Source organism: Flintibacter muris (genome assembly GCF_943192995.1).
Classification (GTDB): Bacteria; Bacillota; Clostridia; order Oscillospirales; family Oscillospiraceae; genus Lawsonibacter; species Lawsonibacter muris.
The window spans coordinates 1-57,671 of the sequence record NZ_CALPCP010000020.1 but is presented as its reverse complement, the minus strand read 5'-3'; the positions used below and the strand labels follow the sequence as shown (position 1 = coordinate 57,671).

At 56.8% G+C, this 57,671-nt stretch carries 46 protein-coding genes and 2 riboswitches (1 of these 48 running past the window's edge); of the genes, 21 read left to right on the top strand and 25 right to left on the bottom strand.

The features are described 5' to 3' along the window. From NFS22_RS14670 to secA, 3 genes are all read right to left on the bottom strand, one after another. Nucleotides 1-260: the 5' portion of an AI-2E family transporter gene (locus NFS22_RS14670; RefSeq protein ID WP_251318461.1), read on the bottom strand. Its footprint begins 1,009 nt before the window's first position; only the first 260 of its 1,269 coding nucleotides appear in the window; its start codon is at nt 258-260; the stop codon falls past the left edge of the window. A gap of 18 nt (nt 261-278) precedes the next feature. Further along, nucleotides 279-1,715: an adenylosuccinate lyase gene (gene purB / locus NFS22_RS14665; RefSeq protein ID WP_251318460.1), complete on the bottom strand. Its 1,437-nt coding sequence runs from the start codon at nt 1,713-1,715 to the stop codon at nt 279-281. Between the two features lie 368 nt (nt 1,716-2,083). Continuing rightward, entirely contained in the window at nt 2,084-4,840 is a 2,757-nt protein-coding gene (secA, locus tag NFS22_RS14660) for a preprotein translocase subunit SecA (RefSeq protein ID WP_251318459.1), read from the bottom strand. Between the two features lie 339 nt (nt 4,841-5,179). Further along, a riboswitch (glycine riboswitch) is annotated at nt 5,180-5,265 on the top strand. A gap of 3 nt (nt 5,266-5,268) precedes the next feature. Then, nucleotides 5,269-5,353: riboswitch (glycine riboswitch) on the top strand. A gap of 117 nt (nt 5,354-5,470) precedes the next feature. On the opposite strand from secA, the gene NFS22_RS14655 reads away from it, so the two are divergent. The 13 genes from NFS22_RS14655 (at nt 5,471) to rpoC (ending at nt 27,189) form a co-directional block, all read left to right on the top strand. Continuing rightward, nucleotides 5,471-6,862, top strand: coding sequence for an alanine/glycine:cation symporter family protein (locus NFS22_RS14655; protein WP_251318478.1), 1,392 nt, complete (start codon nt 5,471-5,473; stop codon nt 6,860-6,862). A 337-nt stretch (nt 6,863-7,199) separates the two neighbouring features. Beyond that, nucleotides 7,200-8,558, top strand: coding sequence for a 23S rRNA (uracil(1939)-C(5))-methyltransferase RlmD (gene rlmD, locus NFS22_RS14650; RefSeq protein ID WP_251318458.1), 1,359 nt, complete (start codon nt 7,200-7,202; stop codon nt 8,556-8,558). 41 nt (nt 8,559-8,599) lie between these two features. Further along, nucleotides 8,600-9,226, top strand: a complete 627-nt coding sequence (locus tag NFS22_RS14645) for a precorrin-2 dehydrogenase/sirohydrochlorin ferrochelatase family protein (protein WP_251318457.1) — start codon at nt 8,600-8,602, stop codon at nt 9,224-9,226. Next, entirely contained in the window at nt 9,223-10,722 is a 1,500-nt protein-coding gene (cobA, locus tag NFS22_RS14640; RefSeq protein ID WP_251318456.1) for a uroporphyrinogen-III C-methyltransferase, read from the top strand. The genes NFS22_RS14645 and cobA overlap by 4 nt, the downstream gene beginning before the upstream one ends. A 189-nt stretch (nt 10,723-10,911) precedes the next feature. Continuing rightward, the gene (locus NFS22_RS14635) at nt 10,912-11,910 is read left to right on the top strand and encodes an MFS transporter (RefSeq protein ID WP_251318455.1); all 999 of its coding nucleotides are present in this window, start codon (nt 10,912-10,914) and stop codon (nt 11,908-11,910) included. Next, a complete protein-coding gene (locus NFS22_RS14630; protein WP_251318454.1) occupies nt 11,907-12,230 on the top strand; it encodes a hypothetical protein in 324 nt (107 codons plus the stop codon). Before NFS22_RS14635 ends, NFS22_RS14630 begins: the two co-directional genes overlap by 4 nt. Nucleotides 12,231-12,250: 20 nt before the next feature. After that, a complete protein-coding gene (locus NFS22_RS14625; protein WP_251318453.1) occupies nt 12,251-13,027 on the top strand; it encodes a hypothetical protein in 777 nt (258 codons plus the stop codon). Nucleotides 13,028-13,234: 207 nt separating this feature from the next. Next, nucleotides 13,235-16,249 carry a hybrid sensor histidine kinase/response regulator gene (locus tag NFS22_RS14620; RefSeq protein ID WP_251318452.1) on the top strand — a complete coding sequence of 1,005 codons (3,015 nt, stop codon included), beginning with the start codon at nt 13,235-13,237 and terminating at the stop codon, nt 16,247-16,249. 135 nt (nt 16,250-16,384) lie between these two features. Further along, nucleotides 16,385-17,794, top strand: a complete 1,410-nt coding sequence (locus tag NFS22_RS14615; RefSeq protein WP_251318451.1) for an MATE family efflux transporter — start codon at nt 16,385-16,387, stop codon at nt 17,792-17,794. A 152-nt stretch (nt 17,795-17,946) separates the two neighbouring features. Then, complete coding sequence (locus NFS22_RS14610; protein WP_251318450.1) at nt 17,947-18,237, top strand: hypothetical protein; 291 nt, start codon at nt 17,947-17,949, stop codon at nt 18,235-18,237. Nucleotides 18,238-18,305: 68 nt separating this feature from the next. Continuing rightward, complete coding sequence (locus NFS22_RS14605; RefSeq protein WP_251318449.1) at nt 18,306-19,217, top strand: C40 family peptidase; 912 nt, start codon at nt 18,306-18,308, stop codon at nt 19,215-19,217. A 353-nt stretch (nt 19,218-19,570) separates the two neighbouring features. Beyond that, a complete protein-coding gene (rpoB, locus tag NFS22_RS14600) occupies nt 19,571-23,458 on the top strand; it encodes a DNA-directed RNA polymerase subunit beta (RefSeq protein WP_251318448.1) in 3,888 nt (1,295 codons plus the stop codon). Nucleotides 23,459-23,478: 20 nt separating this feature from the next. Continuing rightward, nucleotides 23,479-27,189: a DNA-directed RNA polymerase subunit beta' gene (gene rpoC, locus NFS22_RS14595; RefSeq protein ID WP_251318447.1), complete on the top strand. Its 3,711-nt coding sequence runs from the start codon at nt 23,479-23,481 to the stop codon at nt 27,187-27,189. A 49-nt stretch (nt 27,190-27,238) separates the two neighbouring features. On the opposite strand, the gene NFS22_RS14590 is transcribed toward rpoC, so the two are convergent. From NFS22_RS14590 to trmL, 7 genes are all read right to left on the bottom strand, one after another. After that, entirely contained in the window at nt 27,239-27,439 is a 201-nt protein-coding gene (locus NFS22_RS14590) for a hypothetical protein (RefSeq protein WP_251318446.1), read from the bottom strand. A gap of 105 nt (nt 27,440-27,544) precedes the next feature. Further along, nucleotides 27,545-27,679: a hypothetical protein gene (locus NFS22_RS23750; RefSeq protein ID WP_277614779.1), complete on the bottom strand. Its 135-nt coding sequence runs from the start codon at nt 27,677-27,679 to the stop codon at nt 27,545-27,547. A gap of 404 nt (nt 27,680-28,083) precedes the next feature. Continuing rightward, complete coding sequence (gene eno, locus NFS22_RS14585) at nt 28,084-29,385, bottom strand: phosphopyruvate hydratase (RefSeq protein ID WP_251318445.1); 1,302 nt, start codon at nt 29,383-29,385, stop codon at nt 28,084-28,086. Between the two features lie 72 nt (nt 29,386-29,457). Further along, entirely contained in the window at nt 29,458-30,972 is a 1,515-nt protein-coding gene (gene gpmI, locus NFS22_RS14580; RefSeq protein WP_251318444.1) for a 2,3-bisphosphoglycerate-independent phosphoglycerate mutase, read from the bottom strand. Between the two features lie 207 nt (nt 30,973-31,179). Next, nucleotides 31,180-31,953: a triose-phosphate isomerase gene (gene tpiA / locus NFS22_RS14575; protein WP_251318443.1), complete on the bottom strand. Its 774-nt coding sequence runs from the start codon at nt 31,951-31,953 to the stop codon at nt 31,180-31,182. Nucleotides 31,954-32,025: 72 nt separating this feature from the next. Beyond that, a complete protein-coding gene (locus NFS22_RS14570; RefSeq protein ID WP_251318442.1) occupies nt 32,026-33,222 on the bottom strand; it encodes a phosphoglycerate kinase in 1,197 nt (398 codons plus the stop codon). A gap of 41 nt (nt 33,223-33,263) precedes the next feature. Further along, nucleotides 33,264-33,752, bottom strand: coding sequence for a tRNA (uridine(34)/cytosine(34)/5-carboxymethylaminomethyluridine(34)-2'-O)-methyltransferase TrmL (trmL, locus tag NFS22_RS14565; protein WP_251318441.1), 489 nt, complete (start codon nt 33,750-33,752; stop codon nt 33,264-33,266). A gap of 372 nt (nt 33,753-34,124) precedes the next feature. On the opposite strand from trmL, the gene NFS22_RS14560 reads away from it, so the two are divergent. The 8 genes from NFS22_RS14560 (at nt 34,125) to NFS22_RS14525 (ending at nt 41,529) form a co-directional block, all read left to right on the top strand. Beyond that, the gene (locus NFS22_RS14560; RefSeq protein WP_251318440.1) at nt 34,125-35,384 is read left to right on the top strand and encodes a competence/damage-inducible protein A; all 1,260 of its coding nucleotides are present in this window, start codon (nt 34,125-34,127) and stop codon (nt 35,382-35,384) included. A gap of 194 nt (nt 35,385-35,578) precedes the next feature. Next, nucleotides 35,579-36,976, top strand: coding sequence for an MATE family efflux transporter (locus tag NFS22_RS14555; protein WP_251318439.1), 1,398 nt, complete (start codon nt 35,579-35,581; stop codon nt 36,974-36,976). A 163-nt stretch (nt 36,977-37,139) separates the two neighbouring features. Further along, nucleotides 37,140-37,643, top strand: a complete 504-nt coding sequence (locus tag NFS22_RS14550) for a replication initiator protein A (protein ID WP_251318438.1) — start codon at nt 37,140-37,142, stop codon at nt 37,641-37,643. 95 nt (nt 37,644-37,738) lie between these two features. Next, nucleotides 37,739-38,242: a DUF6017 domain-containing protein gene (locus NFS22_RS14545; RefSeq protein WP_251318437.1), complete on the top strand. Its 504-nt coding sequence runs from the start codon at nt 37,739-37,741 to the stop codon at nt 38,240-38,242. A gap of 297 nt (nt 38,243-38,539) precedes the next feature. Further along, nucleotides 38,540-38,845 (top strand): hypothetical protein, encoded by a 306-nt coding sequence (locus tag NFS22_RS14540; protein WP_251318436.1) that lies wholly within the window; start codon nt 38,540-38,542, stop codon nt 38,843-38,845. Beyond that, nucleotides 38,842-39,336 (top strand): BRO family protein, encoded by a 495-nt coding sequence (locus NFS22_RS14535; protein WP_420908872.1) that lies wholly within the window; start codon nt 38,842-38,844, stop codon nt 39,334-39,336. Before NFS22_RS14540 ends, NFS22_RS14535 begins: the two co-directional genes overlap by 4 nt. A gap of 51 nt (nt 39,337-39,387) precedes the next feature. After that, nucleotides 39,388-40,281, top strand: a complete 894-nt coding sequence (locus NFS22_RS14530) for an ABC transporter ATP-binding protein (protein ID WP_251318435.1) — start codon at nt 39,388-39,390, stop codon at nt 40,279-40,281. Further along, nucleotides 40,282-41,529, top strand: coding sequence for an ABC transporter permease (locus NFS22_RS14525; protein WP_251318434.1), 1,248 nt, complete (start codon nt 40,282-40,284; stop codon nt 41,527-41,529). 185 nt (nt 41,530-41,714) lie between these two features. Here NFS22_RS14525 and bilR read toward each other — a convergent pair whose 3' ends face one another. From bilR to NFS22_RS14455, 15 genes are all read right to left on the bottom strand, one after another. Beyond that, nucleotides 41,715-42,776 carry a bilirubin reductase gene (gene bilR / locus NFS22_RS14520; RefSeq protein WP_251318433.1) on the bottom strand — a complete coding sequence of 354 codons (1,062 nt, stop codon included), beginning with the start codon at nt 42,774-42,776 and terminating at the stop codon, nt 41,715-41,717. 18 nt (nt 42,777-42,794) lie between these two features. Then, nucleotides 42,795-43,001, bottom strand: a complete 207-nt coding sequence (locus tag NFS22_RS24100; RefSeq protein WP_420908871.1) for a (2Fe-2S)-binding protein — start codon at nt 42,999-43,001, stop codon at nt 42,795-42,797. Further along, nucleotides 42,985-43,707: an isochorismatase family protein gene (locus tag NFS22_RS14515; RefSeq protein WP_251318432.1), complete on the bottom strand. Its 723-nt coding sequence runs from the start codon at nt 43,705-43,707 to the stop codon at nt 42,985-42,987. The genes NFS22_RS24100 and NFS22_RS14515 overlap by 17 nt, the downstream gene beginning before the upstream one ends. Further along, nucleotides 43,704-44,987, bottom strand: coding sequence for an MFS transporter (locus tag NFS22_RS14510; protein ID WP_251318431.1), 1,284 nt, complete (start codon nt 44,985-44,987; stop codon nt 43,704-43,706). Before NFS22_RS14510 ends, NFS22_RS14515 begins: the two co-directional genes overlap by 4 nt. A gap of 95 nt (nt 44,988-45,082) precedes the next feature. Further along, on the bottom strand, nt 45,083-45,847 hold the full coding sequence (locus tag NFS22_RS14505; protein WP_251318430.1) for an acetoacetate decarboxylase family protein: 765 nt from the start codon (nt 45,845-45,847) through the stop codon (nt 45,083-45,085). Then, entirely contained in the window at nt 45,838-46,641 is an 804-nt protein-coding gene (locus NFS22_RS14500; protein WP_251318429.1) for an acetoacetate decarboxylase family protein, read from the bottom strand. The genes NFS22_RS14505 and NFS22_RS14500 overlap by 10 nt, the downstream gene beginning before the upstream one ends. A 33-nt stretch (nt 46,642-46,674) precedes the next feature. Beyond that, nucleotides 46,675-47,433, bottom strand: a complete 759-nt coding sequence (locus NFS22_RS14495; protein WP_251318428.1) for an acetoacetate decarboxylase family protein — start codon at nt 47,431-47,433, stop codon at nt 46,675-46,677. 12 nt (nt 47,434-47,445) lie between these two features. After that, entirely contained in the window at nt 47,446-48,228 is a 783-nt protein-coding gene (locus tag NFS22_RS14490; RefSeq protein WP_251318427.1) for a hypothetical protein, read from the bottom strand. Nucleotides 48,229-48,269: 41 nt separating this feature from the next. Beyond that, on the bottom strand, nt 48,270-50,285 hold the full coding sequence (locus tag NFS22_RS14485; protein ID WP_251318426.1) for a TRAP transporter permease: 2,016 nt from the start codon (nt 50,283-50,285) through the stop codon (nt 48,270-48,272). A gap of 100 nt (nt 50,286-50,385) precedes the next feature. Beyond that, nucleotides 50,386-51,654 carry a TAXI family TRAP transporter solute-binding subunit gene (locus tag NFS22_RS14480; RefSeq protein WP_251318425.1) on the bottom strand — a complete coding sequence of 423 codons (1,269 nt, stop codon included), beginning with the start codon at nt 51,652-51,654 and terminating at the stop codon, nt 50,386-50,388. 66 nt (nt 51,655-51,720) lie between these two features. Continuing rightward, entirely contained in the window at nt 51,721-53,145 is a 1,425-nt protein-coding gene (locus NFS22_RS14475) for a dihydroorotase (RefSeq protein ID WP_251318424.1), read from the bottom strand. A gap of 57 nt (nt 53,146-53,202) precedes the next feature. Beyond that, nucleotides 53,203-54,096: an isocitrate lyase/PEP mutase family protein gene (locus NFS22_RS14470; protein ID WP_251318423.1), complete on the bottom strand. Its 894-nt coding sequence runs from the start codon at nt 54,094-54,096 to the stop codon at nt 53,203-53,205. Nucleotides 54,097-54,123: 27 nt separating this feature from the next. After that, nucleotides 54,124-54,609, bottom strand: a complete 486-nt coding sequence (locus tag NFS22_RS14465) for a 3-isopropylmalate dehydratase small subunit (RefSeq protein WP_251318422.1) — start codon at nt 54,607-54,609, stop codon at nt 54,124-54,126. After that, entirely contained in the window at nt 54,606-55,829 is a 1,224-nt protein-coding gene (locus NFS22_RS14460; RefSeq protein ID WP_251318421.1) for a 3-isopropylmalate dehydratase large subunit, read from the bottom strand. The genes NFS22_RS14465 and NFS22_RS14460 overlap by 4 nt, the downstream gene beginning before the upstream one ends. 116 nt (nt 55,830-55,945) lie before the next feature. Continuing rightward, nucleotides 55,946-56,749: an IclR family transcriptional regulator gene (locus NFS22_RS14455; RefSeq protein WP_251318420.1), complete on the bottom strand. Its 804-nt coding sequence runs from the start codon at nt 56,747-56,749 to the stop codon at nt 55,946-55,948. Between the last annotated feature and the right edge of the window lie 922 nt (nt 56,750-57,671).

Here is a 57,671-nt window from a genome sequence, read left to right as displayed (position 1 = left end):
CTGTAACTGTGGCGCTCCTCCATCCGCTTATCCGGGGTAATGGCCACAAGAAAGCGCAGGATGGCCCGTTGGACGGGCAGCAGCAGAAAGGCGATCACCGCCCCCATGAAGATGGGCCGCAGGATGCTTGCCAGGCTGTTCAGGAAGCGGGCCACCGCCTCCAGATTGAACAGCAGGAAAAACAGACACAGCGACGCCGCAATTACTGCGAAGGCCGTCAATCCGGCGGCCAAATAGGGGTGCCTGTCATTGCGTTTCATGCTTGCCCACTCCTTTTTTTACACGTTCAGTTCTGTATCACCTTGCTCCAGGGCGCTGGCGTACCTGTTCAGCACTGGAGCGATTTGTGTGTTCAAAAATTCCTCCACCTGCTCCGGACAGCGGCCAATATAGGCGCTGGGGTTCAGATGGGCGGACAGCTCCTCCTTCGTCATCCCGAAGGCGGGGTCAGCGGCCATCAGGTCAATCAGGTTGTTGGGCAGACCCAGCTCCTTTACATTGTAACCGGCCTCCTGGGACAGCACCCGGATGCGCTCATGGAGCTCCTGCCGGTCCCCCCCCCGCTTGACCGCGTCCATCATGATGTTCTCGCTGGCCATAAAGGGCAGCTCCTCCAGCACGTGCTTTTCAATCACCTTTGGGTGGACCAACAGCCCGGATGCCACATTGGCCCAGATGTTCAGGATGGCGTCCACCGCCAAAAACGCCTCAGGGACAGACAGCCGCTTGTTGGCGGAGTCGTCCAGAGTGCGCTCAAACCACTGGGTAGCGGTGGTGACGGCGGGGTTGCCCACATCCACAATGACATACCGGGCCAGGGAGCAGATGCGCTCACAGCGCATGGGGTTGCGCTTGTAGGGCATGGCCGAGGAGCCGATCTGGTTCTTTTCAAAAGGCTCCTCCACCTCCTTCAGGTGGCACAGCAGCCGCAGGTCGGTAGCAAATTTGCTTGCGGACTGGGCAATGCCGGCCAGGGTAGACACCACGTTGTAGTCCATTTTCCGGGAGTAGGTCTGTCCGCTCACAGGAACAACGGCTTCATAGCCCATCTCCTTTGCAATCTTCTCCTCCAGCTGCTTCACCTTCCCGTGGTCACCCTCGAACAGCTCCAGGAAGGAGGCCTGGGTGCCGGTGGTGCCCTTGGAGCCCAGCAGCTTTAAGGTGGAGATGCGGTACTCCACCTCCTCCAGGTCCATCAGCAGCTCGTTCATCCACAGGGCGGCCCGCTTGCCCACGGTGACCAGCTGGGCCGCCTGAAAATGGGTAAAGCCCAGGGTTGGCAAGGCTTTATACTCGCCGGCAAATTCACTCAGATGGGCCAGCACCCGGACCATCTTGTCCCGGACCAGCTCCAGGCCCTCCCGCATGAGGATTACGTCGGTGTTGTCCCCCACATAGCAGCTGGTAGCCCCCAGGTGGATAATGGGCATGGCCTTGGGGCACAGCTCGCCATAGGTGTGGACGTGGGCCATCACATCATGGCGCAGCTTTTTCTCCCACTGGGCGGCTTTTTCATAATCAATGTCGGTAATATGCGCCTCCAGCTCATCCACCTGCTCCTGGGTGACGGGCAGGCCCAGCTCCATCTCAGCCCGGGCCAGGGCCACCCACAGCCTGCGCCAGGTGGAAAATTTCTTGTCCGGGGAAAAGATGTACTGCATCTCGTCGCTGGCATAGCGGGAGGACAGGGGACTTTCATAGCGGTTGGTAGACATAATATCGACCTCTTTTTCTTTGGTTTTGTATTGACAGTTTTATTATAGCGTATTTCCCCCCGCTTTGCCACCCTTGGGGAAAATTTTCACAAAACTTTAAGAACCTGTATTCACAGGCGGAGGATGCCGGATGGACGTGGGATTTTGCCAGCCTGCAAGGCAAAAAATCGCAGGAATACTGGATGTATTTCAAGATTTTTTAACGCGGCAGGGCGGTTAAAGACCCGGTCAGACGGCGTTCAACGCCTGTGAATACAGGTTCTAAGAGAACAGCGGGATTCAAAGCTGCCGGGAGCAATCTGTAGGGGCCCCTGTATGGATCAAGCGCCCCTCCTCCGCCCTGACGGACGGAAGAGGGGCGCTTCTTTTTACTTTGATTCCGGGTGATACTGGGGGCAGGTACACTTCTTCCATTTCAGGCCGGAGCCGCAGGGGCAGGGGTCGTTGCGGCCAATTTTGACTACCTTACGGACGGGCTGTTTCTTCACTGTGCCGTCCCCGGCGCCGCTCTCGCTGGTGACCTTGGCCACCCGCTCCCGCTTGACCTCCTCGTTCTTGCGCAGGCGGACCAGGAACAGCCGGCGGAGAGTCTCCTCCTGGATGGCGGCCACCATGTTCTCGAACATCTCGTAGCCCTCCTCCTTATAGGCGACTACGGGGTCACTCTGGGCGTAGGCCCGCAGGCCGATACCCTGGCGCAGCTCAGTCATGGCGTCGATATTGTCCATCCAGTACTCGTCCACCACCCGGAGCATGATGACCCGCTCCAGCTCCCGCATGAGGGGGGACGTGATCTCCTGCTCCTTGCGGGCATAGGCCTCCTGGGCCTTGTCCAGCACCAGCTGGATCAGGCCGTCGGCGTCGTACTGGGCCAGCTCCTCGGTGGTGGGGTGGAGCTCACCGGGCAGGATGAACATGGACCGGAAATGGGAGATGGCCTCCTGGAAGGACTCCTCATCCATGTGCTTCTGCTCCCCCATGTGGCCCTGGATGGCATTGGCGATCATGGTACGCAGCATGTTCTGGATGGAGGCCTGGATGTCCTCCCCGTTCAGCACCTGACGGCGCTGCTTGTAGATGATCTCACGCTGGGTATTCATCACATCGTCGTACTGGAGGACATTTTTACGGGTCTGGAAGTTTCTCGACTCCACCTGTTTCTGGGCGTTCTCAATGGCCCCGGACAGCATCTTGGCGTCGATGGGGGTATCCTCGTCCACACCCAGCTTCTCCATCAGGTTGTACACCCGCTCAGAGCCGAACAGGCGCATAATATCGTCCTCCAGAGAGAGGAAAAACCGTGTCTCACCCGGGTCGCCCTGACGTCCGGCGCGGCCCCGGAGCTGGTTGTCAATGCGGCGGGACTCGTGGCGCTCGGTGCCCAGGATAAACAGGCCGCCCGCCGCCCGGACCTTGTCGGCCTCCTCCTGGATTTCTGTCTTATATCTGGCCTCCGCCTCGGAAAATTTCTTTCTGGCATCCAGGATCTCCTGGTTGTCCGTCTCGGCAAAGCCGGTGGCCTCGGCGATCAGCTCATCACTCATGCCCGCCTTGCGCAGGTCGGCCTTGGCCAGGAACTCGGCGTTGCCGCCCAGCATAATGTCGGTGCCGCGGCCCGCCATGTTGGTGGCCACGGTGACCGCGCCGAACTTGCCCGCCTGGGCCACGATTTCCGCTTCCTTCTCGTGGTTCTTGGCGTTGAGGACATTGTGCTTAATGCCCTTGCGCTTGAGAATGGCGGACAGCTCCTCCGACTTCTCGATGGAAACGGTGCCCACCAGCACGGGCTGGCCCTTGGCATGACAGGCCTCAATCTGCTCCACAATGGCCCTCAGCTTGCCGGGGACATTTTTATACACCACGTCGGGCTGGTCAACACGGGCCAGCGGCTTGTTGGTGGGAATTTCCACAATGTCCAGCTCGTAGATGGTGCCGAACTCCTCCTCCTCGGTGAGGGCGGTGCCCGTCATGCCGGACAGCTTGTCGTACAGGCGGAAGTAGTTCTGGAAGGTGATGGTGGCCAGGGTCTTGGATTCGTTGGCCACCTCCACATGCTCCTTGGCCTCGATAGCCTGGTGCAAACCCTCGTTGTACCGCCGGCCGAACATAAGCCGGCCGGTGAACTCGTCCACAATGATGACCTGGCTGTCCTTCACCACATAGTCGATATCCCGCTTCATCACGCCCCGGGCCTTGATGGCCTGGTTGATGTGGTGGGACAGGGTGGTGTTCTCCATGTCCGCCAGGTTGTCCACCTGGAAGGCCTCCTCCGCCTTCTTAATGCCCCGGGCGGTGAGGGTGGCGGTGCGGGCCTTCTCGTCTACAATGTAGTCGGCGTCGATATCCACGTCCTCTTCTTCCTTCTCGTCCACCTTCCGCACCCGCTGGCAGGTCAGCCGGGAGACGAACTGGTCCACAATGGTATACAGCTGGGTGGACTTCTCCCCCTGGCCGGAAATAATCAGAGGGGTGCGGGCCTCGTCGATCAGGATGGAGTCCACCTCGTCCACAATGGCGAAGGCGTGGCCCCGCTGGACCAGCTCCTGGGAGTAGATGGCCATGTTGTCCCGCAGGTAGTCAAAGCCGAACTCGTTGTTGGTGCCGTAGGTGATGTCGGCCTGGTAGGCGGCCTTCTTCTCCTCGCCCATCACGCCGTGGATCACCAGGCCCACCGTCAGGCCCATGAAGCGGAAAACCTTGCCCATCCACTCCGAGTCGCGCTTGGCCAGGTAGTCGTTAACGGTGACAATGTGGACCCCCTTCCCCGCCAGGGCGTTGAGGTAGGCGGGCAGGGTGGCCACCAGGGTTTTTCCTTCGCCGGTCTTCATCTCGGCAATGCGGCCCTGGTGCAGCACAATGCCGCCCACCACCTGCACCCGGTAGGGCCGCAGGCCAATGACGCGCCAGGCCGCCTCCCGGCAGGCGGCAAAGGCCTCGGGGAGAATGTCGTCCAGGGTCTCGCCCCTGGCCAGGCGCTCTTTCAGCTCCGGGGTTTTGGCCTGGAGCTGGGCGTCGGTGAGGGCCTTGTACTCCTCCTCCAAGGCGTCCACCTTGTCGGCAATGGGATAGATGGACTTCAGCTCCCGCTGGGAGGAAGTGCCAAACAGTTTGGTAAACAGGCTCATGGTATCAAACACCTCTCGGTTATAATTTAACGGTTTTTTATACGTTGAACAGCCGGAAGAATCCGGTGGCAGGGCGCGACGACCCCGGCGCGCCGTCCGCACCCAGATCAGCGGCGTGCCCAGTGGTCACGCCTACAAGGCATCAAAAACAATAATTCAAGTCAGTATACCACACTCTTCTTCCAGAAAAAAGAGCAAATTGTAAACTTTCTGCGGAAAAATTTCTATTCTGTTGGTTTAAATAGCCGAAAATTCCACATCCAGCGTATTGTTGTCCGTCAGACGTTGACAAACGCCCGTCCTTTATGGTATGGTATCAGAGTAATTGAATACAGACAGACGAAGCGCACAGGAAAACGGCCAAGGCCTGCCGAAGGAATAACACTCTCAGGCGTCCCGTTGGGGATGAGGACTGCGCGTGGATGTGACTCTGGAGAAGCTCGTAAACCGGGTGCCGAAGGTGCAACGCGGGGCAGAAATTCCCCCGCCAATCTCTCAGGCAAAAGGACAGAGGAAAGTCAGAACGGCGGGGCGTGCCCTGCCGGGATTGCTTTTCTTTTGGGCGGCGGGCATTTCCGCGGCCCGTTTTTTGTCTGTCCGGAGAAAAAGGAGAGAACGTACATGGAATTTATGGAAAAATTCTTGGCAATCGTTGAGCTGGTCAACGGCAAGATCAACGACTTTGTGTGGGGCCCCATTATGCTGGTGCTGCTGGTGGGTACCGGCGTGTTCCTGACCTTCCGCACCGGCTGGATCCAGGTGCGCTGGTTCGGCTATATCATGAAAAACACCGTCGGTTCTCTGTTCAGCAAAAAGCAGGCCAAAGACGGCGGCAACCTGACCCCCTTCCAGGCGGTGACTACCGCCCTGGCTGGCACCGTGGGCACGGGCAACATTGCCGGCGTCACCGGGGCCATCTTTGCCGGCGGTCCCGGTGCGGTGTTCTGGATGTGGGTATCCGCTTTCTTCGGTATGTGTACCAAGTACGCTGAGATTGCCCTGGCCATGAAGTTCCGCAATACCGACGCTAACGGCATCCACAAGGGCGGCCCCATGTACTATATTGAGAACGGCCTGGGCAAAAGCTGGAAGTGGCTGGCCGTCATCTTCGCCATCCTGGGCGGACTGGCCTCCTTCGGTATCGGCAACATTGCCCAGTCCAGCGAGATTGCGGGCTCTCTCAACGGCCTGTTCGGCCTGGACCCCCTGGTCAGCGGCATCATTCTTATGGTAGTGGTGGGCGTTGTGGTGCTGGGCGGCGTGCAGCGCATTGGCCAGGTCACCTCCCTGCTGGTCCCCTTTATGGCCATCTTCTATATTCTGGCCGGTATTATCGTCATTGTTCTGCGCATCACCGATATCCCCGCCGCCTTCCAGGCCATCTTCTCCAGCGCCTTCAGCCTTGAGGCGGTGGGCGGCGGCATCTTTGGCTACGCCATCATGCTGGCCATGAAGAACGGCTTTGCCCGGGGCGTGTTCTCCAACGAGGCCGGTCTGGGCTCCGCCCCCATTGCCCACGCCGCCTCCTCCACCGAGGAGCCTGCCGAGCAGGCCATCTGGGGCGTGTTTGAGGTCTTTATCGACACTATCGTCATCTGCACCATCACCTCCCTCACCGTCATCCTCTCCGGCGTGCTGGACACAGCCGGCGGCCTGGAGGCCTTCGGCACCAAGGGCTCCGCCGCAGTGGCCGCCTTCAACTCCATCCTCCCCGGCACTCTGGGCGGACTGGTCATCCAGATCAGCCTGGTCTTCTTCGCCCTGTCCACCATCCTCAGCTGGAGCTACTACGGCGAGCGGTGCTGGGGCTATATCTCCAACGACAACAAGATCTTTGTCTCTGCCTATAAGGTCATCTTCGTGCTGTTTTGCATCGTGGGCACCACTGGCTCCGGCCAGCTCATGTGGGACATCTCCGACACCCTCAACGGCGCTATGGCCATCCCCAACCTGGTAGCCCTGCTGGCCCTGTCCGGTGTGGTGGCCAAGATCACCAGGGATTATTTCGACCCCAAGAAATAAAGCCTCCCTCTTTGAGGCAGGTGGCACGGGCAACGCCCGTGACGGAGGGAGTTCGTCGATCAAATATACTTCCCCTTGACGGACTCCCCCGTCACCGCCTTTGGCGGCGACAGCCCCCTCTTAGAGGGGGCTGTTTTGCTCCCCTTTTCAGATCAGTGAATGCTCAGAACCTGTATTTACAGGCGTTGAACACCGTCTATAAATACAGGTTCTCAATTTTTCAATCAATTGTCAAGCGATGTTTATTCTAATTCTAAAAAACGGGACCTTTTTGTGCTCTCTTTACGTTTCTTATTTTTTATGGTATGATAACCTGATTTCAAAGGGGGAGTGCTCCATGGCAGACATCCGAAAAAACACCGTCCACACCCTGGACATCACCGGCTACACCGCCGATGGGATGGGGGTAGCCCGGCTGGAGGGGCGGGTGGTCTTTGCCCCTTACACCATCCAGGGAGAGCGGTGGCGGGTCCGGCTGGAGAAGGTGAACAAAAATGTGGCCTGGGGCCGGGGGGTGGAGCTGCTGCTCCCCTCCCCTGAGCGCATTCAGCCGGACTGCCCCCAGTATGGCAAATGCGGCGGCTGTCAGTTCCGCCACATGAGCTACGAGGAGGAACTGCGGGCCAAGGGCCGGCGCATTGCCGACGCTCTGGAGCGGGTGGGCCACGTCAAGCTGGACCTGCCCCCAGTCCTGGGCGCGGAGCACCCCGACAGATACCGGAACAAGGTACAGTTTCCGGTGTCCCAGGGAAAGCGGGGGCTGTCGGTGGGCTACTACCGTCCCCGGAGCCACGACGTACTGGACGCCCCGGACTGCCCCCTCCAGCCCGAAAGCGTCACCCGCCTGCGGTCGGCTTTCAAGGATTGGATGCAGGAATATTCCATCCCCGCCTACAACGAGGGCACAGGAGAGGGCCTGGTTCGCCACCTGTATATCCGCACCAACAGCCGGAACGAGAGTCTGGTGTGCGTGGTGGCCAATGGCGGCGTACTCCCCTTCGGCGGCGAACTGATCCAAGCTCTGCGCCGGGCGGACCCAGGTCTGATTGGCCTTGTCCTGAACACCAACATCCGGGACACCAATGTGATTCTGGGAGAAGCATACGCTGTTCTGTGGGGCCGGGACTGGCTGGAGGAGGAGTTATGTCAACTCTCCTTCCGTCTGTCTGTCCCCTCCTTCTTCCAGATCAACCGCGCCCAGACCCAGCGGCTGTACTCCATTGCTCTGGATTTTGCCCAGCTTACCGGAACGGAGACCGTTCTGGACCTGTACTGCGGCATTGGCACCATCTCCCTGGCCCTCGCCCGGCGGGCCAGGCGGGTGGTGGGGGCGGAGATTGTCCCCCAGGCCATCCAGGACGCCAAAGAAAACGCTGTCCGAAACGGAATCAGCAACGCGGAATTTTTCTGCGGCGACGCAGGAACGGTGGCCCGGCGGCTGGCGGAAGAGGGCATTCGGCCCCACGTCATCTCTGTAGACCCGCCCCGGAAGGGTCTGGCCCCCCAGGTGCCCGCCATTCTCGCCGACATGGCTCCGGACCGGATCGTCTACGTCTCCTGCGACCCGGCCACCCTGGCCCGGGATGTGGACCGTTTCTCCCAACTGGGTTACCATGCGGCCAAGGCCCAGGGCGTTGACCTCTTCCCCAGGACGGCCCATGTGGAGACAGTTGTTCTGCTTGTGCAGAATCCCTAAGTTTTTAACCCATTATCTGCTGTGAAAAGGAGCGGGACACTGTGAGTTACTTTCCATTTTTTATAGATCTGGGGCAAAAAAAGGGTCTGATTGCAGGCGGTGGCGTGACAGCGCTGCGGAAAATTCAAAAGCTGCTGCCCTATGGCCCCCAGCTAACGGTGGTCTCCCCGGCCTTTCACCCGGAGATTGAAGCCTTCCCCGCCCTGACATTGCTCCGTCAGCCCTTTGACCCGGCCCTTCTGGAGGGGCATTTTTTCGCAATCGCGGCTACGGACAATCCCCAGCTGAATCACAGCATTTCAAAACTGTGCCAACAAAAAGGAATCCTGGTCAACGTGGTGGACAGCCGGGCGGAGTGTACCTTTCTGTTCCCCGCTCTGGTGAAGCGGGGGGAGCTGACCGCCGGCATCTCCACCGGAGGTACCAGTCCCAGCGCGGCCATCTGGCTGAAGGAACAGCTTGGAGCCTTAGTACCGGACAATATGGAGCAAATTTTAAACTACCTGGAAAAGCAGCGAAGGGCGGTACGGACCATGTTCGCAGAAGAAGCTCAGCGCGGCGCAGTTCTCAGATCACTGTTTTTGGACTGCATGGAGCGCCGTCGGCCGCTGAGCGAAGGGGAAACTGCGGCGCTTTTGAATCGCTTTATGGAGGAAGAGTCAAGATGAAAGGACAAGGATGCGTCTATCTGGTGGGCGCGGGCTGCGGCGGGCTTGATCTGCTGACTCTGCGGGGTGCGGAGCTGCTGCGCTCCTGTGACGCAGTGGTCTATGACGACCTGATCGCCGGCGAACTGCTGACACTGGTTCCAGACCATGCGGAAAAGTGCTGCATGGGCAAGCGTTCCGGGCGGCACTCCGCGTCTCAGGAGGAGATCAATGCCGCGCTGATTTCCCTGGCTCAGTCCGGAAAGCGGGTGGTCCGCCTGAAGGGCGGAGACCCCTTTGTCTTTGGCCGGGGCGGGGAGGAGATGCTGGCCCTGCGTTCCGCCGGAATTCCCTGTGAGGAAATTCCGGGGGTCTCTTCCGCCATCGCCATCCCCGCGGAGGGGGGAATTCCGGTGACCCACCGGGGAATCAGCCAGAGCCTGCACATCATCACCGCCCACACCGCCGGAACTCAGGATGGCCTCCCCCCCTGTCTGGACGACCTGGCCCGCCTGCCTGGCACACTGGTCTTTCTCATGGGGCTCAGCCGCCTGGAACAGCTTACCCGTCGGCTGGCCTCCTCCGGGATGCCAGGAGACACACCGGCCGCAGTGATTTCCGGGGGCAGCGCCCCCAAACCGGTTACAGTGCGGGGCACTCTCGCCAACCTGGCGGAGCGCACCCGGCAGGCCGGGGTACAGTCTCCGGCGGTTATTGTGGTGGGCGGCGTGTCCGCCCTTGACCTCTCCCCCACCCTGAACCGCCCGCTGAAGGGTGTCCGCGTGGGGCTGACAGGGACGTCCGCCATAACCCAAAAGCTGAGGCGGGCGCTGGAGGACCAGGGCGCACAGGTGTTTGACGCCCTTCATACCCAGGTGGTTGAACTGCCAGCAGCCTTTGATCTGCGGACCTTGCGCACCGGGCGCCATTGGATTGTGCTGACCAGCGGCAACGGAGTGCGGCTGTTTTTCCAACAGCTCTCCCGAGCCGGGGTCGATCTGCGGGAGCTGAACGGCTGCCGGTTCGCGGTGATTGGGGAATCCACCGGCCAGCAGCTGTGGCGTTATGGCATCCGGGCCGACCTGTGCCCGGAACGCTACACCAGCCGGGATCTGGCCCAGGCCCTCCTCCATGCCGCCGATCCGGAGCGGGAGGACATCCTTCTGTTCCGCTCCCGCTGCGGCGCTCCAGAACTGTTTCAGACATTGGCGCAGTGCCATCATGTGGAAGATATTCCTCTTTACGATCTCCGCTCCGACCCCCGGACGGCGGAGCTGGCAGGGCCCCAGCTGGCACAGGCCGATTATCTGACCTTTGCCAGTGCCGGAGGAGTCAGGCAGTTTATCCAGGCCTACGGCGCGATCCCGCAGCAGGCGGTCTGCGTCTGTATCGGGGAGGTGACGGGGGAGGCCCTGAGACAGGTATATCAAAAGCCCTTTCTCACCGCTCCGGAAATTTCCGCCCATGGCATCCTGAGCGCAATTCTGGAGCACGCCGCCCATGCTTCCGGCCGCTGAAAAAAGTTTTGACAGCGATCACCATCCTTGCTGTCACATGCAGACACTTGTTTCTGCGGGCGGCCGCAGGCCGCCCTTCAGCTCCGTGCCAGCAATTTTAAAGCTTGCTAAAATTTTTTGTAACCTTCCCTATCCGTTTGCGTCTATATCAGTGAGCGGGCAATATCGGGCTGGCAGGGGGTGAAAGAAATGTGTCCAAAACACTTGCGGCTGCTCGCCTACTCTCTGGGCCACTTTTGGGTGGATTTCAGCTGTGCGCTGCTGATGTTCTCCCGGCTGTCCGGGCAGAGCGGGTGGGCGCTGTGTGTACTGCTGTATAACTTCTGTGCCTTTGCCCTGCAAATGCCTGTCGGACTGCTGGCCGACCGCTGGGAACGGAAGGGCCGGACGGCGGCTCTGGGCTGCGGGCTGGCCGCGCTGGGGTGGGTCCTTCCCCCCTTCCTGGCGGCGGTCATTGCGGGTGTGGGCAACGCCTGCTTCCATGTGGGCGGCGGCATCCAGGTGCTGAACGACGGCGGCGACAGGGCCGCGCCCCTGGGCGTTTTCGTCTCACCGGGCGCCTTTGGCATCTTCTTTGGTACCCTGCTGGGCAGCCGGTCCGCCTTTCCCGGCTGGCTCACCGGTGTCGGACTGCTTCTCTTCGCCCTGAGCTTTGTCCTGCTGAGGACAGAAATCGGCGACAGCCTGGAGGACCCGCCCCTGGACCGAAATATCCTGTGGGCCCTGGCTTGCTGTTTTTGGGTGGTGGTGCTGCGCTCCTATCTGGGGATGGTTTTAACCTTCCCCTGGAAGACCGGGGGCTGGACTATAGGGCTTGTGTGCGCCCTTGTCCTGGGCAAGGCGGCGGGAGGATTTTTGGGAGACAGACTGGGGATGATCCCGGCGGCGGCGCTGTCTCTGGGGCTGTCGGCAGTCCTGTTTCTTCTCAGCGGCTCCCCCATCGCCGGGGCCGGAGCGGTCTTCCTCTTTAATATGACTATGCCCATTACTCTGTGGGCGGCGGCGCGGCTGCTCCCCCGCCAAAAGGGCTTCGCCTTTGGATCACTCACCTTTGCCCTGTTTCTGGGCTTTCTGCCCCTCTGGCTGGGCTGGCCCACCCTCCTCAGCGGAGGGAGCGGCTACGCGGCGGGGGCCCTGTGCTCACTGGCCCTATTGGTGCTGGGGCTGAGATGGGGGCGGTTGTCATGAGCCTGCTTCTCTCTCTGGCGGGTTCTTTGGCCCTTACTTTGGCGCTGGAGCTGGCCTTCGCCCTGATATGGCGGGTGGAGCGGAACGACCTGCCCGCGGTGGCGCTGGCCAATCTGCTCACCAACCCCATTGTGGTTTTGTGCCACCACGGGGCCGCCTGGTACTTTCCCCAAATTTTGACCGCTTTCACCCTGGCGCTGGAGCTGGCCGCTGTGGCCGCAGAGGGACTGATTTACCGCCGCCGCAGTCAAATTTCCCACCCCTGGGTCTTCTCCCTGTCCGCCAACGCCCTTTCCTTCCTCACCGGACTGCTGCTGTAATCAAGAAATGAGGTATTTGTATGAAACAAAAGCTTTTTTCTCTGTTTCTAGCCCTGTTGGCGGTTTCGGCCCTGGTCCTGCCCGCCTCCGCCGATATCATCTGGGAACCTGAGGACTCCTTTTATGAAAAGCACCGCGATGAGTGCACGTATGTCAACCGCAGCTATCAGCTGGCCGGGTATGACGGCACAGTGACTGTCTTCACCGCCCCCGGCGGGATGAACAAGGCCACCCTGGACAACGGGCTTCAGGGCATCATCCAGTTCACCTGGACCGGAAAGCAAACCGACTGGGGCTATCTGCTCTGGGTAGACAGCAGCAGCGTGGAGGGCTGGGTCCCTATGGACGACCTGTCCCTAATCTACGACAGCCAGCAGTTTATGGAGGATCACGCCGGAGAGATTGCCCAGACGGGACCGGCAGCGGTAGATTTCCATGAGGCTGTCCTCTACAGCTACCCCAGGGGCCCGGTCTGGGACAGCTCCCTGAAAGAAACCGTGGAATACCAGCCCTTTTCAGAGGTATTCACCCAGATCTATACCGACGAAGGGGGCCAGCGCTGGGGCTATGTGGGCTACTACATGGGGCACCTGAACGCCTGGGTCTGCCTGGATGACCCTATGAACACAGAGCTGGACACCGGAGTGGTCCTTGTCTCCCCCTCTCCCGCCCAGGCGCGGGGAAGGGCCACAGTTGCCGCCGGACCTCCGCTGTTTCTCGTCGCCGCCGGCCTTGTGGCCCTTGTAGCGGCCGTGACGGCGGTTCTGATTCTGCGTCTAAAAAAGCGGGATAGATAATATATTGATAACCGCCTTCAAAATTGCCGGCACCGAACTCGTAGGGGCGGCCTGTGACAGTGAAGCTGATGATTGCTATAGGGACAGAGCGTTGTGCTCTGTCCCTAATTATTTGAGGGAATAGGTAAAATATAAAATGCCCTCTATACTTTTTGGGGAACAAGTGCTAAAATGGACTTTATGAATCTCATAGGGAGGTCATTTCTCATGAACGAGAAAAAAAAGACCTGGCAAAATGTACTGTTTATTCTCATTCTATTGGCGGCGATCTGTCTGCTGTTTCGGTGGTACTCCACCCAGAACAGCCAGCGGATCGAGTACCGCAGCCTCAACTACGCCATGGACTCCGCCCGGCAGACCGCCCTGCGGATTGAAGGCGAGCTCACCAACGCTGTGCGGCGGGTCCGCAACTACAGCTATCTGCTGGGCGTAACCCTGTCCGACCCCGGTGTCAGCGCGGAGATGCTGAAAGAGCTGGAGAGCAACTCATACTTTGACGCCCTGTGCTTCACCAACGCGGAGGGGCTCAATCTGGCCTCCGACGGCTCCACCAACGACAGCTCTGACCGTGAGTACTTTATCAACGGCATGCGCGGAGAGAGCGGCAACTCCATTGTGTTCGACTCCCGGATTACCGACAAGGTCACCATGGTGTACTACGCCCCCCTGCGCCATCAGGACGAGATCTTCGGCATGCTGCTGGGGCTGTACTTCGCCGAGGACTATCTCCAGAGCATGCTGAAAACCAGCTATTTTGGGGAGGAGGCCACCGTTTTCCTCTGTAATCACGAGGGGCAGGTCGTCGCCTCTTCCACCTCTGGCAGCTATGACACCCGCCTTCTGCCCGACATGCTGCTGGAAACCGGCGTCATTGACGCCCAGACTGCCGCCGGCGCCTGGGAGGTCTTCCGCCGCGGCGAGGGAGAGGAAGGGTTTCTCTGCGCTCCGGGCAGCTTGACGGACAATCTGTGCGTCATTCATGTGCCCAACAGCGAGTATGTGCTGGTCCAGACCTACCCCCAGAGCGTAACTCAGTCTATGATTCAGGACGCCAACCATATCGGGATGGTACTGCAAATCATTCTGGTGGCCCTGTTCGCTATCTACATCCTGTTTCTGCTGTTTCGGGCACAAAAGGAGCGCCGCCAGCTGGAGGAGGAGAGTCAGGCCCACATTACCGGCCTGAAGGAAAAAGAGCTGCTGGCCAACCGGAAGGAGCGGCAATACCGAATCGCCATCACCTCCTCCGCCTTCTCCACCTTTGAGTTCAATCTCACCCAGGATCTGATTGAACACGACATCACATGCACCGTAAACGGCCAGCAGATTTCTCTGCTGGAAAAATCCGGCCTCCAAGCTCCCTGCCCCGCTTCGGAGTGCTTTGAAAAGTGGAAAATCTTTATTCTGGAGGAATCTTTAGAGGAATACAACGCTGTGGTCAACCTGGAGAACCTGAGAGAGCGCTTTGAACAGGGCGAGGCGGAGGTCACCGTAGATTACTGGAGCGGGACCTCTGGCAAACAGCCAATATGCGTACGTCAGTCCTTTATCATGACCCGGGACGACCGGACCGGAGACATTATGGTCATGGTGGTATCCAAGGATATTACCGCACAGGTCCAGAGACAGCGGGAACAGACCCAGGCCCTCCAGGAGGCCCTGATGCAGGCCCAGCACGCCAACAGCGCCAAGACCACCTTCCTGTCCAATATGTCCCACGATATCCGCACCCCTATGAACGCCATTATCGGCTTTACCACCATTGCCGTGAGCCATATCGACAACAAGCAGCAGGTGCAGGACTGCCTGCAAAAGGTGCTGTCCTCCAGCAACCACCTGCTCAGCCTGATTAACGACATTCTGGACATGAGCCGCATTGAGAGCGGTAAGGTGCAGATCAAGGAACAGGAGTGCAACATCTCCGAGCTCACCCACAACCTGGTCAACATCATCCAGCCCCAGGTAAAGGCCAAACAGCTGGAGCTGTTTATCGACACCTTTGACGTGAACAATGAGGACATAATTGCCGACGCCCTGAAACTGAGCCAGGTCTTTGTCAATCTGCTGTCCAACGCCGTCAAGTACACTCCGGCGGGCGGCACGGTAAGCTTCCGCATCCGCCAGCAGACCACCTTCCACCGGGGCTATGGGGATTATGAATTTATCGTCAAGGACAACGGTATTGGCATGTCGTCTGAATTTGTGGAGCACATCTTTGAGCCCTTCGAACGGGAGGCCAGCACCACCAAAACAGGCATCCAGGGCACTGGCCTGGGTATGGCCATCACCAAGAATATTGTGGAGATGATGGGAGGCACCATCACCGTTCAGAGCGAAAAGGGCAAGGGCAGCGAGTTCCGGGTAGCGTTGAGCCTGAAGCTCCAGGACATTGAGAAAAGCGCGGCCCAGATCAAGGAGCTTGAGGGCCTGCGGGCCCTTGTGGTGGACGACGACTGCGACAGCTGCGAGAGCGTGGTCCGCATGCTCAAGCAGATCGGTATGCGGGCTGAGTGGACCACCTCCGGCAAGGAGGCGGCCTACCGGGCCCGGAGCGCCCACAACGAGGGGGACTCCTATCACACCTACATCATTGACTGGCAGATGCCTGAGCTGAGCGGAATCGAGACCTGCCGCCGCATTCGCGCCTCCATTGGCCAGGAAGCGCCTATCATCATCCTTACCGCCTATGACTGGACGGATATTGAGGAGGAGGCTATGCGGGCCGGCGTTACCGCCTTCTGTGCCAAGCCCCTGTTCATGTCTGATCTGAAATCCGTCCTGCTGGCCGCCAACAATCTGATTGAAAAGGAGGAGCCCATCTCCTGGACTCAGGCGGATTTCAGCGGCAAGCGCATCCTGCTGGTGGAGGACAACGAGCTCAACCGGGAGATCGCCCAGGCCATTTTGGAGGAGACCGGCTTTGCTGTGGAGTGCGCACCAGACGGCACCGACGCGGTGGAGATGGTCAGCCGGGCGGAGGAGCATTACTACGACGCCATTTTGATGGATGTGCAGATGCCGGTTATGGACGGCTACGAGGCCACCCGTACCATCCGCACCCTGCCCCGGAAGGACGTAAAGGATCTGCCCATTATCGCCATGACAGCAAATGCCATGGAGGAGGACAAGGAGGCAGCCCTGAAAAACGGTATGGACGCCCACATCTCCAAGCCCCTTGATATCGGCCTGTTCCTGAGCATTTTGGGCAAATATCTGGGATAACCGGCCAATCAGAGACGATCCGGCCCATTTTCCCCTTCCATTTAGTCATTTTGTGTCTGGACTGCCCCGCTGCTTTGTGATAAGATGGGTTGCTTTGATAGAAAGCAAGTATCTTCTAAAGGGGAATTGCAGGCCGTGAAAAAAAATCACAGCATTGATATGTGTCATGGATCGCTGGCGGACAAAATCTTGTTCTTCGCCCTGCCGCTGATGGCCTCCAGCCTGCTTCAGCTGCTGTTCAACGCGGCAGACGTGGTGGTAGTGGGCCGGTTCGCCGGCAAAGAGGCCCTGGCCGCTGTGGGCTCCAACACCTCGCTCATCAATCTGCTGATTAACCTGTTTGTGGGCCTGTCGGTGGGCACCAATGTGGTGGTGTCCCGTGACCTGGGGGCCAAGCGGTATGACAACGTGAGCCGGGGCGTCCACACCGCCATGGCTATGGCGCTGGCCAGCGGCGTGGCCATGATGCTCTTTGGCGTGGTCATGGTCCGCTGCCTGCTGGAGTGGATGTCCTCCCCCACCGACGTTATCGATCTGGCCACTGTGTACTTACGCATCTACTTTCTGGGGATGCCCGCCAATCTGGTGTATAACTTCGGCGCAGCCATCCTCCGGGCCCAGGGGGACACCCAGCGTCCGCTGTATTTCCTCACCCTTTCCGGCGTGGTCAACGTGCTTTTAAACCTGGTTTTTGTCATTGGCTTCCATCTGGACGTGGCCGGCGTGGCTCTGGCCACCATCATTGCCCAGTATATCTCCGCCGTTCTGGTTGTGCGGTGTATGATGAAGGAGGAGGGCCCCCTCCATCTGGACCTGAAACAGCTGGGCTTTGAGAAGAAGGTGGTCATCCAGATTTTAAACGTAGGCCTGCCCGCCGGATTTCAGGGTGTGGTGTTCTCTCTGTCCAACGTGGTAATCCAGTCCTCCATCAACTCCTTTGATGACTCCGCGCTGGTGGCCGGCGGCGCGGCAGCGGCGAATATTGAGAACTTCGTCTATGTCACCATGAACGCCTTCCATCAGGCGGCCATCTCCTTCGTGGGCCAGAACTACGGCGCGGCCAAATGTGACCGGGTGGACAAAGTGGCCTGGCAGTGCGCGGCTTTCGCCATGCTTTTCGGTCTGGTCTTTGGCAATCTGGCCTATTTCTTTGGCGCCCCCCTGGCAAGCATCTACGCTCCAGGCGAACCGGAGGTGGTCCGCCAGGCCCTGGTGCGGATGCTGTATACCGCCCGCCCCTATTTTATATGTGGCGCAATGGAGGTACTGGCGGGCATACTGCGGGGACTGGGCAGCTCGGTAATCCCTATGATAACCTCTATCATGGGCGCCTGCGTTCTGCGGCTGGTGTGGGTAGCGGCTGTGTTCCCCCTCTCCCCCACTCCCGCCTGCCTGTATGTATCCTACCCCATCTCCTGGATTGTCACTACCCTGTTTCACTTTCTGTTCCTGATGCTGGCCGTCCGCAAACGGGCCTTCGCCAAGGTTCAGAGCAACGGCCCCGCCTATCTGTCCACAGAGGGCCGTCATCCGGAGGTATCATAAGAAAAGGAGGACCGCTTTGGCGGTCCTCCTTTTCCGCCAAAAATTTCCTGGAGAATTTTCTGGAAAGGGTTTGACAAACGGTAACAATTATGTTACAATTCGGTTACAGTTTTCCAAAACCGATTCGTAACTATTTTGTGAGGAGGCAAATCATGGCAAACGAAAACCTTCCTCTTTCCTATAAGGGGCACCCCCTGCGTCGGAAAGACAAGTTTATTTACTATGGAACTATGGCCGAAAAATACATTATTATGCTCCAAATTCAGTCCTCCAAGGATGTAGACGGCCTGTCTGTGGCGGATAAGGTCTCCGTCCAGCTCCAGCTGACCGACCCGGACCTGAAAAGCCGGGACCGGGTGGTCAAGAAAAGTGAAAAGGACAGCCTGTACGCTGCAATGGACGTAGCCGCCGTCTGGCTGGACCGGGCGCTGGCCGGAAAGTAACAAAAGTTACAAAATTGATACCGTACCGCTGATAACCGTCTTTGTCATAGAAATAGGAGGACGTCAATATGAATCTCAAGCGTACTATTACCCGCCTCACCGCCAGCCTGCTCCTGGCCGTCTCTATGGTCTCCCCCGCCCTGGCCGCCACCGGCACCGTCAACACTGAGGGCAGCAGCCTCCGGCTCCGCGCTCAGGCCAGCACTGACAGCTCCGTGCTCACCAAACTGCCCCACAACAGCCAGGTGGAAGTGATCGACCAGCCTGACGCCGGCTGGTACCATGTCTCCTACAAGGGCACCGAGGGCTATGTCTCCGCTGACTACCTTATCGTGACCGAGGACGTGGCCGCCCAGCCCGTACCCACCTCTGCTGAGCCCGCCGCCCAGTCCGACGAGCCTGCGGACGCCATGTACATCAAGGTCCTCCAGGGCCCCCTGAACATCCGCACCGGCCCCAGCACCGACTATGACCGGGTGGGCCAGTTGTCTGTGGGCAGAACTGCCGAGGTTTTGGACGTGCTGGACGGCTGGTACCAGATTGAGGCCGGCTACGTCTGCGGAGACTATGTACGGGAAGTGGATGCCGCCGAGGCCCAGAACTCCAGCAAGGGCCAGGAGATTGCCGACTACGCCCTCCAGTTTCTGGGCTACCGCTATGTTTACGGCGGTGCCTCCCCCAGCGGCTTTGACTGCTCTGGCTTTACCTCCTATGTGTACAAGCAGTTCGGCTATAGCCTGAACCGTTCCGCCTCCGATCAGCTGGATAATGGCACTCCTGTCTCCCGCGGTGAGCTCCAGCCTGGTGACCTGGTCATCTTTAAGAAGGGCAACTCCAGCAAGCGGGCCACCCACGTGGGTCTGTACATCGGCAACAACCAGTTTATCCACGCCTCCACCTCCAAGGTGGGTGTCATCATCAGCCGTATGAGCGACGCCTATTATACCACCGGTTTTGTGGGCGGCCGCCGGATTGTCTGAATTTGAATACATAAGCAAAAGTTCACCGCCTGCCGTCAGGTGGTGAACTTTTTTGTATAAAAAACAGGATAGGCCTTGACAGCCCATCCCAATTATGGTAGAATAAAATGCTTTCGTGTCCTTTTACTCTTAATCGGACACTTTTCCATATTCACAGTGTCAGTGTACCACACTCCCGGTGGATTGACAAGAGCGGAGAACACAATTTTATCCACGTATCCGCGTGTATCGCCCTCTCCCCTTTCGCCGGAATTGTGCAAACTGACGGCAGTTTTTCCCTGTTTCTCCAAAATCCAGCCCAAAAATGTGACAACCAACCGTCAATTCTGAAGAAAGCGAGTTGATTTTTCAGCATGGTCGTCAAGGACGTAATGTACGGCAAGACCCCGAGAAAGAGCTTCGCACGGTACGAGGAAATCCTGGAGATGCCCAACCTGCTGGAGGTACAGAAGACCTCCTACCAGTGGTTTTTGGACGTTGGCCTGAAAGAGGTATTCCGGGATGTGGGCTCCATTGTAGACTACGGCGGCAACCTGGAGCTGTCCTTTGTGGACTTCTCCATGGACGAGAAGCCCAAGTACGACGTGGAGGAGTGCAAAGCCCGGGACGCCACCTACGCCGCCCCCATCAAGGTCCGCGTACAGCTGCGCAACACCCAGAACAACCAGATCAATGAGCAGGAGATCTTCATGGGTGACTTCCCCATCATGACCAATTCCGGCACCTTTGTCATCAACGGTGCCGAGCGTGTCATTGTCTCCCAGATCGTCCGCTCCCCCGGCATGTACTACACCCGCGAGGTGGACAAGGCGGACAACAAAACTTACGCCACCACCGTCATCCCCGGCCGGGGCGCCTGGCTGGAATATGAGACCGACCTGAGCGATGTGTTCTATGTCCGCATTGACAAGAACCGCAAGCTGCCCATCACCTGCCTCATCCGGGCCATGGGCCCCCGGACTGATCCGGAGATGATTGAGCTGTTTGGCGAGGACGAGCGCCTTCTGGCCACCCTGGAAAAGGACGCCTGCAAAACCTATGAGGAGGCCATGCTGGAAATCTACCGCAAGCTGCGTCCCGGCGAGCCCCCCACGCTGGACTCCGCCGAGACCCTCATCAATGCCACCTTCTTCGACCACCGGCGGTATGATCTGTCCACTGTGGGCCGCTATAAATTCAACAAAAAGATGGCCCTGTGGACCCGGCTGTCCGGCTGCAAGCTGGCCCAGCCCATTGCCGACCCCCGCACTGGCGAGATTATCGCCGAGGCGGGCGAGGTTCTCAACCGTGATCGGGCCCAGGAACTGGACCGCAAGGGCGTAAACCGCGCCATTGTGGACGTGGACGGCAAGCTGGTCACCGTGTTCTCCAACGATATGGTCCGCCTGGAGGACTTTGTGGACTTTGACCCCGCTGAGGTGGGGATTGAAGAGATGGTCTCCTTCCCCGTCCTGTGCCAGCTGCTGGACCAGTATCAGGGCAATGAGCTAAAAGACGCCATCCGCCGCTCCAAAGAGGACCTGATTCCCAACCACATCACTGTGGCTGACATCATGGCCTCCATCAACTACCTCAACTGCCTGGCCAATAACATTGGCACCCCAGACGACATTGACCATCTGGGCAACCGCCGCCTGCGCTGCGTGGGCGAGCTGATTCAAAATCAGTTCCGCATTGGCTTCAGCCGTATGGAGCGTGTCATCCGGGAGCGTATGACCACCCAGGATCTGGACGTGGTCACCCCCCAGTCCCTTATCAACATCCGGCCTGTCACCGCCGCCATCAAGGAGTTCTTTGGCTCCTCCCCCCTGTCCCAGTTCATGGATCAGACCAACCCCCTGGCCGAGCTGACCCACAAGCGCCGTCTGTCCGCCCTGGGCCCTGGCGGTTTGAGCCGTGACCGCGCCTCCTTTGATGTGCGTGACGTCCACTACTCCCACTATGGCCGTCTGTGCCCCATTGAAACCCCCGAAGGTCCCAATATCGGCCTGATCTCCTACCTGGCCTCCTACGCCCGCATCAACAAATACGGCTTTATTGAGGCCCCCTACCGCAAGGTGGATAAGGAGACCGGCAAGCTCACCGACGTGATCACCTATATGACCGCCGACGTAGAGGACGAATATATCATTGCCCAGGCCACCGAGCCGGTGGATGAGGAGGGCCGTCTGGTCAACGAACGCGTCACCTGCCGCCACCGCAACGAGACCATTTCCGTGGACAAACACCGGGTGGACTATGTGGACGTATCCCCCAAGATGATGGTGTCGGTGGCTACCGCCATGATCCCCTTCCTCCAGAACGACGACGCCAACCGCGCCCTGATGGGCGCCAACATGCAGCGTCAGGCCGTTCCCCTGCTCCGCCCCGAGGCCCCCATTGTGGCCACCGGCCAGGAGCACAAGAACTGTATCGACTCAGAGGTAGCCATTCTGGCTGAGGGACCGGGCACTGTGACCAAGGTGTCCGCCCGGTATATCACCGTGGCCTACGACGACCCCAAGCTGGGCACCAAGGATTACCGCCTGACCAAATACCTGCGTTCCAACCACACCACCTGCATCAACCAGCGGCCCATTGTAGACGCCGGACAGCGGGTGGACTTCCAGGACGTGCTGGCCGACGGCCCCTCCACCGACCGGGGAGAGATCGCCCTGGGCCGGAATATCCTGATGGGCTTTATGACCTGGGAGGGCTACAACTACGAGGACGCCATCCTCCTTAACGAGCGGATGGTGAAGGATGATGTGTTCACCTCCATCCACATTGAGGAGTATGAGACCGAGGCCCGTGACACCAAGCTGGGCCCCGAGACCATCACCCGGGATATCCCCAACGTGGGTGACGACGCCTTGAAAGACCTGGACGAGCACGGTATCATCCGGGTGGGCGCGGAAATTCGGGCCGGCGACTACCTGGTGGGCAAGGTCACCCCCAAGGGTGAGGCTGAGGCCACCGCTGAAGAGAAGCTACTCCGGGCCATCTTTGGTGAAAAGGCCCGTGAGGTCCGTGACACCTCCCTGAAAGTGCCCCACGGCGAGGCTGGCATTGTGGTGGACGTGAAGGTCTTCACCCGGGAGGCCGGCGACGAGTTAGGCCCCGGCGTCAATCAGGTGGTCCGGGTCTATATCGCCCAGAAGCGGAAGATTTCCGTGGGCGACAAGATGGCCGGCCGCCACGGCAACAAGGGCGTGGTGTCCCGCATTCTGCCTCAGGAGGATATGCCCTTCCTCCCCGATGGCACCCCTCTGGACATTGTACTGAACCCCCTGGGCGTGCCCTCCCGTATGAATATCGGCCAGGTGCTGGAGGTCCATCTGGGCTACGCCGCCAAGACCCTGGGCTGGAAGGTGGCCACCCCCATCTTCAACGGCGCCAACGAATCTGACATCCAGGACTGCCTCAAGCTGGCCGGACTGGCCCGGACGGTGGGCCGTGACGAGCCCCTGATTGGCAAGCAGCTCTATCTGTGTGACGAGGGCGAAACCGCCGAAAAGGCCGCCGTTGTCAGCGGCGCTGACGCACCGGCCATGCGCCCCCTCACCCCTGAGGAGATGGCAGACGCCAAGCAGGTGGCCCAGTGGCAGCAGGAGGGCCGGCTGCGCATTGTGGACGGCAAGAACTGGCTGTATGACGGGCGCACCGGCCGCCGGTTTGACAACCCCGTCACGGTAGGCTACGTCTACTTCCTCAAGCTCCACCATCTGGTGGACGACAAGATCCATGCCCGTGCTACCGGTCCCTATTCCCTGGTCACCCAGCAGCCTCTGGGCGGCAAGGCCCAGTTCGGCGGCCAGCGCTTCGGCGAGATGGAGGTTTGGGCTCTGGAGGCCTATGGCGCGGCCTACACCCTCCAGGAGATTTTGACGGTGAAGTCCGACGACGTCACCGGACGTGTGAAGACCTACGAGGCCATTGTCAAAGGCCTGAACGTGCCCAAGCCCGGCGTGCCTGAGTCCTTTAAGGTGCTGATTAAGGAGCTGCAATCCCTGTGTCTGGACATGAAGGTACTGGACAGAGACGGCAGTGAGATTGAGCTGAAGGATGAGGACGAGGACGGCTACCAGCCCGTCCGGGACGACTACTACGACCGTGAGGACGACTTCGGCTATCAGGCGGACGCTGATTTTGCCTCCGCCGGGGGCTTCGGCTTCAAGGGTGAAAGTGACGACGACGATCTTACCGTCGGCGAGGAGGAGAGCTCCGACGAGGCCCTCTTTGCCGAAGACGACTATAACTGAAATAGGGAGGAGATCAAAACATGAGCTACGCTGAGTTTGACGCGATCCGAATCGGTATCGCCTCCCCCGAGCAGATTCGCGAGTGGTCCTTCGGCGAGGTCAAGCGCCCGGAGACCATCAACTACCGCACCCTCAAGCCCGAGAAGGAGGGCCTGTTCTGCGAAAAAATCTTTGGCCCCACCAAGGACTGGGAGTGCAACTGCGGCAAATATAAGAAGATCCGCTACAAGGGCAAGGTGTGCGACCGCTGCGGCGTGGAGATCACCAAGGCCAAGGTCCGCCGGGAGCGGATGGGCCACATTGAGCTGGCCGCCCCGGTAAGCCACATCTGGTATTTTAAGGGCATCCCCTCCCGGATGGGCCTGCTGCTGGACATCAGCCCCCGTATTCTGGAGAAGGTACTGTACTTCGCCGCCTATATTGTCATTGACCCCGGCTTCTCCCCCCTGTCCAAGAACCAAATTCTGTCCGAGAAGGAATACCGGGACATGCGGGAGAAGTACGAGGACGACTTTGACGCCGGTATGGGCGCCGAGGCTGTGAAAAAACTGCTCCAGCAGATCAATCTGGATGAGCTGTCTGAACAGCTGCGCAAGGAGCTGAAAGACGCCTCCGGACAGAAGAAGGTCAAAATTATCAAGCGGCTGGAGGTTGTGGACGCCTTCCGCATCTCCGGCAACAAGCCTGAGTGGATGATTATTGACGTTCTGCCTGTCATCCCCCCGGAAATCCGGCCCATGGTCCCCCTGGACGGCGGACGGTACGCCTCCTCCGACCTGAACGACCTGTACCGCCGGGTTATCAACCGGAACAACCGTTTGAATCGGCTGATCCAGCTCAACGCCCCTGACATCATTGTCCGCAACGAGAAGCGGATGCTCCAGGAGGCGGTGGACGCCCTCATTGACAATGGCCGCCGGGGACGGGCCGTCACCGGCGCCAACAATCGGGCCCTCAAATCTCTGTCCGACATGCTCAAGGGCAAGCAGGGCCGCTTCCGTCAGAACCTGCTGGGCAAGCGGGTGGACTACTCCGGCCGCTCGGTTATTGTGGTGGGCCCCTCCCTGAAAATCTATCAGTGCGGTCTGCCCAAGGAAATGGCCATTGAGCTGTTCCGGCCCTTCGTCATGAAGAAGCTGGTGGATGACGGCCTGGCCAACAACATCAAAGCCGCCAAAAAGATGGTGGAAAAGGGCGAGGCCGCCGTGTGGGACGCCCTGGAATTTGTCATCAAGGACCACCCCGTCATGCTCAACCGCGCCCCCACCCTGCACCGTCTGGGTATCCAGGCCTTTGAGCCTGTGCTGGTAGAGGGCCGGGCCATCAAGCTCCACCCCCTGGTGTGTACCGCCTTCAACGCCGACTTTGACGGCGACCAGATGGCTGTCCACGTCCCTCTGTCCGCCGAGGCCCAGACCGAGGCCCGGGTGCTGATGCTGTCGGCCAACAACCTGCTCCGTCCCCAGGACGGCGGCCCGGTGACCATCCCCTCTCAGGACATGATTCTGGGCGCCTACTACCTGACCTACAGCCGGGACGAGGGCGACGTCAACCACGCCTTTGCCGACAAGGACGAGGCCATGCTGGCCTATGACGCTGGCATTGTCACCCTCCACACCCCCATCCAGGTGCGCCTGTACCGGGAGGTGGACGGCGAGACGCGCCACAAGCTGGTAAAGACCACTGTGGGCCGCCTTATTTATAACGAGGCCATCCCCCAGGATCTGGGCTTTGTGGACCGCACCGATCCCGAGGCTATGTTCGACCCGGAGGTCAACTTTGTGGTTGGCAAGAAGCAGCTGGGCAAAATTATTGACAAATGCATCAGCAAGCACGGCTTTACCACCTCCGCCGGAATGCTGGACGCCATCAAGGACTTGGGCTATCACTACTCCACCGTGGGCTCCCTCACCGTGGCTATTGCTGATATGACCGTCCCCTCCAAGAAATACGAGCTCATTGGCGACACGGAGAAGGAAATTGTCCGCATTGACAAGCAGTACCGCCGGGGCCTTATCACCAACGACGAGCGCTACCGCCTTACTGTCTCCGCTTGGGAGAAGACCACCAAGGACGTTACCGATGCCCTTCAGGAGTCTATGGACCAGTACAACCCCATCTTTATGATGGCCGACTCCGGTGCCCGCGGCTCTATGGCTCAGATTCGTCAGCTGGCCGGCATGCGCGGCCTGATGGCTGATACCGCCGGCCGTACCATTGAAATCCCCATCAAGGCCAACTTCCGTGAGGGTTTGTCTGTTCTGGAGTACTTCATCTCCTCCAGAGGCGCCCGAAAGGGTATGGCCGACACCGCCCTGCGTACCGCCGACTCGGGCTATCTGACCCGCCGTCTGGTGGACGTGTCCCAGCAGGTCATCATCCGTGAGGAGGACTGCGGCACCCGCGATGGCATCCTGGTCAGCGAGATTGAGGAGCACGGCCAGGTCATTGAGACCTTTGCCGAGCGCATTCATGGCCGCTACCCCACCGAGGATATTGTCGATCCCGCCACCGGCGAGGTTCTCTTCACCAAGGACACCATGCTGCTCAAGGACGACGCCATTACTCTGGAGGCTCACGGCCTGAAGCAGGTCAAGATTCGCTCCGTCCTTACCTGCCGCGCCCGCAGCGGCGTGTGCGCCAAATGCTACGGCATCAACCTGGCCATTGGTGAGCCTGTGGGCGCCGGTGAGGCCGTGGGCATTATCGCCGCACAGTCTATCGGCGAGCCGGGCACCCAGCTGACCATGCGTACCTTCCACACCGGCGGCGTGGCCGGCGGCGACATTACCCAGGGTCTTCCCCGTGTTGAGGAGCTGTTCGAGGCCCGCAAGCCCAAAAAGATGGCCCAACTGGCCGAAATCAGCGGCCGGATATCCCTGGAGGAGACCAAGCGCAACGTCATGTGCAACGTCACCATCACCGCTAACGACGGCGAGGTGGTCACCTATGCCCTGCCCTACTCCTCCGGTATCCGGGTAAAGGAGGGCGACGTGGTATCCAAGGGCGATCAGCTTACTGACGGCGTTCTGTCCCCCCACGACGTACTGCGTATCCGCGGCCTGTCCGACTGCCACAATTACCTGATCTGCGAGGTCCAGAAGCCCTACCGTCAGCAGGGCGTGGACATCAACGACAAGCATATTGAGGTCATTGTCAGCCAGATGATGCGCAAGGTGCGGGTGGAGGAGTCCGGCAGCTCTGACCTGCTGTCCGGTTCCACCATTGACCTGGTGGACTTCCTGGATGCTCAGGACGCCATTCAGGCCCGCATTGACGCCGGTGAGAAGGACGAATTGGGCCAGAATCTGGTCCTGCCCACCTGCACCCGGCTGCTGATGGGTATTACCAAGGCCTCCCTGGCCACCGAGTCCTTCCTGTCCGCCGCCTCCTTCCAGGAGACCACTAAGGTGCTCACCGAGGCCGCCATCAAGGGCAAGGTGGACCACCTCCTGGGCTTGAAGGAGAACGTCATTATCGGCAAACTGATTCCCGCCGGCTCCGGCCTGGCTCAGTACCGTCAGGCGGATGTCATTGATGACGAGGGCAACCTGGTTTCCCAGTCCCGCCGCCCCCCTGAGCGGGAGGTCAACCTGGATTTCAGCGTGGACGAGGATGACGAGATTTCTGAGGCCGAGGAGGGTGAAGAGGAGGACCTCTTTACCGAAATCGGCACCCTTGAGCTGGAACCCGCCTCCGCAGAGGCCCACACCCAGGAAGCCGAGGTCTGATTTTTCCTTGATTTGAAAAAGGGACTGCCCATGTGGGCAGTCCCTTCTGCTATACCGTCTTCATACAAACATCTAATCGCTTGCAGACCTCCTGGTTAACTCCATTCAGATACCGCCAGATGGCATAAAGTCCGCCTGCATTAGCATCCTTCATCTGCTCCAAACCTATGACCATGATCTTAACCGCACCCAACCCATCTGAAAAATGCTGGACCGCTTCCTCCAAATCGTATAACTGTGTTGAATCCATATTTCCTCCCTTGATTTTCACCGGGAGTTGTGGCATAATAGATTTGCCATTCCTCCCGGGTGATGGTATTAGAGTTTCGGTGATCCTTGCTTGGGGGCCGAAACTCTATTTTTTGTCCAGTTCAGCCTTTAGGAGTTCGATCCCGTTGACGATAGCATCAATCCGTGATGTACCTAACTTATCAGCGCAGTATTGTATGCTCTGCGCTTCTTGCTCTGTTACCCGGATGTTGATTGTCACAGTACGGGATGCCTCCCCTTTCGGCGGCCTTCCAGTCCTTGGCGACACATGGTTCACCTCACTTTAGCGCGCACTAAAATTATAATTTATACCCGCATGAAAGACAATAGGTTTTCTGTAAATAATAAAAATATCCTATTCGCAAATTAAAATGCAGGGGCGGCCTGTGGCCGTCCGCAAACGGTGGACTCTCCGTTATGTTACAAAGATGTAACCGTCCAAGTTTGGAGTGCTGGGACGGTTACTTCTTTTTATTGATGATCTGGAGAACCTTGGCACATCTCTTTTCCCTGCGCTCCCAAGCCTCCCTTCGCAAAGGGAGGTGGACGACTGCCGCATGTGTTGGAGGGATTCTTTACAAAACAGGGCCGCCCATTGGGCGGCCCTGCTGCGCTTCAGGAAACTTACTTCAGGTTGAAGAAAGCCTTCATGCCGGGGTACTGAGCCACGTCGCCCAGCTCCTCCTCAATGCGGAGCAGCTGATTGTACTTGGCCACACGGTCGGTACGGCTGGGGGCGCCGGTCTTGATCTGGCCGGCGTTGAGGGCTACGGCGATATCGGCAATGGTGGCGTCCTCGGTCTCGCCGGAGCGGTGGGACACGATAGCGGTATAGCCGGCCCGGTTGGCCATCTGGATGGCGTCCAGGGTCTCGGTCAGGGTGCCGATCTGGTTGACCTTGATGAGGATGGCGTTGCCCACCTTCTTCTCAATGCCGGTGGCCAGACGGGACACGTTGGTAACGAACAGGTCGTCGCCCACCAGCTGCACCTTGTCGCCGATGGCCTTGGTCAGCATGGCCCAGCCTTCCCAGTCGGTCTCGGCCATGCCGTCCTCCAGGGAGATGATGGGATAGGTGTCGGCGAACTTCTTCCACATATTCACCAGCTGCTGCTGGGTCAGCTTCTTGTTGCTCTTGGGCTGGATATAGCACTTCTCCTCCTCGTTCCACCACTCGGAGGAGGCGGCGTCGATAGCGATCTTGAAGTCCTCGCCGGGCTTGTAGCCGGCCTCCTCGATAGCCTGGACAATCACTTTCAGAGCGTCCTCATCCTTTTTCAGGTTAGGGGCGTAGCCGCCCTCGTCGCCCACACCGGCAGCGGGGGTGCCGTTCTCCTTCAGGGTCTTTTTCAGCTGATGGAAGACCTCAGCGCAGCGGCGCAGGGCCTCACGGAAGGAGGGGGCGGAGACAGGCATAATCATGAACTCCTGGATCTCCACGTTGTTGGTGGCGTGAGCGCCGCCGTTGAGGATGTTCATCATGGGGACGGGCAGCTGCTTGGCGTTGACGCCGCCGATATAGTTGTACAGGGAGGTGCCCAGAGCGTTGGCGGCAGCCTTGGCGCAGGCCAGGGAGGCGCCGAGAATGGCGTTGGCACCCAGGCGGTCCTTGTTGGCGGTGCCGTCCAGATCAATGAGCATCTTGTCGATGGCGGTCTGGTCCAGCACGTTGGTGCCGATGAGGGCCTCGGCGATCTCGGTGTTCACGCTCTCCACAGCCTTCAGCACGCCCTTGCCCAGATAACGGCTCTTGTCACCGTCCCTGAGCTCACAGGCCTCATAGATACCGGTGGAAGCGCCGGAGGGAACAGCCGCGCGGCCCATGGTGCCGTCTTCCAGGTAAACCTCTACCTCAACGGTGGGGTTGCCGCGGGAATCCAGGATTTCGCGGCCGATTACGTCTACGATTTCGATCATCTGCTTCATGGTGTTTGATCTCCTTTCAAATTGTCGGATATCATTTGGGTAAGGCGGGACCACCCGCCGGGTCAACAAATTTTACTGGGCAATCAGGGTCTGTCCGTCCATCTCGGCCGGTTTTTCCAGGCCCATCAGGTCTAGCATGGTGGGGGCAATGTCGCACAGGCGACCGTCCCGCAAGGTGACATTGGCGCCCACAATGCAGAAAGGCACCAGATTGGTGGTGTGGGCGGTGAAGGGGGAGCCGTCGGTGTCCACCATCCGCTCGGCATTGCCGTGGTCGGCGGTAATCAGAGACACGCCGCCCATCTTGGAGGTGGCCTCCACTACCTTGGCCACGCACTCATCCACAGTGGAAACCGCCTTGCAGGCGGCCTCATACACGCCGGTGTGGCCCACCATATCACAGTTGGCAAAGTTGAGGATAATCACGTCATAGCTGCCGCTGAGAATGTGCTTTACCGCCTCCTCGGTGACCTCATAGGCGGACATCTCAGGCTGGAGGTCGTAGGTGGCCACCTTGGGGGAGTTGATAAGGCACCGGTCCTCCCCCGGGAAGACCTGCTCCACGCCGCCGTTGAAGAAGAAGGTCACATGGGCGTACTTCTCTGTCTCGGCAATACGCAGCTGGGTCAGGCCCAGGTTGGAGATGTACTCCCCAAAGATGTTTTGCAGCTTCTGCCGGGGATAGGCCACCGTCACATTGGGCATGGTGGCGTCGTACTCGGTGGTACAGATAAAGTCCACGGGGATAAAGCCGGTCTTGCGGTCAATATCATTGAAGTCCTCGTCCACCAGGCAGCGGGTGATCTCCCGGGCCCGGTCAGGGCGGAAGTTGAAGAAAATCACCGAGTCGTTGTCCCGAAGGTGGGCATCCTTGGCGCACACCACAGGGACTACAAACTCATCTGTAATGCCTGCGTCGTAGGAGGCCTGGACGGCCTCAGCGGCGTCGGCCACGAAGGGGGCCTGGCCGCAGACAATGGCGTCGTAGGCCTTCTGGAGGCGGTCCCACCGCTTATCCCGGTCCATGGCGTAGTAGCGGCCCATAACAGTGGCAATCTGACCAATCCCCAGCTGCTGTATCTTGGCCTGGAGCTGCTCCACGTAACCCTTGCCCGAGGAGGGCGGCACGTCACGGCCATCCAGGAAGCAGTGGACATAGACCTTTTTCAGGCCCTGGTCCTGGGCCATCTTCAACAGAGCAAACAGATGGGTGATATGGCTGTGGACGCCGCCATCGGACAGCAGGCCCATCAGGTGCAGGGCGGAGCCCCACTCCCGGCAGTTGTCCATGGCCTCCAGGTAAGCGGGGTTCTCAAAGAAGACCCCGCTCTCAATGTCCCGGCTGATGTGGGGCAGATCCTGGAACACTACCCGGCCCGCGCCGATATTGGTGTGGCCCACCTCGCTGTTGCCCATCTGGCCGTCAGGCAGGCCCACGTCCAGCCCGGAGGCGGACAGCTTGCTGTGGGGGCACTGGGAGAAAAACTTGTCCAGGTTGGGGGTGGGAGCGTTAACCACCGCGTTGCCTGCGGAGGGGTTCTCCACTCCAAATCCGTCCATAATAATCAAAGTAGTAGGTGTTTTCATAAAACAGCCCTTTCTTTTATTGCTGAAAACCTCATCTCTGCGCGTCCCGCACCTCCGACAAAGGCCGGAGGCCGGGTAAGAGACTCAAATCCGGCGCAGAGACGTAGGGCGCAGACACAGGGTTTTCAGGGGCAGCGCCCCTGAACGGCGCTTTGGTGACTTTGCCGCTGTTGGCAAAGTCACTCGCCGCCCCCGTCCCTACGAAAATTACTCCTGATTGGCAGCCTCGATAATCTTCACGAAGTCCGCGGGCTTCAAGGCGGCACCGCCGATGAGGCCGCCGTCCACGTCGGGCTGAGCCAGCAGCTCCTGGGCGTTCTTAGCGTTCATGGAACCGCCGTACTGGATGGTAACGGAGCGGGCCACATGAGCGCCATACTGCTTGCGGATCACGGTGCGGATGGCCTGGCACACCTCACCGGCCTGCTCGGCGGTGGCCGTCTTGCCAGTGCCAATGGCCCACAGGGGCTCATAGGCAATGACCACATGGCGCACCTTCTCGGGGGCCACGCCGGCCAGGGCGCACTTCACCTGGTAGGCGATCAGCTCCATGGTCACCTCCAGCTCACGCTGCTCCAGGCTCTCACCCACGCAGATGATGGGGATCAGTCCGGCCTCAATGGCGGCGTGGACCTTCTTGTTTACAGTGAAATCGGTCTCGTTGTAGTACTGGCGGCGCTCGGAGTGGCCGATGATGACATACTTGGCCCCTGCCTCCTTAATCATGGCGGCGGTAATCTCGCCGGTGTAGGCGCCGTGGTCCAGCTCATGGCAGGTCTCGGCACCAATGGCAATGTGGCAATCCTTGAACAGACGGACAGCGGCCTGGATATTGACCGCGGGGACGCACAGCACCACGTTGCACCACTTGCCCTTGGGCATGATGGGCTTGATTTCCTCGGCAAAGGCCTTGGTCTGGGACAAGGTGTTGTTCATTTTCCAGTTGCCGGCGATAATTGTCTTACGGTAACGACGATTCATGGTAAATCACTCCTATTTGTTTTTCCAGATTATTTCGCAAAGGGGGGTGATCCCCCATTTCACAACGAAAGATTACGCGTCCAGCAGGCAGGCCACGCCAGGCAGCTCCTTGCCCTCCATAAACTCCAGGGAGGCGCCGCCGCCGGTGGAGATGTGGGTCATCTTGTCGGCATAGCCCAGCTGCTGCACAGCCGCCGCGCTGTCGCCGCCGCCAATGATGGTAATGGCGTTGGTCTTGCTCAGGGCCTCGGCCACCGCCTTGGTGCCCACGGCAAACTTGTCAAACTCAAACACACCCATGGGGCCATTCCAGATAACGGTACCGGCATCGGCCACGGCATCGCAGTACAGCTTCATGGTCTCGGGGCCAATATCCAGGCCCTCCCAGCCATCGGGAATCTCACCGGCCTTGACCACCTTGGAGTTGGCGTCAGGGGCGAAGGCGTCGGCAATGACGGTATCCACGGGCAGCAGCAGCTTGACGCCCTTGTCCTTGGCCTTCTGGATCATCTCCAGGGAGTAGTCCTTCCAGTCCTCCTCCAGCAGGGAGTCACCCACAGTGCCCCCCTGAGCGGCGGAGAAGGTGTAGGCCATGCCGCCGCCAATGATAATGGTATCGGCAATCTCCAGCAGGTTGTTGATGACGCCGATCTTGGAGGAAACCTTGGAGCCGCCCAGGATGGCCACCAGGGGACGCTTGGGATTGGCCAGCGCGCCGCCGATAAAGTCCAGCTCCTTTTGAATCAGGAAGCCGCTGACGGCGGGCAGGTAGTCGGCCACGCCGGCGGTGGAGGCGTGAGCGCGGTGGACAGCGCCAAAGGCGTCGGACACATATACCTCGGCCATGCCAGCCATGGCCTTGGCCAGGGCGGGATCGTTCTTGGTCTCGCCCGCCTCAAAACGGGTATTCTCCAGCAGCAGCACCTGGCCGGCCTGGAGAGCGGCGGCCTTGGCCTGGGCGTCGGGGCCCACCACGTCGGCGGCCATGATAATGTCCTTGCCCAGCAGCTCACCCAGGCGGGCGGCCACAGGCTTCAGAGACAGCTCAGGCTTGACCTCTCCCTTGGGCTTGCCCATGTGGGAGCAGGCGATTACCGCCGCGCCCTGGTCCAGCAGATACTGGATGGTGGGCAGAGCGGCCCGGATGCGCTTGTCGTTGGTGATAACGCCGCTTCCGTCCTTGGCCATGGGCACGTTGAAGTCGCAGCGCAGCAGGACCTTCTTGCCCTTGACGTCGATGTCCTTAACTGTCTTTTTGTTATAGTTCATGTTCTTGACTCCCTTCTTTTGGTAAAGGTGACAAAATGTGCTTACCGCTCTTGGGCCATCTCCCCCACTCCGGACAGCTCCGGGAATCCCTGCTGGCGCAGCGCCTCATAGGTGAGAACCGCCACCGAGTTGGCCAGGTTCAGGCTCCGGGCGTCAGGCCGCATGGGAATGCGGACGCACCGGTCCTGCCACCGCTCCCGCAGATCCTCGGGCAGACCGGCGGTCTCCTTGCCGAACATCAGCCAGCACCCCTCCCGGTACTGGGCCCGGGTGTAATCCCGGGGAGCCTTGGTAGTGGCCAGCCATAGATCCGGCCTGGGGTTGATGGCAAAGAAGTGGTCCAGACTGTCGTATACGTGCAGATCAACCATATGCCAGTAGTCCAGCCCGGCCCGCCGCACGGCCCTCTCACTGATGTCAAAGCCCAGGGGCTTTACCAGATGGAGACGGCTGCGGGTAGCGGCGCAGGTTCGGGCAATATTGCCGGTATTTTGCGGTATCTCCGGCTCGACCAGTACGATATTCAGCACTTGGGCCCCTCCTTGCTCTTGCGGCTTTCATTGTAGTCCAAACCAAGAAAAATTTCAACTGTAAAATGGTCGAAATATTGCAGAAACTTCACAAATTTATTGAAATATCTACGATTCACCCCGTTTTTTGTGCAATCTCGAGATTTACCACTTTTTTCTTCACTTTTTTTAGGCAAAGTGCCGAAGTTATTTGCTTTTAAATGTCAGAAAAAATGCGTCCGCTCTTCTTTTTTCCTTTCTGATCCTCTGGACAGTAGAAAAATTGTACAAATTTTTCTTCCTCTTTCTGGTAAATGGCCTATCCCTTTTCAGAAATGCGTGCTATAATGTTCTCTACCACTACTAATTAAAAACGATTTGGAGGTCTTTTCTATGTCTCATACCGTTGAAATCCTCTCTGTGGGCACCGAGCTGCTTTTAGGCAACATCGCTAACACTGACGCTCAGATGCTGTCCCAGGGATTGAGCGAGCTGGGGCTGAATGTCTTCTGGCATACCGTGGTGGGTGACAACCCCCAGCGGGCCCGGGAGGCCGTCGCCCTGGCCAAGCAGCGGGCGGACGTCATCATCACCACCGGCGGCCTGGGCCCCACCTGTGACGATCTGACCAAAAACGTCCTGGCTGAGGCCTTTGGCAAAAAGCTGGTCTTTGACGAGGGTTCAGCCCAGCGCATCCGTTCCTACTTCAACCGTATCAACCGGCCCATGACGGACAACAACCTCCAGCAGGCCATGCTGCCCGAGGGCTGCACCATTCTGGAAAACGACTGGGGCACCGCCCCCGGCTGCGCCTTTGAGGCGGAGGGGGTCCATGTCATCATGCTCCCCGGCCCCCCCAGTGAGTGCCGGCCTATGTTCCAATACCGGGCCAAGCCCTACTTACTGTCCCTGTCCGAGGGGGTGATTGCCTCCCACACCATCAAGCTCTTCGGCATTGGGGAGTCCTCCATGGAGGCCCAGCTCCGGGACCAGATGAACGCCATGACCAACCCCACCCTGGCCCCCTACGCCAAGGAGGGGGAGTGTGAGCTGCGGGTCACCGCCAAGGCGGCCACTGACGAGGAGGCCCAGGCCCTCCTCAAGCCTACGGTAGAGCAGGTTAAAAAGCTCTTCCACGACAAGGTGTATGGAGTGGACGTGCCCTCTCTGGAATATGTGGTGATTGAGACCATGAGAACAAAGGGGCTCACCCTGGGCGTGGCCGAGAGCTGCACAGGCGGGCTTATTGCCAAGCGGCTCACCGACGTCCCTGGGGCCTCTCATGCCTTTAAGGGGGGCATTGTGTCCTACACCAACGAGATTAAAGAACAGGTCCTGGGTGTGCCCGCCCACATGCTGGAGCGGTATGGCGCGGTGTCCAAAGAGGTGGCCGCCGCCATGGCTGAGGGCGCCCGGAAGGTACTGGACTGCGATATCGCTCTGTCCTCCACCGGCGTGGCCGGGCCGGACAGGGACGACTGGGACAATGAGGTGGGCACCATGTATGTGGCCATTGCCACCGCTATGGGCACCCACGTCCGGGCCCTGAACCTGGGCAACCGCCCCATGCGGGAGCGGCTGCGCACCCAGACCGCCAGCCACGCCTTCGACCTGGCCCGGCGGTATCTGTCCGGGCTGGACTACGGAGACTGAGCCTGCATCAAAATAAGGCCCCCTTCGCAAAGGGGGCTGTCAGCGAAGCTGACTGAGGGTTTTCCCAAAAAACCGCGGTATGTAACTGTTGGGAAAACCCTCCACCACCGCCTTCGGCGGCGGTCCCCCTCCCTTTGCGAAGGGAGGCTTTTGAGAGGGCCATCCCTACAACAAAACTTAGGAGGTTGATTATTTTGTCCGCTCTGGCAAAGAGGTCTGCCCGCTCTGTGGACATGACCCAGGGCAATGTGGTGGGCCATCTGGTCCGCTTCGCCGTCCCGCTGCTGCTGGGCAACCTGTTCCAGCAGTTCTACAATACTGTGGACCTGTGGGTGGTGGGCCGGTATGTCAACAATGCGGCCTACTCCGCTGTGGGCACTGTCACCCCCATCATTGTCATGCTCATTGGCTTCTTCATGGGGCTGGCCAGCGGCGCGGGGGTGGTCATCTCCCAGTATTACGGGGCCAAAAAGCAGGATCAGGTACGGAAAACTGTCCACACCTCCATTGTCATGACCCTGGTGCTGGGGGTTGTGCTGTCAGTGGCGGGCATCCTCATCATCCCTGTAATGCTCCGGTTAATGAAAACCGCCCCGGAGGCTGTTCCGGAGGCCACCACCTACCTGACCATCTACTTTGCCGGGGCCATAGGCCTGCTGCTGTACAATATGGGCTCTGGCATCCTCCGGGCGGTGGGGGATTCCAAACGGCCCTTTTACTTCCTGGTGGTGTCCGCCCTGCTGAATATCGCTCTGGATCTGATCTTTGTCATCGGCTTTCACATGGGGGTGGAGGGCGTGGCCCTTGCCACCATTCTGTCCCAGGGGGTGTCGGCGGCGCTGGTTCTTACTGTGCTGGCCCGCAGCGGTGAGGATTGCATCCGCCTGCGGTTCAGGGAACTGCGGGTGGACTTCCGCATCCTGCAGCAAATCATCCGGATTGGCGTTCCCTCCGCCCTGCAAATGGCTATCACCTCCTTCTCCAATGTGTTTGTTCAGTCCTACATCAACTTCTTTGGTCTGGACTGCATGTCCGGCTGGACCACCTACAGCAAGCTGGACCAGTTTATCATCCTCCCTGTTCAGTCCCTGGGCCTGGCGGCCACCACCTTTGTAGGGCAGAACCTGGGCACCAGCCAGGTGGAACGGGCCAAGGAGGGCACCCGGGCGGCCTTTTTCCTGTCTGCAGGCATAACGGTGGCCATCTCAGCCTTTGCCATTATCTTCGCCCCCTGGCTGGTGGCTTTCTTCAATGACAAGCCTGAGGTGGTGGCCTACGGCACCCTCTTCCTGAGGCATATGTGCCCCTGTTATGTACTGATCTGTGTCAACCAGGTCTACTCCGGTTCCCTCCGCGGGGCAGGCATCAGCCAGCCGCCCACCTATATCATGCTGGCCTCCTTTGTGGTATTCAGGCAGATATACCTTTATATTATGGCAAACTTTATCTCCAACACCATTCTGCCCATTGCCCTGGGCTACCCCGCCGGATGGCTGGTGTGCAGCATTTTGACCTTGATCTACTACAGCCATGTGGATCTGGCCGGCAAGCGGGTGGTGGACGATCCCTCCTCCATGCCGGAGAAAACATAAAAAAGAGCGCCTAATGGGTGTGTTTGATAAAGAATGACGCACAAGACCCAAAAACATCAGGCAGTCACCGCAAAATGAAGCCAATGTGACACAAATTAACACCCGAGAGAAAGCACGATTGAAAGATCGTGCTTTTTCTTTTGCCCAAAAGGAGGCCCTGACCATGCCGGAAATCATACTGTCAGATTATTTCTACGGCGATGAATCGGAGGAATTTGTCTATTTCAAAATCCCCCGCCAGTTGATCACCAACCCGAAATTCAAGCACGTCTCCACGGACGCCAAGCTGCTGTATGGGATGCTGCTGGACCGCATGAGCCTGTCCGCCCGGAATGATTGGAATGACAGCGACACTTGGCGCGTCTATATCTACTACACCGTGGAGGAAATCTGCGAGGATATGACCTGTGGTCGGGACAAGGCCATGAAGCTGCTGGCCGAGCTGGACACGAAGAAGGGCGTCGGCCTGATTGAGCGCATCAAGCAGGGCCAGGGGAAGCCCACGAAGATATACGTCAAGCGGTTCACTACACGGACAGCGCCGCCCAAACCGGCCCCGCCTCCCCCGGAGCCTTTCGCGCCCATTTCACAGGTCGATTTTTCCAACGTGCAGAAGTCGGAAATTCCGACGCCAAGAGGTGGAAAAAATCGACGTGCAGCCGTCTAAAAACCCGACCCTAATTATACTAAGAGAATCCAGACAGAGCTTATCCAGCCTGATCCATCCATCTCCCCCGAAAGCCCCCCGCAGAAGATTTGGAGATGGATCGATACGAGCGAAGAAAAGATCTGAAAGCGAATATTGATTACGAGCGTCTGCGGAAGGAGTACCCCTACGATGACATAGACGACCTTCTGGAGCTGATGCTGGACACGGTATGCAGCACCGCCCCCGCCATACGGATCGGCGGCAGCGACATTCCCACAGAGGCGGTCAGAGACCGCTTCCTCCAGCTTGACAGCGAGCACATCCAGTATGTGATTGACGCGCTGAAACAGACTACCACAAAAACCAATGATATCCGGGCCTATCTGTTGACGGCGCTCTACAACGCACCGGTGACGATAGGTTCTTACTATTCCGCCGCCGTGCGGCATGACGTCACCACCGGCGCGGATGGCGCCGTTTCCCTGCGGGTTGCTCCTGGCTCCTACAAAATCACGGAGAAGTCCGTGCCTGCCCCCTACTACCTGCCCAGCAGGAACGCCGACCGGGAGCAGACAATCAGCCTGAATCCCGGCGATGAAAAGACGGTGAAGCATTGAACCAAAGCCAGATGATCGATGATAGGGCCGCTCCCCGCTGTTCTGTCGGGAGCGGCCCTCTGATTTCCCAGGAGGTGATCTACTGAAAAAACAATCGCAGACGGGCATCGCGGGGTATCTGTTTTTCTACCCCCTGGTGGTCTGGGCGGCGCTGCTGCTGGCCCAATCCCTGGGCGGCGGCCTGCCGGAGATCATTGCCAATCTGACAGCGGCCATGGAACACCCCTTCAGCATCCAGTGGACGGATCACAGCCTTGTGACCATCCTGGCCTGCACCGGAGCCTATATCATGGGCATTTGCTGGACACAAAAAACCGACATGGTCAGTGGTACATTGACACCACTGAAACTCTTGGCGAGAATCGCCAAAAGTTTAGCGAATGCTCGGCACAAACCGCTGATGGCCGTCAAAGGTATAATGCCCGTAAACTGGTCACAAAATTTTTCGGCGTTACCGAGTACGAAATTCGGAAAGCCGTCAAACTGACTCAACTGATACCGGAATTGTCCAATATTCTGGAGGACAATCCCAAGCAGCTCAATCTCGCCTGTGCCGATCTGATCGCGGACTACGACGCTGAGTCTCAAAAGGCGTTCGTTTGAGTGAACAGGAACTTGTCCAGCTGTTTGAGGATCAACCCATCCGGACGGCGTGGGACGCGGATCAGGAAGAATGGTATTTTTCAATTGTTGATGTAATCCAAGTCCTTGTTGACCAGAGCAATTATAATACTGCCCGCAAGTATTGGAATAAGCTGAAGCAGCGTCTGAAGGATGAAGGCAGTCAGTTGGTGACAAATTGTCACCAACTGAAGTTGAAATCTCCCAGGGACGGAAAACGATATGCAACTGATGTTGCAACAATACAGCAGCTTTTTCGTATAATTCAGTCTGTGCCCTCCCCCAAGGCAGAACCTATCAAGGTCTGGTTAGCACAGGTTGGCCGGGAGCGGATTGAGGAAACGATCGACCCGGAGCAGGCTATACCGAGACTATCACCGCTCTGTGAGAAAATCGTGAGAAAGTCCGTAGAAAAACAGTGGAACCCCGTATGTGCTAACGAGAAAACAGCGTTCTTGCCTTTGGTACAATGACAGTGCCAAGGCAAGAGCGCCTTACTTTTTATCAGCGGAAGGAGTTTTCACATGGAATTGCTGATCGACCATGTTTCCAAGCGATTCAAAGACAAAAAAGCGGTCAATGACATCAGCCTGGAACTGACGCCGGGGGTCTGGGGCCTGCTGGGGGCTAACGGCGCGGGCAAGACCACCCTCATGCGGATGATTGCCGGGATTATGACCCCCACCTCCGGCCGGGTGGTGTATGACGGTGTTCCCATTCAGGAGTTAGGGGAACAGTACCGGAGCATTTTCGGGTTTCTGCCCCAGGACTTCGGCTTCCACCCGGAGTTCACCGTCAAGGACTACCTGGCCTATGTGGCCGCCCTAAAGGGGCTTCCGGAGCGGCAGAGCTGGTGGAGGATTCGTGAGCTGCTGGAGCGGGTCTCCCTGATGGACGTCTATAACAAGAAGATTTCCAAGCTCTCCGGCGGCATGAGGCACCGGGTGGGGATCGCCCAGGCCCTGCTGAATGACCCGGAGGTGCTGATCCTGGACGAACCCACCGGGGGCCTGGATCCCGGCGAGCGGGTGCGCTTCCGCAATCTGCTGTCGGAGTTCGCCCATGACCGGATCGTGCTGATCTCCACCCACATCGTCCCCGACGTGGAGTATATCGCCACCTGCCACGCCATCATCAAGGGCGGCAAGCTGCTGACGACAGGGACGACGGAGGAACTTGTCAAGCTGGTGGAGGGCAAGGTGTGGAGCTGCACCATCCCGGCAGATCTGGTGCCGGAGTATGAGAGCAAGCTGCAGATCACCAATCTGCGAAACGAGAACGATGGCAGCGTCTCCATCCGCTATCTGTCGGATCGGCCCCGCAACGCCGTTTCCAGCGCCGCAACACCCCGGCTGGAGGATCTGTATTTGTGGATGTTCCCGGAAAGCAGCGGAGAAAATGACAGGAGGTATCGGTAAATGAGAATCTTTCGGTTGGAATTGAAACGGGTCTTGAAGTCAAGGCTCACCTGGATTTTGCTGGCGCTGGCATTGATCCTCTCCGTCCTGCTGGCCTACCTGCCAACCACCTACTGCTACAGTAACTATACAGACGAGGCTGGAAACGAGATCAACCTGACCGGGCTGGCCTCCATCGCCTACGAAAAGGAGCGTCAGGCGGACGCCAGCGGCATGGTCACCCCAGAGCGGGTGCGGGAGGCCGTGGAGATCTATCAAGCCTGCCTTACGTCCTACGGCGTCACGGAGTCCTACGATCTGCCGGAGGGCGTCTATGAAAAGGAGATCCTCCCCATCGCCCCGCTGCTCCACGGCGTCAAGGAGGCGTTTGCCGACCCGGACACCGGCATGGCCCCCACCATCATGGAGATCGACCCGGCACAAATCGACGACTACTATTCCGTCTGCGAGGCCCGGATTGCCTCCCTGATGGCGATGGAGCAGCCGGACAGCCCCGCCGTTCAGCACAAGGCCGTTGAGATGTACCAGAAGGTGGAAAAGCCCTTTGAGGTCTATCCCGGCATGAGTTCCACTATCCTGGACTACCAGAACATCATGGGCTTTCTGGTACTGCTGTTCTGCGTGGTGATCGCCGCCCCGGTGTTCTCCGCCGATTATCAATCTGGTGCGGATGATATTCTGCGCTGTACCCGGAATGGCCGGGCCAGGCTGGGGATTGCCAAGTTGCTGGCCGCCTTGTTCATTAGCGGGGCCGCCTTTGTAATCTGCGCCGTTGTGCATATTCTGGTGGTCAATAGCCTGTTCGGCTGGGAGTGTACCAAGACCTCCATCCAGATGCTCTACTCCATCGTGACCCTGACCGGCATGAATATCGGGGAGCTCCAGCGCCTGTTTGCCGTGGCCGGTCTGCTCTCGGTGCTGGCGTCTGTCAGCTTCACCCTGTTTCTCTCATCCAAATGCAGGAGTACCGTGGCGTCTCTGGCCTCCGGGCTGGTGTTCTGCATCGCGCCGGTGGTGCTCTCCATGACGGTGCCGGGGGCACTGTCCACCTGGTTGTGCAGCATCCTCCCCGCCAGCGGCACCAGTATCCAGGCCAGTATCCTTTACGCCATCACTGACTTCAAGTTTTTGAGCCTGGGCGGGCTGGCGGTCTGGACGCCCTATGCTATGATCGGGGCCTGTATCATTGAGATACCGCTGTTCGCGTTCCTGGCGGTGCGCTCCTATTGTCGGCATACCGTAAACTGAACTATTCCCCTTTGAACGAAAACGCCACTCGGGTAAATACCCCAGACATTTTAAGAAACAAACACAAAGGAGATCATCAAAGACCTGCAAGCAAACCCGGTTTTTATTTCTGCAAACGTTGTTTTGTCGTACCGATGTACAGCTGTTATTCCTTATATGGACGAATTCTTAAGCCTCATAACACTTTATTTCTCATACATACAATGTACACTGGAACGTTCTATCATTCCCTGGATACACCTGCCATTACAGCGAAGGCAGCGCTGAATGGTCTCCGGTCTGCCTTGGCGAATCTTGTTGACCCACTCTGGGTCTGCTATCAACTGTCGGCTCATAGCAGCACAATCAATTCTTCCAGATGTTAGCTGCTTCTCCACAAAATCCGGATCTGTCAATCCCCCTACACCGCAGACTGGTAAACTGGTACAGTTTCGGACTATGTCACTATAGCGCAGAAAACACCCCTCTTCACCAAAATAGGGGTGCTTGGCTGAGGGAATCACATCACCCAAGGCACAGTGGTTTGCAAGGGTCACATGAAAACTTGTCACCCCGGCCTTCTCCAAGACCTGTACATAATAGGGCACCTCCTCCTGCAAAACCCCTGCGTTGCCATAATGGGGATTCTCTTGGCGGACGCACAGCTTATAGTCTACTGGCAGTTGAGGCAGACGGATGCGGACTGCACCGACACATTCCTGAACAAAGTGCGCCCTGCTTTTCATGTCTCCCCCATACTCATCTTTTCTCCGGTTAAAAATAGTGGAACATAGGCTTCCCAGCATACGGTCGCCTAATATCTGGACCATATCAAAGCCAGCTTTTTGGGCCAACTGGGCAGCATCGCCGAACATAGCCGCATAACGGCTTAGCTGGGTAGCAGAAAGCTGAGACACATAGTCCCCCGTCTCCTCTTTGGAGACCAGCCGGATACCTCCTGCTCCATCCTCCGCCACTGAATCCGACAGGTACAGCTGTGCACAGATCCTGCAGTTCTCCTGGTGGACTGTATCTGTCATCTGGCTGTAATAAGACAGATCCTCTTCCTTATACAGCGATGGCTCTGTCGACCATGGACTTGCTGGCACATCGCCAATGATAATCATGGCACAGCCGCCCCTGGCAATCTGTCGAAGTTTTGCTAAAAATTCATCTCTGGAAAGTCCCATAGTGCTTGGGGCAAAAATGATCCTGTTTTTCAAAATAATCCCGCCATAATTCACTGGTGACAGGATAGTTTTGTACATGTCCGCTACCTCCGATCCTCACTGCTGCCTCTTAGCTTCTGCTAGCAGGCGTGTCAACTCTGCTTTTATCCCATCGGCGCACATTCCACAGCTCTTGGCGCAGTGGGTATACTGCTGCACCTCTGAAAAGGTCCTCGCGCCTGCCTCCACCGCCCGTCTGATGCTACCGCTGGTAACATTGAGGCACAAGCACAAAACACATCCGTCTTTATTGGGCTGCTCCATTTTCTCCATTTCTGAGCTTTGCAAAATATTCCTTGACATTGTCACTGTCCACCACATCCCCATACTTCATCCAGATATCCAGCAATGCCGCTTTGTGGGAGACCACGATTCGGTCAAAAAGGCAATCCTCCACACAGACCAGGTGATAGCTCCGGCTCGCGGCGTCTACCGCCGTAGCGCGGCAACAGCCGCTGGTGGAACCGCCAACAATAATAACTGTGTCAATGCCCAAGGTAGTCAGGTAGCTCTGCAAGGGGGTACCATAAAAAGCACTGGCATAGCTTTTGGGGATTACAAGCTCCTTTGTCCATGGCTGCACACAGTCTAGAAGAGCTGCACAGGGGTGTCCATCTATAAATTTTCTGTTATCCCGAACCCGCTTTCCTGCAAAATTGTCAAACAGAGCAGTCCTGTTCTGGACATTGCGGGTATAGAAAACCGGGACTCCCGCCTCCCGCGCCGCATCCCGCAGAGAGATAATATTTCGAACGCCTACCCACGCCTTTGCGCCTCCACCAGAGGGCCACTCTTCCAACTGCTCTGTAATGGGTGCATCTCTGCCAATGTAGTTGGGTTGCAGGTCAATACACATCAGGACCGGCCGTTTCCCATAACCTCTTGGCTGTCCATATTTTCCCTTTTCGATAACAATGCGGTCTTCTTCTGTGAGAATATCTTCCCAGATCTTGGATATTTGTCCGCTCATGTTTTCTCCTTCTCCATATTTGCCGGCTCAGCCAGCTCCATCCCAAATAGATTTTTCTTCCTCAGCATCAAAACCATCATAAGACAGAAGACCATCAAAAATCCGATGGCAATGTTCATGATCCCACCAAAGGTTCCTACTGTGTTGTACAAGTGACGGACCGCAGGCATACCCACCAGGGAACAACAGCACATCAGCGTCTGGGTAAATCCTATATATTCTGAGAGATGCTTTTTCCCAAATAGGGAGATAGATGCTGTCACACCATACAGCACACAGATGGTAGGCCAAAAGCCTAGCAGGGCCGAAAACAGAATTGCCCCTGGTGTGCCGTTCACCACCCTTACTGCAATAAAGGCTGACGCAGTGCATACCGCACAGTACAGCGTCACCAGTCGGAAGCCGAACCGATCTGCAATCATGCCTGCACTGGCCTTACAGCACATATCCACCACTGCGAACACCGAAAGGCAAGCTGCCGCCAGTTCTTCTGAAAAGCCACGTTCAATTAAAATAGTGGACTGATACAGAGAAATGATTTGATAGACCACTGCTACCACAATCATTCCCCCGAAAAACAGCCAGAAGTAGGGGCGCCTCATCCCCTCTTGCAGGGCGATTCCGCCCTCTTCCAAATCCGGATCATCACTGACATTTTCATTTTTATGTCCCAATGTGTAAGGCTGCAGGCCCACATGACCAGGATCATCCCTCAGCAGGAAAACAGCCTGGACACACACAAATATTGCGACCAGCCCCCCAATCATGAAACACGCCGTCCGCCAACCCACGCTGCGGATGACCCAGCCTACAAAGGGACTTCCTATCGCCGTGCCAATCCCACTGGCAGATGCCACCAGCCCAGTGATCTGGCTGCGCCGGTCGGAGAACCAGCGCGCAATAACCAACTGCACTGCCGCCGTACCCGAGAACACTGTGGAGGCGCCAATAAGAATGCCGCCAGCAAACAGATAAACCAGACTGTGAGCACCGGAAAAGAGAATATAGCCCACCATGCTAATCAGGCCGCCAAAGATGATCATCTGCTTCAAAGAAATACGCTTCAGCAGTTTATACAGACTCATTGCGGCGGCGGCGCTGCCGATGCCGTAAAAGACATATACCACTGCAAAATCACCGCTGCTGATCCCAAAGGTCCTAGTGATTGGCATTACAAACAGCGAAAGGCTATAATAGCCCACACCGCAGTTGAACATCATCACTAAAAATAGCGAGAGTACAGTAAGCCAATACCACAGCTTGGAATGTTTTATTTTCATTTTCCACCTCAGGCCGGCACAGACCGGCAGATAAAAGTGCGGGGGGCGATGTCCCCACTGCCCCCCGCATGTTAAATGATGCTTGCGCTGCACGGTCACTTCTGCTTAAGATCCTTCAAAACTTTCCATCCGGAGGTGGAGAATCCTATTTCAAAGTAATAAGCGTCGATGATCTCGTAATCCCAGTTTTCCATAAAGCCGCCCAGCTTCAAATGGCCATGTCCCTTGAAGACATCCCCTTTGATTTCGGAATCGTGATATTCGATCAGAATATCGTCGATCAACTTCTCACCCGTGGGGTCCAGCATATCCTCCACTTGGCGGCGACCATAGCAGACCATGTATTCCTCTTCCGGATACACAACCTTTTCGGTAAGTTCGATCCAGCCGGAGATTAGATTGTCTCCATTCTGACGAACTACACCTTTAATCTTGCTGCCTACATGAGGGGCATACAGTTTGCGCAGGCGGCCGGGGAAACGATTGATGTGGACCTCAGCCAGTTCCGTGTTATAGCCCAGCATGGGGCCGCGCTGGACTGCCCAATCTCGATCCTGCCAAATCTTCGTCAAATAGTTGCCGGGTCTACCCTCAAACTTACAGGGAATGCTGATAAGCCCCTCCTGCATGGTGGTAAAGTAGGGATAGACAAAATTGGCGGCCTTTTCAGCCTGCTCTGTCATGTCCTCATCATGCCCATAGTAATCCGCAAGCATGATCATAAGTTCGCCCTCCCGATTCATTTCGAAGGGAGCAGGAAGATATTGAGCAATTATCTTGGGATCAAGTTTTAGGCGGAAAGAAATAATGTTCTCTGCAACATGTCGACGGGCTCTTCCTTTCTCCTCGTTCAAAACCATTTCCAATCCCCCTTTTCGTCAACAGGCGTTACCTGTGAATCGCTGCCATAGCAGTAGCCAAAGTTATAGAAGAAACCGTCCAGCGGCTCAATCTCCCCCAGGTCCAGCCACTTGCCATAGTAATCGCCGCCGAACTGCAGCGTCGTCTTTCCCCTCCAGCAGTCTACGCCGTCTAGACCGTTGGTAAACTGGAACAGGGGGACATCCTTGACAAAGGGTTCATTTTGGTTGGCCGGGTCCTTCAGGTACCGGGCATGAGCAAATCTCCGACAGCCCACAGGAAGCGCGTCAAAATCGTAGGGTTCGGTCAGTTCGATGGACAGCTTGCACACCATCTCGCCATGGGGCCGGTGGGAGATGCCATAGAGCTTTGTCCCCGCCTTCAGCTCGCTGCGGCCGGTCAGCAGAGGCTGGATATCCGTCATCTGGGTATAGGTAATATTGCGCAGAATGCCGCGGCGCAGGCCGGCGGTCTGGCGGTCCAGACAGACCTGAGACATATATCCAAACTCGAAGCCATTGTATATGGCAGGCATACCAATGGCCAGCTCATGGAATTCAGTCATGTCGGGATCAGGCGGTTCACCGTCCTCCACTTCCCGCAGGCCAGGCATGGCGGTATCCACCATATACACCCAGCCGATATCACCTTTGCCTACCGGCTCAAGAGGCTTGGGCAGCATACGCGCCTGAAGCTTCTTGGGGTCTGCGCGGAAGGGAACCATAATGAGGCTTTGCGTCATAACATATTTTTCGCCAGGCGCAGGATTTACCTTTGTATTCAGTTCAGGCATTCAACATTCACTCCGTTCTTTATTTTTGATGTCTTAGAGAATTTTGATCCCCTTTGCATTGTAGCCCATCATAAACCAGTAGGTGTTTTGAACCTCGTAAGCAAATGAGCCTACCTCTTCTGCATTAAAGACCAGCTTGACATCTCGGCCCTGCCAGACATCCCGATAGCGGATATCCGTGACAATCTCCTGAGTGATATCATCACAGATGGCTTCACCCTTACGCTCCTCCACCAGCTGCATCACCTTGCGAAGGCCGATCCGGTTGGCAAAAAGGAAATCAAAACTCATTTCTCCAACAGGCTTGTCCGCATCAAAACATAGACTGATGGGCTTAGTTCCCTCGTCAATGGCCACCGCCTTTAATCGGCTACCCTCCTGGATGTAATAAAAATCCATCATTTCCGTGGGGAAACGGGTGGTCCGAATGTTGGCATAGAATGCGTCAAAGCCTTTGATACGGCTCTCCATCACGGCCCAATCCCTGTCAAAGTAGCGCACTGCATAGGTCCAACCCCGATGGCCCCGGGCCTCTATATCCACCAGAATCCCGGCGGAGTAGTATTGCGAATAGATTGGGTTGATGAAGGGGTAGTCCTTGCTCTTCTCGTCCCGTAGGGATGCCTCTGTCATCACTACATATGCCCTATCGGATACCACCTGAAAGCCCTCAGGAACCCGGGAAGCAAATTCCGACGTGTTAATCTTGAGCTCTGCAAGGAAGACGGTCTCACCTACCTTGCGGATGTTGCCTACAATAGGCTCATAGGGTACATATTTAAAATTCTGCACTGTCTTCCCTCCTCACTTGGCATCGCACAGGAATTCTTCGCTGCCGTAGGTATAGGCAAAGGTGACAAAGAACGCCCGCTTGATCTTAATCTCGCCCAGCTCCTGGAATAGGCCGTACAGCGTATCGCCAAATTCCAGCTTGCCATCGCCCACATAGACCTTGCTCACCTCAAACTTGGACGGGAAATGGTACAGGGAGGCTTGCTGAATCAGGGGCTTAACATCGTCGCCATGGGCCATATCCGGCAAGTAACGTAGCTGGCCCCAGTCGAAAAAGTGCTCATCCAGCCAGTTGGCGTCGTGGATTTCTTTTACAGTCAGCGAGGCTCTCGCATACAGAGAACCGTCGTTGGTACAGGTGGCAAACATCCGGCTGCCAATGCTGATGTGCTCCTCACCCTCTAACATAGGATGGTTTCGAGTGCGTGAAAAATTATCAATCACGCTGCGATTAAACCCACGGCGAAGGGCACCAGCATAGTGGTCCAACAAAATCCAGGTATTCATAATATTGGGCTTTCCGTTCACCGTACAGGACATGCCCAATGCACACTCAGAAAACTCGGTAGTGTTGGGGTCAGGAGTTTCCCCCTCCACCTCCCGCATAGGAGGAAATGCAGAATCCACAAATCCGCAGGTCAGGATGATATCGCCGTCCTCGTCTGCTCTGGGTTCCAGAGGGGCTGGCAGGAACATCTTTTTGGCAGCCTCTATGTTGGATACAGTAAAATCAAAATTGATAAAGTTCTGAATGATCGCATGGGGGCAGCAATTTTCCCGAGGCTTCATTCCCAAAGTGTTAATCTCCATCTTGTATCACCCATCCTTTCTTCAAACTATGCAGTCTGAGGTGCAGAGCCCCCAGACAGCTTTTTGCTGTTGATCCGGTGGACCAGGAAAGCAGCCACGGTAAAGGCCACACCAATTAATGTGATATCTGTCCGGGGGAAAGCGATCAGAATACCTCCTAAAGCAAAGAGCAGTTGTTCTATCCGGCTATGCATCTTGCCCATCTTCATCATATAACCGCCGATTCCACTGGCCAGGATGAAGGTGCCCAGCGCCACAAAGGCCATATGGTACAGGCTCAGCAACAAATTACCGCCCTGGAGCAGGATTGCAGGTTCGTACAGAAAGTAGAGGGGCAGAAAGTAGACCACGCAACCCAACTGACAGGCCTTCCAACCTGTTTTCATAGCGGGAGCTCCAGCCACAGAGGACGCTACGAAGGCCACTGTGGCTACAGGCGGGGTAATAACAGCCAGCAGAGGATAGTAGATCAGGAATAGGTGTACTGCCATCTTGTCCAGGCCGGTACCTACCAGGGCAGGCGCGACAGACACGGCAAAGAACATATAGGCTACAATATCCATGCCCATCATTCCCATAAGGTAACAGGCCAAAATGGTCAGCGCCACCACAGAGATGATACTCTCACCGCCCAAACGGGTAATGCTGGTGGCAAAAGAGGCAGCCATACCAGTGGTGATCAGACCAGCAATAGTAAAGGTGAAGGGCAGCATTAGGGCACAGATTTGAGTGATTGCTTTGCCGATCAGAGCACAAGCGTGATACAAATTCTTGGGAGTAAGTCGGTTCTTGGGATTCCGGTCAAACCAGGACAGGGCGATTAGCAGACCAGAGGCGTAATAGGGGGTAACCTCGCCCCAACGGAAGTAGACCAGCCCAACGCACAGGAAAATAAGAACGACGATCACATACCAGCCCCGCTTCAGTGTCTCCTTTACGCTGGGACACTGGTCTGTGGGTAGGCCCTTCATACCATGGTTGGCCGCATAAGCGTCTACTTGAAGCAGCAGACCACCATAGTAACACAGGGCAGGGAATATGGCCGCCACCATAACCTGGGCATATGTGAATCCAGACATAGCCACCATGACGAACACGATCGAGCCCATAACCGGAGGCATCAAGATGCCGCCGGTAGCTGCCACAGCCTCAATGCCGCCGGCGTAAACTGCGTCATAGCCGGACTTCTTCATAGCAGGGATTGTAATGGAGCCAGAGGAGACTACATTAGAGATTGGCGAACCAGACAGCATCCCAAAAAAGGCGGAGGTCAGCACGGCCACTTTGGCTGTACCGCCACGGTACCTGCCGCACAGCGCCTGGGCCAAGTCAATAAAGAAGGGGCCGGCACCGGAACAGATCAGTAGGTTGGCAAACATCAAGAACCCAATCAGGATGGTGCCGGTGATGTTACCGGGCAGACCGGCAATACCTTCAGAACCGTAGCAGTAGTAACTGAACAGTGTCTTAATGTCAAACCCGATGCCGGCCAGCATACCGGGCAGATGCTCGCACACCAGAGGATACAGACCAAAAAAGACGCAGATTACAAAGAATGCTCTGCCCGCACCCCGTCGGACCATCTCCAGCAACATCAAAGAGTAGACCACTGCGATAACCAGCTTGAATGTATCAGGGGCAGGCACCCAGCCGACCATGTTAATCTCAATGCCATGGACTGCGAAGTATAAGGGAATGGCCAAAGCCAGAAGCGTCAACACATAGTCAAACCAGGGAATATAGGATTCATATTTTTTAGACGCAGGGGTCAGCAGAAATGCGCTGCAGCCAAATACAGCGAAGATCGTATAATAGTAGGTGGTTGCGGACATAACACCGAACCAGCGAAAGTGCATCATGTAGTAGCACGCGATAAGGATGCCGATGATGGAGATGATGGTGAACCCATGGCGTACCAGCGGCGGCATAACAGCCAGGCGTGAGTTATCCTTATTGACTTCCTCCTCCGCCTCTGCCTTGCGCTTTTCGTCCTTTAGTTCCTCCAGTTCTCCTTCATTCAGCTTCTTTTTTCCGAAAGCCATTCAGAAAGACCTCCTAATTTCCCGTAAAGGCACACGATGGGCGGAGCACGAAGCACGCGCTCCGCCCATCTTATTTGTAGGTGTTCAATATTCTAGATGGTTAGAAGCCGGCAGCCAGGGCCTCCGCGATCTCCGCATCGGACATGATAACCACCGGGGGCAGGTTCTGAGCCTCCTTATAGGCTTCCCAGTAGTCCAGCCAGTCCTGGTTTTGTGTATCAATTTTCACACCGTCGGTGTGGGCCTGGGCAATACAGTCGCTGTAGGCAGTCATATATTTGTCGATCAGCTTAATGTTATACTCCTGACGGGCATCGTCCGCCTCAGTCCACTTACCAATTTCCTTAAAGTAGCGGATAGTACCTTCAGCGACGGGAACATAGGTACGGTCTAGTACTTCCCGGGCGTAATCAACGGACCAGTAGTAGGAGTAAGTATCAAAAGAACCTTGAATTTCGTCCTGATACTCAGCAAAGAACTTGACTAGATTATAGATTAGGTCTTGATCAGCGGATTCAGAGGTAATCCAACCGCCGTCGGAACCCCAGCCGTGTTTGCCAATCGCCGCCTCGTTGCCGAAGCCTATCTTATTGAAGCTGTACACAGGCTGTTTAGATTGGAAGGCTGCACACCACTCGGGGTAAAGTTCAGGGTTGAAGTCCATAACCTTGATGCCCTGGGGTGCGGCAGAGGCCTCAATGATGGAGCTGGAGGTGGGGGTAACATAAGCACACAGTTCGGCCGCGCCAGTAGTAACCAGCTTGGGCATCTCGCCGTAAGAGGAGCAGTAGACCCAGTTCATCTCGTCTACATCCACACCGGCTGCCGCAGCCAAGGAAGCTTTCACGTTTTCCATGGCAGAGTCGATAGTACAGGCAATGGGGGTATCTTTGGTAATATCGGTAGGCTTTTCGATTTTGGAGTCGCCCCTGACAAACATTACGCTGTTGGAGGCAAAATCGGGCCAGACCCAGCGAGCCTGGTAAGGGCCGCCGGTCTCGGTGGCGTAACCGAATTTGGCACCAATCAGGGTGGCCACGTCGCCCATGGTATCATAGGTCATCAGCGTCTCGCCGTTTCTTACCCGCTGAAATTTGGTGGCGTTGGAGTCCTCAGGGAGCAGACGGACCTTGGTGTTTCCGGTACCTTCCAAAATGTTGGACCAGGCCAGGGTGCCTGCGTAGGCCGTAGTACCACTGCCGGTGATACTCAGTTTAACCATGTTGGGCCACTTGAAATCGCTCCCGGCACTCTGAGAAGTGTTTCCGCCGCCGTTTTGACCAGGAGTGGTCTTTTCATTCCCACCTCCGCACGCTGCCAGAGAGAGGAACATCCCGCCTACCAAAAGCAAGGATAGCATCTTTTTCATTGTTCTTTCTCCTTCATAAATTTTTTATACCGCTGCGTTCCGGACCAGCGCGGCCCATCTGCAGAATCAGCACGGACGCTTAACATATTCACCGGTGGGCTCGCCCAAAATCTTTCCATCCTTATAGACTATTTTACCGCGCAGGATGGTAATGACAGGCCACCCCTTCAACTTAATTCCCTCAAACACGTTGTACTCCTGAGCGGAAAAGTCCGCGCCGGCATGGACAGTCTTCTCTAGGTCCAGATTGATCAGGGCAAAGTCCGCGTCTGCACCTACCTCCATGCTGCCCTTCTTCGGCCAAGCCGCATGGGCCTTTGCGGGATTGGTGGAAACCAGTTCCGCGATGCGGGGCAGCGACAGGCCATGCTTCAAGCCCTCGGAGACCATAAAGGGGTACACCAGGGAGGTGCCGCCAAAGCCGCAGCAGGAGCCCCACATATCGTCGTCCAACTTCAACGCCTTGGGAGTCATAGCGTGATCAGAGCCTACCCAATTGATCTCGCCCTGCTTCAGCGCCTCCCACAGCGCCTCGTTGTCGGCCTTCGTGCGCAAGGGCGGGTTGACCTTAGCACAGTTGTTGCCCTGCAGCATCTCCCAGGTCAGGCCCAGAGCATGAAGTGTACACTCACGGCGCAACTTGATATTTGGATAGATTTTCAGTAGATCCCGTGTAGCCTGAAGGGCCTCCGCGCTGGTAATATGCAGAATATTGAGCTTGGCTCCTGTGGCGTTGGCTACGGTGCCCGCCTTCATGATTGCCACTCGCTCCGCAATAGGAGGACGCGCTTCGCTGTAAGCCTGCAGGCCCTTCAGTCCCGCATCGTTCACCTTCTTGATAAAGGCCTTGATCACCTCGTCGTCCTCACAGTGGACACTGACGGAAATTGGCTCGTTCTTAAGCATGGTGTTCAGTCGGGCCGCCTCTTCCATAATGTTATAAAGGTGGCCCAAGTCATAGCAGTCGGACATGGTAGGCGAAACAGTGGAGTTTGCTCCCAAATTCAGCCCTTTGTAGAACATGAAGTATTTAAAGGTCACCACGCCCTGCTCCACCAGCCACTCCATCTCCTGCACCTGCAGGTTATCCATGGGAGCCAGATGGAAACAATAGTCGCAATAAGCGTTTCCAGCAGCCTGCTCCAGGGCCTCTTTATAAATCTCATGGTAAGGGCCCGTCTTGTTCATGTAGTGTGCACCGGTGCGGAAATAGCTCATCATGGTGGTCACACCACCGGTCAGTGCGGCTTTACTCTCGCTGTTGACATCCTTGTCCATCGGTGCATAGATACCGAAGTGCGTATGGCAGTCCACCGCACCAGGCATAACGGTCAACCCCTTGGCATCCAGCACCTCCCGGGCTTCCTCAGCGGCGATCTCAGCAGTGCTGATCGCGGCAATCTTACCATCCTTGACAGCAATCGTACAGTTTTCCACCTTATCCGCAAGGACAACTGCGCCGTTCTTGATCAGCAAATCATATTTTTGCATTTTTAACGCCCCTTTTCAAATATATTGATGTGTATTGGCAAAGGATCTAACAACTTGTTAATGATAGCGTGCATCCAGTTCCGCTGTGTCCAGGAAGCGCTTCTCCAGCTCCTTGATAAAAGGTAGGCCAACCAGATCAGTAAATTCTGCAAACTCAAATATCTGATCGTTCATTGAGGCCACATCGTCATTAACCACGGCAGTGTAGGCTTTTTCCAACGCTCTGGCGGCGGCAAACAGCGGCATAACCGGCACGCTGACTCGGGCTGCACCCCACTCCTCCAACTGCCTGATGGAAACCGCAGGGGTCTTGGAGCCCTTGGCATAGATCATATTAATACTTACTGGTGCGTCGATGGACTGAATGACCCGCTTGATGTCGTCTATCTTTTCGGGAGCTTCCACAAAAATCAGGTCCGCACCCGCCTTGGCAAAGGCATTCCCCCGACGGATCGCCTCATCCACACCGCTGACCGCAATGGCATCTGTACGGGCATTGATGACAAAATCCTTATCTGTCCGGGCAGCGGCAGCGGCCTCAATCTTCTTTACGGCCTCCTCAAAGGGGATAATCTGCTTGCCGCCCATATGGCCGCAGCGCTTGGGGAAAAACTGGTCCTCCAGATTGACACCGGCTGCACCAGCCTCCTCAAAGTCCTTCACTGCATAATAGAGGTTGATGGCATTTCCAAATCCAGTATCCCCGTCCGCCATAACTGGAATACTGACCGAGCGGCAAATATTGCGGACCTGCTCTACCATCTGCGTCTTCGTCATGATGCCCACATCCGGCAGTGCTAGACCAGCGCCTGCAAGTCCATAGCCGGTCACTTGTACCGCCTTAACACCGCATTTTTCCGCAATTTTTGCACTCAATGCATCATAAACTCCTGGCATAACCAGAATTTCCTTTGCCTGGATCAGGCGCTTGAGTTGAGTCGTTCGATTCATACTACTTTCTCTCCTTATTTGTCGATTTTAATCCAGCACAAAATCCCCCTTTTCTTTCAAAAACGGAACCAATCCGCCAGCAGAAAGAATACTTTGCATGATAGGCGAAAGGGACTGGCATTTGATCTTCCGGGTCTTGTTCACCGTTACGATCCCTTGGGTCATATCCACTTCAATCTCGTCGCCGTCCTGGATGGACGAGGTATTGCAGATCAGCGCTGGGACCCCCACATTGATTGCATTGCGATAAAAGATCCGGGCAAAGGACTGGGCCAGCACCGCACTTATTCCGGCATATTTGATCGCCAGTGGAGCCTGTTCCCGGGAGGAACCGCAGCCAAAGTTTCTGCCTGCCACCAATACGTCTCCCGGTTTCACCCGACAGGAAAATTGAGGATCAAGGTCCTCCATACAATGCGCCGCCAACTCCTCAAAGTTTAGCGTCTTTGTATATTTCCCCGCAATCACCAAGTCAGTATTGATGTTGTCCCCATAGACCAACGCTTTACTCACCTCTGTATCACCTCCCTTGGATCGGTCAAAACACCGGTAATCGCTGAGGAGGCCGCTGTAGCGGGTGAGGACAGGAACACATTGGCTTTGCTGTTGCCCATGCGGCCTTTAAAATTTCGATTTGTGGTGGACAGCACATTCTCTCCATCGCCAGGAACCCCGCCCAGAGTACCGACACACAGGCTGCAGCCTGGTGTGCTGATAGTGCCGCCAGCCTCCAGGATTGTTTGAATATAGCCATGCTCAATCGCCTGCATCAGCACTTGATTGGAAGCTGGACAGACCAAAAGCCGAACTGAGGGAGCAATATGCTTCCCTTTCAGGATCTGTGCCACAACCTGCAAATCGCTCAGCCGCCCGTTTGTGCAGCTGCCGATATAGACCAGATCCACCTTCTCCGGCCCCGCCTCTGTCACTGGCTTCACGTTGTCCACTGTGTGCGGACAGGAGACCATAGGCACCATTTCGGAAGCATCATAGTAAAGCACCTGCTCGTACACGGCATCCTTATCAGGCATCAGGCCGGGGTCTGTAAGTGCCGAGAGAAACACACCGTTTTTGCCGCCCATCTCGATGGTCATATTACAGACTGTGGTCGCCTCCTCTTGGGTAAAGCGGGCAAAGCCATCTCCGGCAAACTCCACTGATTTATAGGTAACACCGTCACTGGTTAAGTCCCCAATAATCTTCAGGACCACATCCTTGGCATAAACTCCCTCCGGCAGTTTGCCGCTCAATTCGATGCGTGTGGTCTGGGGCACCATGAGCCAAGTCTTCCCCGTCAGCATAGCACCTCCCAACTCTGTAGAGCCGACACCGGTGGAAAAAGCGCCTACCGAGCCATAGGAACAGGTATGAGAATCTCCTCCCAGCACTAGGTCTCCCTCATGCACCAGGCCCTTTTCCAGCATAACCTGATGGCAGACCCCATGGTTCTGATCAAAGAACACACATTTCTGTTCCCCGCAAAACTCCCGGATTAGCTTGTGCAGTGCGGCAATCCGTTCGTTGGGGCAAGGAGTAGCATGATCCAGAATAAATACGGTCCGGTCTTTATGAAACAACTGTTTTCCGCCCATACTCTCAAATGCCTTGATCGCAATAGGTCCAGTCGTATCGCTTGCCATCATGACATCCACATCGACGATGACACAATCTCCTGCATGAACCTCTTGATAGGCTTTTCTACTTAGAACTTTTTCCGCAAATGTCAGCCCCATATTTTAATTCCCCCTCTTGTGTTCCATGTAGTGGAATTATATTCCGTTTTAGTTCCGATAAAGATTCTTCAAAGGGCGGCATCCCTTTGAAGAATCAATCTAAAATTAGTGCCGTATTATTCTCCCGTCTTGGGAGGGCTGTACCCTAATTTCCGTGAGATGTTCTCTGACGCCTGCAGCAGTTTGCTGCAGTACAGCTTGATATTCTCATCGGTAAACAGGTAAACCGGTCCAGAAACGGTGATTGACGCTACGACCTTTTGGGTATAGTCATACAATGGTACAGAAACCATTGCTGTCATTGGGTCGCGCTCGCCCTTGGTCACAGAGTATCCGTCCCGCAATATCTGACGCAACTCCTCTTTGAGCTGTTCTGGATCGGTCACGGTTTGATCGGTATATTTTTCGAACTTTGTTATTGCAAAATATTGCTTCTGTACGTCAGGGTCGGCGTAGGCCAGAAGCAACTTGCCGGCGCCACAATACAGCGGATGCCGGGCACCCAAATAGGAAAACCGCTTAACATACTGTGTTCCCTCTACTTGATCGACACACCGGCGCTCAAATCCGTCCCGAACATAGAGATTACAGGTCTGCTGTGTCTCCCGGCTAATCTTCTCCATATCTTCATGGGCCGCACGCTGTAAGCTGTTGCCTGTGCGGGCAATGCTGCCCATTTTTATTACCTCATACCCCAGCCGGTATTTTCCTGTATGTGGGTCCTGCACCACAACATTCCGTTTTTCCAAGGTCGTCAGGATCCGATAGGTCGTCGTCTTAGGCAGACCAGCCTGTACACAAATCTGCGCCAAATTCAACTCATTCTGTTCAAAAGAAAAAACTTGGAGAATGTCCAGCATTCGATCAACTGCACGGACAGAATCTTTCTTCGGAAAATCTCCATTCTGCTTCTCTTGCATATTCCGCCTCCTGGAACGCTGTTCTGTATAGTAAAATAATATCCCCCTTTTTCCAATTTGTCAAGCTAATTTATGAGGTGACATACAGTTTCTACATATCTCACGGTTTTTCAGCTCATCTTCTGGTGACCTTCAACAAAGTCACTCGTTACTTTATGGGGGCGATTCCTGTGGCTTGCCTTCAGCTCTAACTTCTTACAAAGTGAAACAGCGCATTACACCGCATTTCCTGACAGCAAACCACCCCAATTACTACAAATTACTACCAAGGGATGAGCTTTAATACGGCAAAACACTTGGAAATGCGAATCAATAGTAGAAAAAAGAGTAAATAGCAATAAAAGCGAGGGAAGCAAAGATATGGAAAAGCAAACCGTCGAAAGACCGAATAAAAGAAGCGTTCTGGATACCTGATGTAACGTTGATCCAGTTAAAAAAGGATTCAATGGGCTGACGGCGGCTGACACCTGTGCTGAAACAGTTGCCGGAGCGCAGCGGATCGTTTGCCCGCCTCTTGCGCAGCACAATGATGCTGATATTTCGAGTTTCCTTGAGGGATCTGACCCAAGCGGCGTCTGTGTAGGCACGGTCAGCAAACAGTGTTCCGTTGTGGATTGGAGCGCAGCTCTAGTCCATCCTCTGTGCGGCCCAGAGATCACAAAGAGATGCCTGGCTGATCTGTACCGCGATTGGGATAGGCAGTTTGCCAGGGCGAAGACGTGCAATTTCACGCCATGATATCACTCTTTTCTGGTAGAATTGAAGCATTTATTGCATAATGGCCGGTCTACCCTCGCGCCTGTGCTATTTGCACGCCGGGCAAGCATAATGGGCATGGAATCTACGAGACCGCCGAAAAATCTGTGTAAACGACAAAAACTGCAAGTATGAAAAGCAACGACTCAGTCAAGAATGGAAATAA

What these genes read in the sequence shown, in the direction of transcription:
- purB (WP_251318460.1), bottom strand. Translation starts at nt 1,715, where the DNA reads ATGTCTACCAACCGCTATGAAAGTCCCCTGTCCTCCCGCTATGCCAGC.
- secA (WP_251318459.1), bottom strand. Translation starts at nt 4,840, where the DNA reads ATGAGCCTGTTTACCAAACTGTTTGGCACTTCCTCCCAGCGGGAGCTG.
- NFS22_RS14655 (WP_251318478.1), top strand. Translation starts at nt 5,471, where the DNA reads ATGGAAAAATTCTTGGCAATCGTTGAGCTGGTCAACGGCAAGATCAAC.
- rlmD (WP_251318458.1), top strand. Translation starts at nt 7,200, where the DNA reads ATGGCAGACATCCGAAAAAACACCGTCCACACCCTGGACATCACCGGC.
- cobA (WP_251318456.1), top strand. Translation starts at nt 9,223, where the DNA reads ATGAAAGGACAAGGATGCGTCTATCTGGTGGGCGCGGGCTGCGGCGGG.
- NFS22_RS14635 (WP_251318455.1), top strand. Translation starts at nt 10,912, where the DNA reads ATGTGTCCAAAACACTTGCGGCTGCTCGCCTACTCTCTGGGCCACTTT.
- NFS22_RS14630 (WP_251318454.1), top strand. Translation starts at nt 11,907, where the DNA reads ATGAGCCTGCTTCTCTCTCTGGCGGGTTCTTTGGCCCTTACTTTGGCG.
- NFS22_RS14625 (WP_251318453.1), top strand. Translation starts at nt 12,251, where the DNA reads ATGAAACAAAAGCTTTTTTCTCTGTTTCTAGCCCTGTTGGCGGTTTCG.
- NFS22_RS14620 (WP_251318452.1), top strand. Translation starts at nt 13,235, where the DNA reads ATGAACGAGAAAAAAAAGACCTGGCAAAATGTACTGTTTATTCTCATT.
- NFS22_RS14610 (WP_251318450.1), top strand. Translation starts at nt 17,947, where the DNA reads ATGGCAAACGAAAACCTTCCTCTTTCCTATAAGGGGCACCCCCTGCGT.
- NFS22_RS14605 (WP_251318449.1), top strand. Translation starts at nt 18,306, where the DNA reads ATGAATCTCAAGCGTACTATTACCCGCCTCACCGCCAGCCTGCTCCTG.
- rpoB (WP_251318448.1), top strand. Translation starts at nt 19,571, where the DNA reads ATGGTCGTCAAGGACGTAATGTACGGCAAGACCCCGAGAAAGAGCTTC.
- rpoC (WP_251318447.1), top strand. Translation starts at nt 23,479, where the DNA reads ATGAGCTACGCTGAGTTTGACGCGATCCGAATCGGTATCGCCTCCCCC.
- NFS22_RS14590 (WP_251318446.1), bottom strand. Translation starts at nt 27,439, where the DNA reads ATGGATTCAACACAGTTATACGATTTGGAGGAAGCGGTCCAGCATTTT.
- eno (WP_251318445.1), bottom strand. Translation starts at nt 29,385, where the DNA reads ATGAAGCAGATGATCGAAATCGTAGACGTAATCGGCCGCGAAATCCTG.
- gpmI (WP_251318444.1), bottom strand. Translation starts at nt 30,972, where the DNA reads ATGAAAACACCTACTACTTTGATTATTATGGACGGATTTGGAGTGGAG.
- tpiA (WP_251318443.1), bottom strand. Translation starts at nt 31,953, where the DNA reads ATGAATCGTCGTTACCGTAAGACAATTATCGCCGGCAACTGGAAAATG.
- NFS22_RS14570 (WP_251318442.1), bottom strand. Translation starts at nt 33,222, where the DNA reads ATGAACTATAACAAAAAGACAGTTAAGGACATCGACGTCAAGGGCAAG.
- NFS22_RS14560 (WP_251318440.1), top strand. Translation starts at nt 34,125, where the DNA reads ATGTCTCATACCGTTGAAATCCTCTCTGTGGGCACCGAGCTGCTTTTA.
- NFS22_RS14550 (WP_251318438.1), top strand. Translation starts at nt 37,140, where the DNA reads ATGCCGGAAATCATACTGTCAGATTATTTCTACGGCGATGAATCGGAG.
- NFS22_RS14545 (WP_251318437.1), top strand. Translation starts at nt 37,739, where the DNA reads ATGGATCGATACGAGCGAAGAAAAGATCTGAAAGCGAATATTGATTAC.
- NFS22_RS14530 (WP_251318435.1), top strand. Translation starts at nt 39,388, where the DNA reads ATGGAATTGCTGATCGACCATGTTTCCAAGCGATTCAAAGACAAAAAA.
- NFS22_RS14525 (WP_251318434.1), top strand. Translation starts at nt 40,282, where the DNA reads ATGAGAATCTTTCGGTTGGAATTGAAACGGGTCTTGAAGTCAAGGCTC.
- bilR (WP_251318433.1), bottom strand. Translation starts at nt 42,776, where the DNA reads ATGTACAAAACTATCCTGTCACCAGTGAATTATGGCGGGATTATTTTG.
- NFS22_RS24100 (WP_420908871.1), bottom strand. Translation starts at nt 43,001, where the DNA reads ATGGAGCAGCCCAATAAAGACGGATGTGTTTTGTGCTTGTGCCTCAAT.
- NFS22_RS14515 (WP_251318432.1), bottom strand. Translation starts at nt 43,707, where the DNA reads ATGAGCGGACAAATATCCAAGATCTGGGAAGATATTCTCACAGAAGAA.
- NFS22_RS14510 (WP_251318431.1), bottom strand. Translation starts at nt 44,987, where the DNA reads ATGAAAATAAAACATTCCAAGCTGTGGTATTGGCTTACTGTACTCTCG.
- NFS22_RS14505 (WP_251318430.1), bottom strand. Translation starts at nt 45,847, where the DNA reads ATGGTTTTGAACGAGGAGAAAGGAAGAGCCCGTCGACATGTTGCAGAG.
- NFS22_RS14500 (WP_251318429.1), bottom strand. Translation starts at nt 46,641, where the DNA reads ATGCCTGAACTGAATACAAAGGTAAATCCTGCGCCTGGCGAAAAATAT.
- NFS22_RS14485 (WP_251318426.1), bottom strand. Translation starts at nt 50,285, where the DNA reads ATGGCTTTCGGAAAAAAGAAGCTGAATGAAGGAGAACTGGAGGAACTA.
- NFS22_RS14480 (WP_251318425.1), bottom strand. Translation starts at nt 51,654, where the DNA reads ATGAAAAAGATGCTATCCTTGCTTTTGGTAGGCGGGATGTTCCTCTCT.
- NFS22_RS14475 (WP_251318424.1), bottom strand. Translation starts at nt 53,145, where the DNA reads ATGCAAAAATATGATTTGCTGATCAAGAACGGCGCAGTTGTCCTTGCG.
- NFS22_RS14470 (WP_251318423.1), bottom strand. Translation starts at nt 54,096, where the DNA reads ATGAATCGAACGACTCAACTCAAGCGCCTGATCCAGGCAAAGGAAATT.
- NFS22_RS14460 (WP_251318421.1), bottom strand. Translation starts at nt 55,829, where the DNA reads ATGGGGCTGACATTTGCGGAAAAAGTTCTAAGTAGAAAAGCCTATCAA.
- NFS22_RS14455 (WP_251318420.1), bottom strand. Translation starts at nt 56,749, where the DNA reads ATGCAAGAGAAGCAGAATGGAGATTTTCCGAAGAAAGATTCTGTCCGT.